This is a genomic window from Streptomyces sp. Q2, assembly GCF_056820935.1.
This window is the reverse complement of record NZ_JBXEJE010000009.1, coordinates 1-56,530: the sequence shown is the minus strand read 5'-3', so window position 1 is coordinate 56,530 and position 56,530 is coordinate 1. Positions and strand designations below refer to the sequence as shown.

Annotated in this window: 51 protein-coding genes and 2 pseudogenes (1 of these 53 cut by a window edge); 27 read left to right on the top strand and 26 right to left on the bottom strand. The window is 71.4% G+C overall.

The annotated features are described in order from the left end of the window. Positions 1 to 55, bottom strand: the 5' portion of a protein-coding gene (locus ACWBNA_RS11770) for an RNA polymerase sigma factor SigF (protein ID WP_482704237.1). 851 nt of this gene lie to the left of the window's left edge; the window shows 55 of its 906 coding nt (coding positions 1-55); its start codon is at positions 53 to 55; its stop codon lies beyond the left edge, outside the window. A gap of 239 nt (positions 56 to 294) precedes the next feature. Here ACWBNA_RS11770 and ACWBNA_RS11765 point away from each other — a divergent pair, with 239 nt between their 5' ends. The 5 genes from ACWBNA_RS11765 (at position 295) to ACWBNA_RS11745 (ending at position 4,072) form a co-directional block, all read left to right on the top strand. After that, positions 295 to 681 (top strand): STAS domain-containing protein, encoded by a 387-nt coding sequence (locus tag ACWBNA_RS11765; protein ID WP_217242348.1) that lies wholly within the window; start codon positions 295 to 297, stop codon positions 679 to 681. A gap of 220 nt (positions 682 to 901) precedes the next feature. Beyond that, complete coding sequence (locus ACWBNA_RS11760; RefSeq protein ID WP_482704236.1) at positions 902 to 1,444, top strand: ATP-binding protein; 543 nt, start codon at positions 902 to 904, stop codon at positions 1,442 to 1,444. A gap of 172 nt (positions 1,445 to 1,616) precedes the next feature. Then, positions 1,617 to 2,312 (top strand): LPXTG cell wall anchor domain-containing protein, encoded by a 696-nt coding sequence (locus tag ACWBNA_RS11755; RefSeq protein WP_482704235.1) that lies wholly within the window; start codon positions 1,617 to 1,619, stop codon positions 2,310 to 2,312. Positions 2,313 to 2,345: 33 nt separating this feature from the next. Beyond that, positions 2,346 to 2,909 carry a hypothetical protein gene (locus tag ACWBNA_RS11750; protein ID WP_482704234.1) on the top strand — a complete coding sequence of 188 codons (564 nt, stop codon included), beginning with the start codon at positions 2,346 to 2,348 and terminating at the stop codon, positions 2,907 to 2,909. After that, positions 2,906 to 4,072 (top strand): hypothetical protein, encoded by a 1,167-nt coding sequence (locus tag ACWBNA_RS11745; RefSeq protein ID WP_482704233.1) that lies wholly within the window; start codon positions 2,906 to 2,908, stop codon positions 4,070 to 4,072. The genes ACWBNA_RS11750 and ACWBNA_RS11745 overlap by 4 nt, the downstream gene beginning before the upstream one ends. Before the next feature lie 61 nt (positions 4,073 to 4,133). On the opposite strand, the gene ACWBNA_RS11740 is transcribed toward ACWBNA_RS11745, so the two are convergent. Then, the gene (locus tag ACWBNA_RS11740; protein ID WP_482704232.1) at positions 4,134 to 5,630 is read right to left on the bottom strand and encodes an oligopeptide:H+ symporter; all 1,497 of its coding nucleotides are present in this window, start codon (positions 5,628 to 5,630) and stop codon (positions 4,134 to 4,136) included. Positions 5,631 to 5,944: 314 nt separating this feature from the next. Between ACWBNA_RS11740 and ACWBNA_RS11735 the strand changes: the two genes are divergently transcribed. Further along, positions 5,945 to 6,622 carry a response regulator transcription factor gene (locus ACWBNA_RS11735; RefSeq protein ID WP_482704231.1) on the top strand — a complete coding sequence of 226 codons (678 nt, stop codon included), beginning with the start codon at positions 5,945 to 5,947 and terminating at the stop codon, positions 6,620 to 6,622. A gap of 40 nt (positions 6,623 to 6,662) precedes the next feature. Next, complete coding sequence (locus tag ACWBNA_RS11730; RefSeq protein WP_482704230.1) at positions 6,663 to 7,937, top strand: ATP-binding protein; 1,275 nt, start codon at positions 6,663 to 6,665, stop codon at positions 7,935 to 7,937. A 35-nt stretch (positions 7,938 to 7,972) separates the two neighbouring features. Here the strand turns inward: ACWBNA_RS11730 and ACWBNA_RS11725 are convergent, their stop codons facing one another. Then, complete coding sequence (locus tag ACWBNA_RS11725; protein WP_482704229.1) at positions 7,973 to 8,515, bottom strand: GtrA family protein; 543 nt, start codon at positions 8,513 to 8,515, stop codon at positions 7,973 to 7,975. A gap of 152 nt (positions 8,516 to 8,667) precedes the next feature. Here ACWBNA_RS11725 and ACWBNA_RS11720 point away from each other — a divergent pair, with 152 nt between their 5' ends. The 4 genes from ACWBNA_RS11720 (at position 8,668) to ACWBNA_RS11705 (ending at position 11,959) form a co-directional block, all read left to right on the top strand. After that, complete coding sequence (locus tag ACWBNA_RS11720) at positions 8,668 to 9,819, top strand: 5-(carboxyamino)imidazole ribonucleotide synthase (RefSeq protein WP_482704228.1); 1,152 nt, start codon at positions 8,668 to 8,670, stop codon at positions 9,817 to 9,819. Then, positions 9,816 to 10,340 (top strand): 5-(carboxyamino)imidazole ribonucleotide mutase, encoded by a 525-nt coding sequence (purE, locus tag ACWBNA_RS11715; protein WP_482704227.1) that lies wholly within the window; start codon positions 9,816 to 9,818, stop codon positions 10,338 to 10,340. Before ACWBNA_RS11720 ends, purE begins: the two co-directional genes overlap by 4 nt. A gap of 5 nt (positions 10,341 to 10,345) precedes the next feature. Continuing rightward, positions 10,346 to 11,530, top strand: a complete 1,185-nt coding sequence (locus ACWBNA_RS11710) for a dipeptidase (protein WP_482704226.1) — start codon at positions 10,346 to 10,348, stop codon at positions 11,528 to 11,530. 69 nt (positions 11,531 to 11,599) lie between these two features. Then, positions 11,600 to 11,959, top strand: coding sequence for a MerR family transcriptional regulator (locus ACWBNA_RS11705; RefSeq protein WP_482704225.1), 360 nt, complete (start codon positions 11,600 to 11,602; stop codon positions 11,957 to 11,959). Between the two features lie 8 nt (positions 11,960 to 11,967). Here ACWBNA_RS11705 and ACWBNA_RS11700 read toward each other — a convergent pair whose 3' ends face one another. Next, entirely contained in the window at positions 11,968 to 12,795 is an 828-nt protein-coding gene (locus ACWBNA_RS11700) for a response regulator transcription factor (RefSeq protein WP_482704224.1), read from the bottom strand. Between the two features lie 29 nt (positions 12,796 to 12,824). Between ACWBNA_RS11700 and ACWBNA_RS11695 the strand changes: the two genes are divergently transcribed. Next, on the top strand, positions 12,825 to 13,964 hold the full coding sequence (locus ACWBNA_RS11695) for a dipeptidase (RefSeq protein ID WP_482704223.1): 1,140 nt from the start codon (positions 12,825 to 12,827) through the stop codon (positions 13,962 to 13,964). A gap of 45 nt (positions 13,965 to 14,009) precedes the next feature. On the opposite strand, the gene ACWBNA_RS11690 is transcribed toward ACWBNA_RS11695, so the two are convergent. Beyond that, the gene (locus ACWBNA_RS11690; protein ID WP_482704222.1) at positions 14,010 to 14,402 is read right to left on the bottom strand and encodes a VOC family protein; all 393 of its coding nucleotides are present in this window, start codon (positions 14,400 to 14,402) and stop codon (positions 14,010 to 14,012) included. A gap of 56 nt (positions 14,403 to 14,458) precedes the next feature. Further along, positions 14,459 to 14,818, bottom strand: coding sequence for a VOC family protein (locus tag ACWBNA_RS11685; protein ID WP_482704221.1), 360 nt, complete (start codon positions 14,816 to 14,818; stop codon positions 14,459 to 14,461). A 113-nt stretch (positions 14,819 to 14,931) separates the two neighbouring features. Here ACWBNA_RS11685 and ACWBNA_RS11680 point away from each other — a divergent pair, with 113 nt between their 5' ends. Further along, a complete protein-coding gene (locus ACWBNA_RS11680) occupies positions 14,932 to 15,423 on the top strand; it encodes a CGNR zinc finger domain-containing protein (RefSeq protein WP_482704220.1) in 492 nt (163 codons plus the stop codon). A 1-nt stretch (position 15,424) separates the two neighbouring features. Here the strand turns inward: ACWBNA_RS11680 and ACWBNA_RS11675 are convergent, their stop codons facing one another. The 6 genes from ACWBNA_RS11675 to ACWBNA_RS11650 all read right to left on the bottom strand — a co-directional run bounded on the left by ACWBNA_RS11675 (position 15,425) and on the right by ACWBNA_RS11650 (position 21,588). Continuing rightward, on the bottom strand, positions 15,425 to 16,204 hold the full coding sequence (locus ACWBNA_RS11675) for a cupredoxin domain-containing protein (protein WP_482704219.1): 780 nt from the start codon (positions 16,202 to 16,204) through the stop codon (positions 15,425 to 15,427). Further along, a complete protein-coding gene (locus ACWBNA_RS11670) occupies positions 16,201 to 16,734 on the bottom strand; it encodes a hypothetical protein (RefSeq protein ID WP_482704218.1) in 534 nt (177 codons plus the stop codon). The genes ACWBNA_RS11675 and ACWBNA_RS11670 overlap by 4 nt, the downstream gene beginning before the upstream one ends. 113 nt (positions 16,735 to 16,847) lie before the next feature. Further along, the gene (locus ACWBNA_RS11665) at positions 16,848 to 17,837 is read right to left on the bottom strand and encodes a cupredoxin domain-containing protein (RefSeq protein ID WP_482704217.1); all 990 of its coding nucleotides are present in this window, start codon (positions 17,835 to 17,837) and stop codon (positions 16,848 to 16,850) included. A 27-nt stretch (positions 17,838 to 17,864) separates the two neighbouring features. Next, complete coding sequence (locus ACWBNA_RS11660; RefSeq protein WP_482704216.1) at positions 17,865 to 19,190, bottom strand: copper resistance CopC/CopD family protein; 1,326 nt, start codon at positions 19,188 to 19,190, stop codon at positions 17,865 to 17,867. Then, the gene (locus tag ACWBNA_RS11655; protein WP_482704215.1) at positions 19,187 to 19,825 is read right to left on the bottom strand and encodes a hypothetical protein; all 639 of its coding nucleotides are present in this window, start codon (positions 19,823 to 19,825) and stop codon (positions 19,187 to 19,189) included. Before ACWBNA_RS11655 ends, ACWBNA_RS11660 begins: the two co-directional genes overlap by 4 nt. Before the next feature lie 419 nt (positions 19,826 to 20,244). Further along, positions 20,245 to 21,588, bottom strand: a complete 1,344-nt coding sequence (locus tag ACWBNA_RS11650) for a UDP-glucose dehydrogenase family protein (protein WP_482704214.1) — start codon at positions 21,586 to 21,588, stop codon at positions 20,245 to 20,247. A 199-nt stretch (positions 21,589 to 21,787) separates the two neighbouring features. Between ACWBNA_RS11650 and ACWBNA_RS11645 the strand changes: the two genes are divergently transcribed. Further along, positions 21,788 to 22,945 (top strand): acyl-CoA dehydrogenase family protein, encoded by a 1,158-nt coding sequence (locus tag ACWBNA_RS11645; protein WP_482704213.1) that lies wholly within the window; start codon positions 21,788 to 21,790, stop codon positions 22,943 to 22,945. A gap of 177 nt (positions 22,946 to 23,122) precedes the next feature. Further along, positions 23,123 to 23,485: a four-helix bundle copper-binding protein gene (locus ACWBNA_RS11640; protein WP_482704212.1), complete on the top strand. Its 363-nt coding sequence runs from the start codon at positions 23,123 to 23,125 to the stop codon at positions 23,483 to 23,485. Between the two features lie 63 nt (positions 23,486 to 23,548). Here the strand turns inward: ACWBNA_RS11640 and ACWBNA_RS11635 are convergent, their stop codons facing one another. Continuing rightward, entirely contained in the window at positions 23,549 to 24,853 is a 1,305-nt protein-coding gene (locus ACWBNA_RS11635; protein WP_482704211.1) for an LCP family protein, read from the bottom strand. A 119-nt stretch (positions 24,854 to 24,972) separates the two neighbouring features. Here ACWBNA_RS11635 and ACWBNA_RS11630 point away from each other — a divergent pair, with 119 nt between their 5' ends. Beyond that, positions 24,973 to 25,530: an acyl-CoA thioesterase gene (locus ACWBNA_RS11630; protein ID WP_482704210.1), complete on the top strand. Its 558-nt coding sequence runs from the start codon at positions 24,973 to 24,975 to the stop codon at positions 25,528 to 25,530. Positions 25,531 to 25,615: 85 nt separating this feature from the next. On the opposite strand, the gene ACWBNA_RS11625 is transcribed toward ACWBNA_RS11630, so the two are convergent. Continuing rightward, positions 25,616 to 27,070 carry an LCP family protein gene (locus ACWBNA_RS11625; protein ID WP_482704209.1) on the bottom strand — a complete coding sequence of 485 codons (1,455 nt, stop codon included), beginning with the start codon at positions 27,068 to 27,070 and terminating at the stop codon, positions 25,616 to 25,618. A 157-nt stretch (positions 27,071 to 27,227) separates the two neighbouring features. Between ACWBNA_RS11625 and ACWBNA_RS11620 the strand changes: the two genes are divergently transcribed. Beyond that, entirely contained in the window at positions 27,228 to 28,271 is a 1,044-nt protein-coding gene (locus ACWBNA_RS11620) for a glycosyltransferase family 2 protein (RefSeq protein ID WP_482704208.1), read from the top strand. Between the two features lie 30 nt (positions 28,272 to 28,301). On the opposite strand, the gene ACWBNA_RS11615 is transcribed toward ACWBNA_RS11620, so the two are convergent. The 7 genes and pseudogenes from ACWBNA_RS11615 to ACWBNA_RS11585 form a co-directional block, all read right to left on the bottom strand. Then, a complete protein-coding gene (locus ACWBNA_RS11615; protein WP_482704388.1) occupies positions 28,302 to 29,909 on the bottom strand; it encodes an LCP family protein in 1,608 nt (535 codons plus the stop codon). Between the two features lie 81 nt (positions 29,910 to 29,990). Continuing rightward, entirely contained in the window at positions 29,991 to 31,685 is a 1,695-nt protein-coding gene (locus tag ACWBNA_RS11610) for an LCP family protein (protein ID WP_482704207.1), read from the bottom strand. A gap of 113 nt (positions 31,686 to 31,798) precedes the next feature. Beyond that, positions 31,799 to 33,496, bottom strand: a complete 1,698-nt coding sequence (locus ACWBNA_RS11605) for an LCP family protein (protein WP_482704206.1) — start codon at positions 33,494 to 33,496, stop codon at positions 31,799 to 31,801. Positions 33,497 to 33,572: 76 nt separating this feature from the next. Continuing rightward, positions 33,573 to 35,315 carry an LCP family protein gene (locus tag ACWBNA_RS11600; RefSeq protein ID WP_482704205.1) on the bottom strand — a complete coding sequence of 581 codons (1,743 nt, stop codon included), beginning with the start codon at positions 35,313 to 35,315 and terminating at the stop codon, positions 33,573 to 33,575. 231 nt (positions 35,316 to 35,546) lie between these two features. Further along, positions 35,547 to 36,839 carry an LCP family protein gene (locus ACWBNA_RS11595; protein ID WP_482704204.1) on the bottom strand — a complete coding sequence of 431 codons (1,293 nt, stop codon included), beginning with the start codon at positions 36,837 to 36,839 and terminating at the stop codon, positions 35,547 to 35,549. A gap of 230 nt (positions 36,840 to 37,069) precedes the next feature. Further along, positions 37,070 to 37,327 (bottom strand): annotated as a pseudogene (locus tag ACWBNA_RS11590) (ADP-ribosylglycohydrolase family protein); the annotation flags it as partial. Between the two features lie 51 nt (positions 37,328 to 37,378). Further along, positions 37,379 to 38,134: a TIGR03089 family protein gene (locus ACWBNA_RS11585; RefSeq protein WP_482704203.1), complete on the bottom strand. Its 756-nt coding sequence runs from the start codon at positions 38,132 to 38,134 to the stop codon at positions 37,379 to 37,381. A gap of 150 nt (positions 38,135 to 38,284) precedes the next feature. Here ACWBNA_RS11585 and ACWBNA_RS11580 point away from each other — a divergent pair, with 150 nt between their 5' ends. Next, entirely contained in the window at positions 38,285 to 39,775 is a 1,491-nt protein-coding gene (locus ACWBNA_RS11580; RefSeq protein ID WP_482704202.1) for a peptidoglycan recognition protein family protein, read from the top strand. A gap of 196 nt (positions 39,776 to 39,971) precedes the next feature. Further along, positions 39,972 to 41,054, top strand: a complete 1,083-nt coding sequence (gene manB / locus ACWBNA_RS11575) for a mannose-1-phosphate guanylyltransferase (protein WP_482704201.1) — start codon at positions 39,972 to 39,974, stop codon at positions 41,052 to 41,054. A 173-nt stretch (positions 41,055 to 41,227) separates the two neighbouring features. On the opposite strand, the gene ACWBNA_RS11570 is transcribed toward manB, so the two are convergent. The 4 genes from ACWBNA_RS11570 to ACWBNA_RS11555 form a co-directional block, all read right to left on the bottom strand. Next, positions 41,228 to 42,283 carry a DNA-3-methyladenine glycosylase family protein gene (locus ACWBNA_RS11570; RefSeq protein WP_482704200.1) on the bottom strand — a complete coding sequence of 352 codons (1,056 nt, stop codon included), beginning with the start codon at positions 42,281 to 42,283 and terminating at the stop codon, positions 41,228 to 41,230. 220 nt (positions 42,284 to 42,503) lie between these two features. Beyond that, positions 42,504 to 43,814 carry a coenzyme F420-0:L-glutamate ligase gene (locus tag ACWBNA_RS11565; protein ID WP_482704199.1) on the bottom strand — a complete coding sequence of 437 codons (1,311 nt, stop codon included), beginning with the start codon at positions 43,812 to 43,814 and terminating at the stop codon, positions 42,504 to 42,506. Further along, complete coding sequence (gene cofD / locus ACWBNA_RS11560; protein ID WP_482704198.1) at positions 43,811 to 44,770, bottom strand: 2-phospho-L-lactate transferase; 960 nt, start codon at positions 44,768 to 44,770, stop codon at positions 43,811 to 43,813. The genes ACWBNA_RS11565 and cofD overlap by 4 nt, the downstream gene beginning before the upstream one ends. Before the next feature lie 34 nt (positions 44,771 to 44,804). Further along, positions 44,805 to 45,317 carry a cysteine dioxygenase gene (locus ACWBNA_RS11555; protein WP_482704197.1) on the bottom strand — a complete coding sequence of 171 codons (513 nt, stop codon included), beginning with the start codon at positions 45,315 to 45,317 and terminating at the stop codon, positions 44,805 to 44,807. Positions 45,318 to 45,988: 671 nt separating this feature from the next. Here ACWBNA_RS11555 and ACWBNA_RS11550 point away from each other — a divergent pair. From ACWBNA_RS11550 to ACWBNA_RS11540, 3 genes are all read left to right on the top strand, one after another. Continuing rightward, complete coding sequence (locus ACWBNA_RS11550; protein WP_020137941.1) at positions 45,989 to 46,252, top strand: WhiB family transcriptional regulator; 264 nt, start codon at positions 45,989 to 45,991, stop codon at positions 46,250 to 46,252. Positions 46,253 to 46,438: 186 nt separating this feature from the next. Continuing rightward, complete coding sequence (locus ACWBNA_RS11545) at positions 46,439 to 50,098, top strand: glycosyltransferase (RefSeq protein ID WP_482704196.1); 3,660 nt, start codon at positions 46,439 to 46,441, stop codon at positions 50,096 to 50,098. After that, positions 50,095 to 51,585, top strand: a complete 1,491-nt coding sequence (locus ACWBNA_RS11540; protein ID WP_482704195.1) for a DUF5719 family protein — start codon at positions 50,095 to 50,097, stop codon at positions 51,583 to 51,585. The genes ACWBNA_RS11545 and ACWBNA_RS11540 overlap by 4 nt, the downstream gene beginning before the upstream one ends. A 27-nt stretch (positions 51,586 to 51,612) precedes the next feature. On the opposite strand, the gene ACWBNA_RS11535 is transcribed toward ACWBNA_RS11540, so the two are convergent. Then, positions 51,613 to 52,062 carry a metallopeptidase family protein gene (locus tag ACWBNA_RS11535; RefSeq protein WP_482704387.1) on the bottom strand — a complete coding sequence of 150 codons (450 nt, stop codon included), beginning with the start codon at positions 52,060 to 52,062 and terminating at the stop codon, positions 51,613 to 51,615. 291 nt (positions 52,063 to 52,353) lie between these two features. Between ACWBNA_RS11535 and ACWBNA_RS11530 the strand changes: the two genes are divergently transcribed. The 5 genes and pseudogenes from ACWBNA_RS11530 to ACWBNA_RS11510 form a co-directional block, all read left to right on the top strand. Then, complete coding sequence (locus ACWBNA_RS11530) at positions 52,354 to 52,776, top strand: DUF3499 domain-containing protein (RefSeq protein ID WP_482704386.1); 423 nt, start codon at positions 52,354 to 52,356, stop codon at positions 52,774 to 52,776. 139 nt (positions 52,777 to 52,915) lie between these two features. Further along, complete coding sequence (locus ACWBNA_RS11525) at positions 52,916 to 54,532, top strand: L-lactate permease (RefSeq protein WP_482704385.1); 1,617 nt, start codon at positions 52,916 to 52,918, stop codon at positions 54,530 to 54,532. Between the two features lie 120 nt (positions 54,533 to 54,652). Next, positions 54,653 to 56,017, top strand: coding sequence for a phosphomannomutase/phosphoglucomutase (locus ACWBNA_RS11520; RefSeq protein ID WP_482704194.1), 1,365 nt, complete (start codon positions 54,653 to 54,655; stop codon positions 56,015 to 56,017). A gap of 143 nt (positions 56,018 to 56,160) precedes the next feature. Then, complete coding sequence (locus tag ACWBNA_RS11515) at positions 56,161 to 56,331, top strand: Trm112 family protein (RefSeq protein WP_020940431.1); 171 nt, start codon at positions 56,161 to 56,163, stop codon at positions 56,329 to 56,331. Positions 56,332 to 56,395: 64 nt separating this feature from the next. Further along, a pseudogene (locus ACWBNA_RS11510) lies at positions 56,396 to 56,530 on the top strand (SIS domain-containing protein); the annotation flags it as partial.

Genomic DNA, 56,530 nt, shown 5'->3' with positions numbered 1-56,530 from the left:
ACGTCGCCTGCTGGGTATGCGATGCGTCGAGCCGGGGTGACATGATGTCCTCCATCGTTCTCGGCATAAGGCTGCCGAAGCCAGTTCGTGCACTGCGGTGTGCGGCGCCTCCAAAGCCGGCCGTGTCGATTACGTGTCTCTACTAGCCCTACCCGGTTTCCCGAGGACACCGCAAGTGCGTTATGTGCGATTATGTCCGTTTGCGGGGGGTTGTTCGGGTGTCGGAGAATGTGGAGAAGGCGTAGTGTTCGGGGGCGTCAGTCAGCAGCCACGGACGTCGGGAGAGAAGACGGCATGGACCGCGGGACAGTCGGCAGCGCACAGTCGGGCCGGCTTCTGGTCGAGGTTCGGGAAACGGGCTCTAGTGCCGTCGTGACCCCGGCGGGTGAGTTGGATCACCACACCGCCGATTTGTTGCGCGAGCCACTCGAGGACTGCCTCGACAAAGGATTCAGTCGACTGGTGGTCGACTGCTCACGCCTGGAGTTCTGCGACTCCACCGGGCTGAACGTGTTGCTGGGCGCGCGACTCAAGGCGGAGGCGGCCGGGGGCGGAGTGCATCTGGCCGGAATGCTGCCGGTGGTCGCGCGGGTTTTCGAGATCACGGGGGCCGAAGCTGTGTTCACCATCCATGACACTGTCGAAGCCGCCCTGGCCGACGAGCCGGGCGAGACCGGCTGAGCCGGCGGTTCCAGCCCCGACCATGGTGACTGTGCCCCCCTCGCCCCCCTGTGACCTGCGCTTTTCAGGCGTCACGGCTTTCATGCCGAATACAGGGGTGTTCTGCCGGTCCGGTCGGGCAGGAGACTCCCGTACCGAGTGTTCGGTGACCGGCTGCGCAGAAACGGACTGGGCAGGACTTTTGAATCGTGAACTGGTGAATCGGTGAGGTGAAGCGCTGATGAGCACCACCCGGCCTTACCCGCCGGGCGACCGCCGCCCGGAGCCCAGCGGCGCTTCCGGGGCGTCCGAGGGGGGCGAGCCCATGACCGGGGCGCCCGACGAGGGCGCTGCCGTGTCGTCGGGGGGGCGCGGGCGTCAGGTCCGCAGACTGGACTTCGACGGCGAGAGCGGTGTCGTGCCGCTCGCCCGCGACTTCACCCGCCAGGCGCTGTACGCGTGGGGCTGGCTGCCCGCCGCGACCGCCGACCAGCGGGCGGCCGCCGAGGACGTCCTGCTCGTCGTCTCCGAGCTGGTCACCAACGCCTGCCTGCACGCCGAGGGCCCGGACGAGATGTGGATCACCTGCGACAACAAGGTGATCCGGATCGAGGTCTCCGACAAGGGCACGGGCCAGCCGGCCCCGCGCACCCCGCACCGCGCCGGCCGCCCCGGCGGCCACGGCATGTTCATCGTGCAGCGGCTGTGCCTGGACTGGGGGGTCGTCCGTACCCCCGGCGCCTCGGGCAAGAAGGTCTGGGCCGAGTTGGGCGCACCCGCGTAGACCGGTCGCCGCGTAACCCGATCGTCTGAGCCGAGTTGAGTGCCGAGTTGGGCGCACCCGCCCCACCCGCTCGGCAGATCCGGTGCGCACTTTGTCTTCCCTCTCCACGACCCCGGGCGTACCTTGACGGCCGATCTGATGTGCCGTCAGGAATGAGGGGACAGTGGGCACCGTGTCGAACCGGACGTACCAGAAACGAACCGCCGCCCTCGCCTCGGCCGCGGCCCTGGCCGGCTCGGCGGTGCTGATGGCCGCCCCCGCGGCCCATGCCGAGGTCGTCGACGTCAGCTACCAGTGCAAGACGCCGATCGGCGACAAGAGCGCCGTCTCTCCCATAGACATCGAGGCCGTCAAGAGCGGCAGCGACTACAAGGTGACCATGTCGTGGCAGAAGGGCGTCTCCTCCAGCCCCGTCGAACTGGGCAAGGGCGCCATGAACCCGAGCGCCACCGTCAAGCTCGGCGGCGCCGACAGCGGGACCCTCACGGTGACCGGCCCCGCCAACCAGGCCGCGCTCCCCGCCAACACCCCCATCAAGATCAACGACCTGTCGGGCACGTACACGCCGAAGAAGACCGGCAAGGTCACCTTCACCGCGGGCGTGCTCACCATCAAGGCGCTGGGTACGACGACGACCTGCACGCCGACGAACAGCCCCGGGCCGTCGCTGAGCCTGGACGTCACGGCGGCCGGCGGTGGCGTCCCCCAGAGCGGCTCCGACTCGGGCGGCGACTCCGGCGCCGACCTTCCGCAGACCGGCCCCGAGGACTCCGCGATCGCCCTCGGCACCCTCGGCGGCACGGTGCTGCTCGCGGGCGCGGCGGGCACGCTGTGGCTGACACGGAGGAACCAGGCGGCACGCCGCTGACGGATCGACGCCGTACGACTGCTGGAGCCGCCGATGTCGTCCGCCATCCCCCTGTTGCTGCTACCGGTGCCGCCGGGTTCCGCCACGGCGGTCGCCGCCGACGGGGGGTCCGTCGCGCCCTGCGGCGGCGAACGGCCGCCGTTCCAGGGCGAGGGCGCCCCGGGTGAGATCGCCGCGCTCGACGCGGCCGGCGTCATCGGGCGCGTCGGCACCCGACTGCGCGCCACCGTCCCGGAGTTGTCCGCGCCGGCCGTCGAGCATGTGGCGGTACGCGGCGATCGGATCACGTACGCCCTGGTCAACCGCGGTACGACGACCCACGTGTCGCCTCCCGCCGTGCGCGCCGACCGGCCGCTCGGCCGGGTCGCCGACCGCTGTCCGGGCAGCCTGCCCGCCGAACTCCGCCCGGACCGACATCTCCATCTCGCCGAACCGTGGCCCGACCGGCCTGCGGAGGCCGGGAGTTCGGCGGCGGCTCCGTGCGGCTCCTTCGTCGTCGTACGACGACTTGGACGCCGTGACGGCGAGGGGGCCGAACCTCCGCGCGTGGGCGCCGATCCGCGGGCGGACGTCGAGCTGACGGGAGCCATGACGTGAGCGGCAAGGTGCGGATTCCGGCGCTCGTGGTGGCGCTCGCGCTGATCCTGCTGCCCTTCGCGGGGACCGCGACGGCGGCGGACCGGCCGAGCGTGGAACTGTCCAAGGCGCAGGCGGGGACCGGGGGTTCGATCACCGTCACCGGGGACGGCTGGCGGGCGCGGGCGCTGCTGATGATCCTGATCTGCGGGCAGTCCGTGCCCTCGCGGGGTGTGGCCGGCGGCACCAACTCCTGTGCCAACGCGGACGGCCGGGCCGTGACCACCGACGCCGAGGGGCGCTTCAGCCGGAAGCTGCCGGTCGCCGAGCCGCCCGTGCCGTGTCCGTGCGTGGTCCACGTGGCGACGGTGGAGGGGGCGAAGGCGGAGGCCGACGCGAGCTTCCAGGTCGCCGGGCACGCGGTCGAACCACTGCCCGCCGAACCGTCCGGGGGGCGTCTTTCGGTGCTGACCGACACCCGGCTCGACGGGTCGAGCGGGCTGCTGACCTGGTTCGGGTCGCCGCCCGCGCGCACCCTCGTCGTCACCGTCGGCAATGTCGGCACCTCCGCCGTCAAGAACCCCGTCTTCCAGGTCGGCACCTCCCACGGCGTGTTCGCCCCGCAGTGGCAGGAACAGCAGTGGCGCGGCACGATCCAGCCGGGGAGGAAGGCGCGGATCGAACTGCCCGTCGAGCTCATGGGCGGCGCGCACGGCGACTACACGGTGTCGCTGAAGTACGGCGGGAAGGTCCTCGCCGAACAGCCCTGGGCCGTGGGGCGGCCCTGGGGCGTGACCCTGTTCTGGGTCCTGGTCTGCCTGGTCGTGCCGGCCGCGGTGTTCCGCGCCGGGATGGCGGTGGTGGACCGGATACGGCCGCGGCGCCCGGACGGGGTGCGCGGGGGCCGCCGCGGGCCGCAGACGCCCGAACGCTCATTGCGGCTGCCGGAGTTGCCGAGGCGGCGGGGATTGCCGGAACGGCCGGGATTGCCGGGGCCGAAGTCCTCCTCGGCCCAGCCGGACGGCTCCGCTTCGACCCTGCCGTGGTTCACCCCGGACGCCGATCCGGGGACGGCCGGCCGGCCCTCCGCACCGCACGACGACAGCCCCACGAGTTCTACGACTCCCACGAGTCCTGCGACTTCCACGAGTCCGACGACTCCCGCCAGGAAGGGGCCCACGTGACGAAAGGCCACCGCGCCCATGGGGCGGTGGCCTTTCGTCGTTCACGGCAGGTTCGCGGACCTCAGCGGACGCTGCCCATGAGCTCCTTGACCTTGTTGCGGTACATCCAGACGGCGAGGCCGGCGATGACGGCGAGGGTGGCTTCGAGGGCCACGACGCCGGTCTTGTTGAGGTTGACGCCGGCGATGGACAGGAGGCCGGTGGTGGCGTCGCCGGCGGTGACGGCGAGGAACCAGACGCCCATCATCTGGGAGGCGTACTTGGCGGGGGCCATCTTCGTGGTGACCGACAGGCCCACCGGGGAGAGGAGGAGCTCGCCGACGGTCTGGACGAAGTAGATCGCCACCAGCCACATCGCGGCCGCCTTGTGACCGCCCTCGGCGATCGCCAGCGGGGCCAGGAAGAGGAAGAAGGACGCGCCGACCAGCACCAGGCCCGAGGCGAACTTCACGACCGTGCTCGGCTCCTGGCCGCGCCGGTTCAGGGCGAGCCAGAACCAGGCGAAGACCGGGGCCAGCGCCATGATCAGGACCGGGTTGACCGACTGGTACCAGGAGACCGGGAACGTCCAGCCGAAGACGCTGTTCTCGGCGGAGGAGTCGGCGAAGATCGACAGGGTCGAGCCGCCCTGGTCGTAGATCATCCAGAACACGGCCGCGGCCACGAAGAACCAGATGTACGCGGACATCGAGCGCTGCTCGGTGTGGTCCAGGTCCTTGTCCCGCTTGATGCGGGTGAGGACCATCACCGGGATGATCACGCCGAGCAGGGTCAGCGGGACCAGGATCCAGTTCAGGGTGTAGTGGCCGGTGAAGCCGACGATCGCGTAGAAGACGACGGCGATGCCGGCCCAGACCGCGGCCTTGCGCAGAGTGGAGGACTTCTCCTCCGCGGACAGCGGCGTCGGGACCACGCTGGAGCGCTCCGCGAGGTGGCGGCTGCCGATCAGGAACTGGGCGAGCCCCAGCGCCATGCCGAGCGCGGCGAGCGCGAAGCCGAAGTGCCAGTTGACGTTCTCACCGATGGTGCCGATGATCAGCGGCGCCGCGAAGGCACCGAGGTTGATGCCCATGTAGAAGACGGTGAAGCCGCCGTCGCGGCGCGGGTCGTCCGGGCCGGAGTACAGGTGGCCGACCATGGTCGAGATGTTGGCCTTCAGCAGACCCGAGCCGATCGCGACCAGCCCGAGACCGGCGTAGAAGGTCCCGGAGGACGGCAGGGCCAGCGTGAGGTGGCCGAGCATGATGACCGCGCCGGCGACGGCGACGGTCTTGCGCGGACCCAGGACACGGTCGCCGAACCAGCCGCCCGGCATGGCGAGCAGGTACACCAGCGAGACGTACACGGAGTAGATCGCGGTCGCCGTCGCCGCGTTGAGGTGCAGGCCGCCCGGGGCGACGAGGTACAGCGGGAGGAGGGCCCTCATGCCGTAGTAGGAGAAGCGCTCCCACATCTCGGTCATGAAGAGAGTGGCCAGTCCGCGGGGGTGGCCGAAGAAGGAGGTCTCGGAACCGGGGGTGCCCGGAGTCACCGAGTCCTTCGTCAGGCTGGACGCCATGGTCGTTCCTTGCTGCTCGGGACACGCCTGGAGTGGGGTGGGGGCACACACAAAAGAGACCTTCAGCGTCAAATCCTCGCCAAAGGTCCCCGCGGTGCTACAGGCGCCCATTCACCATACGGCAGGACACCGCACGAAATGGAAGGACTTGAGACCCGGATCACAGGTGACCGGGGAACCGTACACACCTTTTCCAAGGTCCTTACGCAGTTAGCACCCCACACACAGAGGTTCGTGCCGGTACGCCCAAAGGTAAGAATCACTCACCGCCGATCACACCCCAGCTGTGGTCACGGGCGGTCTACCATCACCTCATGACCCGTGTACTGCTGGCCGAGGACGACGCGTCCATCTCGGAGCCGCTGGCCCGCGCACTGCGCCGGGAAGGCTACGAGGTCGAGGTGCGCGAGGACGGCCCCACCGCGCTCGACGCCGGCATCCAGGGCGGCATCGACCTGGTCGTGCTCGACCTCGGTCTGCCCGGTATGGACGGCCTGGAAGTGGCCCGACGGCTGCGCGCCGAGGGCCTCGCCGTCCCGATCCTCATCCTGACCGCGCGCGCCGACGAGGTGGACACCGTCGTCGGTCTCGACGCGGGCGCCGACGACTACGTCACCAAGCCCTTCCGGCTCGCCGAACTGCTCGCCCGCGTCCGGGCGCTGCTGCGGCGCGGTGCCTCCGAGCCGTCGCAGCCGCCCGCCACGCACGGCGTGCGCATCGACGTCGAGTCGCACCGGGCGTGGATGGGCGAGGAGGAACTCCAGCTCACCGCGAAGGAGTTCGACCTGCTGCGGGTCCTGGTGCGGGACGCGGGGCGGGTCGTCACGCGCGACCAGCTGATGCGGGAGGTCTGGGACACGACCTGGTGGTCGTCGACCAAGACCCTCGACATGCACATCTCCTGGCTGCGCAAGAAGCTCGGGGACGACGCGGCGAACCCCCGGTACATCGCGACGGTGCGTGGCGTGGGCTTCCGCTTCGAGAAGAGTTGAGCTCCCGCCCGCCCCGCGGGCGTCCGACAGGTAAGAGAACATGCGCCGTCGCCTGATCCAGTCCACCCTGGCCGTCGTGCTCGTGGTCATCGCCGTCTTCGGGGTGTCCCTCGTCATCGTCGAGACCCGCACCATCAGCAACAGCGCTCAGGAGCGGGTGGAGCTGGAGGCGGCGCGGCTGGCCAGCATCGTGGACAGCCGCCTGCTCGGAGCCGGGAACGTCGACGCGGAGGTCCTGAAGGACCAGGTCACCGCGGACCGGTACGCCGTGATCCGGGTGCCGGGGGAGCCGGTCATCGAGGTCGGCACCAAGCCCACCGGCGACGTGATCCGGGGTACGGCCACGGGCGAGGAGGGCGAGACCGTCCTCGTCCAGGAACCGCGCTCGTCGGTGACCCGTGAGGTCGGCCGCACACTGCTGATCATCGGTCTTGTGGCGCTGCTCGCGGTGATCGCCGCGGTGCTGCTCGCGATCCGCCAGGCCAACAAGCTCTCCTCCCCGCTCACCGACCTCGCGGAGACCGCCGAACGCCTCGGCTCCGGCGACCCGCGGCCCCGGCACAAGCGGTACGGCGTCCCCGAACTGGACCGGGTCGCCGACGTCCTGGACTCCTCCGCCGAGCGCATCGCCCGCATGCTGACCGCGGAACGCCGGCTCGCCGCCGACGCCTCCCACCAGCTGCGGACGCCGCTGACCGCGCTGTCCATGCGCCTGGAGGAGATCACCCTCACCGACGACCCGGACACGGTGAAGGAGGAGGCCAACGTCGCGCTCACCCAGGTCGAACGCCTCACGGACGTGGTCGAGCGGCTGCTGACGAACTCCCGCGACCCGCGCACCGGCTCCGCCGTCACCTTCGACCTCGACGAGGTCATCCAGCAGCAGCTCGCCGAGTGGCGGCCCGCCTACCGCGGTGTGGGCCGGGCGATCGTCAGCTCCGGCAAGCGGCACCTGACGGCGGTCGGCACGCCGGGGGCGGTCGCGCAGGTGCTGGCCGCGCTGATCGAGAACTCCCTCATGCACGGCGGTGGCACGGTCGCGCTGCGTACCCGCGTCACCGGCAACCAGGCCGTCATCGAGGTCACCGACGAGGGGCCCGGCGTCCCCGCCGACCTGGGTGCCCGCATCTTCGAGCGGGCGATCAGCGGCCGCAACTCCACGGGCATCGGCCTCGCGGTCGCCCGGGACCTCGCGGAGGCCGACGGGGGCCGTCTGGAGATGCTCCAGACCCAGCCGCCGGTGTTCGGCCTGTTCCTGTCGCGTACGCCGCTGAGGAAGTCGACGACGCAGGAGGAGGAGCCGACGGTCCGCTAGGACACGTCCGGTACCTCGCTGTGCCTGTGTGAGAACTAGGGCACGCGCTGCTCGGAGCGCGGCTTCTTCGCCTCCGTGGCCAGAATCGACTCCGCGTCGGCCACCGCTTCCTTGACCGGAAGTGCGCGGAACACCCAGCTGCGGTACGACCAGAAACGGAAGAGCGTGGCGATGCCGATGCCGACGAACTTGAAGATGTTGCTCTGCAGCGGGCTGTCCCAGCCGAAGCCGTAGGTCGCCGCGTAGAGCACGCCGTTCTCGATGACCAGGCCGACCATGCTGAACAGCAGGAACAGGGTGAGTTCCCTGGTACGGCCGGACTTGTCGCGGTCACGGTAGGTGAAGTACCGGAACCCGACGTAGTTGAAGGCGATCGCCACGACCGTGGCTATGACACTGGCCCGCACGACCTGGAGGTCGGTCGTGTGCCGCATCAGGTTGAACACCAGGAGGTTGACCAGGACACCGGCCCCGCCGACCGCACCGAACTTGGCGGCCTCGCGCACAAGCCGGTCCACGCGCTGCCGCGCCGCTGAGCGGGGTGCGGCCGTACGAGACCCTGAGGACCCACGTTCCATGGCTGTCCAGGCCCCCGTCCGTTGGATTCGTCAACCCAGCCATGCTAACCACCCCCCTTCGTGATCGCCTGTGGATGAGCCCACGGCCGGGCAAAGGACCCGGTGGCGGGACGTGAAATCGGCCACCGTCGCGTGGCCGATACCCTAGGGGCGTGACGTTCCCGGTAGTCGGCATGGTCGGCGGGGGTCAGCTCGCTCGTATGACGCACGAAGCAGGCATCCCGCTCGGCATCAGGTTCAAGCTCCTCAGTGACACCCCTCAGGATTCCGCGGCGCAGGTGGTGAGCGATGTCGTCATCGGCGACTACCGCGACCTCGACACGCTGCGTGACTTCGCGCGGGGCTGTGACGTGATCACCTTCGATCACGAACACGTACCCACCGAGCACCTCAGAGCCCTGGAGGCGGACGGCATCCCCGTCCGCCCGGGGCCCGACGCGCTCGTGCACGCCCAGGACAAGGGCGTGATGCGGGCGAAGCTCGACGCGATCGGGGTGCCGTGCCCACGGCACCGGATCGTGAGCGACCCGCAGGACGTGGTGGCTTTCGCTCAGGAGGGTGACGGCTTCCCCGTCGTCCTCAAGACCGTCCGCGGCGGCTACGACGGCAAGGGCGTGTGGGTCGTCGACAACGTGGCGGAGGCCGAGGACCCCTTCCGCGCGGGCGTTCCCGTCCTCGCCGAGGAGAAGGTCGACTTCGTCCGGGAGCTCGCCGCGAACGTCGTGCGCTCGCCGCACGGCCAGGCCGTCGCCTACCCGGTCGTTGAGTCCCAGCAGGTGAACGGCGTCTGCGACACCGTCATCGCGCCCGCCCCGGGCCTCGACCGGGCACTGGGCCTGAAGGCCGAGGAGATGGCGCTGCGGATCGCCAAGGAACTCGACGTCGTCGGCCACCTCGCCGTCGAGCTCTTCGAGACCCGCAATGACGACGGGTCTTCCGGTGTCCTCGTCAACGAATTGGCCATGCGCCCGCACAACTCCGGCCACTGGTCGATGGACGGCGCGATCACGTCCCAGTTCGCCAACCACGTCCGGGCCGTGCTCGACCTCCCCCTCGGCGACCCGCGCCCGCGCGCCGGGTGGACGGTCATGGTCAACGTCCTCGGCGGCGACTACCCGGACATGTACTCCGCGTACCTGCACTGCATGGCGCGCGACCCCCAGCTCAAGATCCACATGTACGGCAAGGACGTGAAGCCCGGCCGCAAGGTCGGCCACGTCAACACCTACGGCGACGACCTCGACGACGTGCTGGAGCGCGCCCGTCACGCTGCCGGCTACCTGAGAGGCACGATCACCGAATGAGCCCCGTTGTTGGCATCGTGATGGGTTCGGACTCCGACTGGCCCGTCATGGAGGCCGCCGCCCAGGCCCTCGACGAGTTCGAGATCGCGTACGAGGTCGACGTCGTCTCCGCGCACCGCATGCCGCGCGAGATGGTCGCGTACGGCGAGCAGGCCGCCGAGCGCGGACTGAAGGTGATCATCGCGGGGGCCGGGGGCGCCGCCCACCTCCCGGGCATGCTCGCCTCGGTCACCCCGCTGCCGGTGATCGGCGTGCCCGTCCCGCTGAAGTACCTCGACGGCATGGACTCGCTGCTGTCGATCGTGCAGATGCCGGCCGGTGTGCCCGTCGCGACCGTCTCCGTCGCCGGTGCCCGCAACGCCGGACTGCTCGCCGCCCGCATCCTCGCCACGCACGACGAGGAACTCCTCGGCCGGATGCGGGAGTTCCAGCAGGAGCTCAACGAACAGGCCACCGAGAAGGGCAAGCGGCTGCGCGCCAAGGTCGACGGAGCGGGCAACGGCTTCGGCTTCGGGAAGTGACCCGCATGCCGTCCCCGTCCCTGCCCGAAGCCCGCGCGCTGCTCGCCGAGTTCCCCGTCGCGGACGGGCACAACGACCTGCCCTGGGCGCTGCGCGAGCAGGTCCGCTACGACCTCGACGCCCGCGACATCGCCACCCCTCAGAACGCCCACCTGCACACCGACATCCCCCGCCTGCGCGAGGGCGGGGTCGGCGCGCAGTACTGGTCGGTGTACGTCCGCTCGGACCTGCCCGACGCGGTCCCGGCGACGCTGGAACAGATCGACTGCGTACGGCAGTTGCTGGCGCGCCACCCGCAGGACCTGCGGCCCGCTCTGACGGCCGCGGACATGGAGGCGGCGCGCGCGGAAGGCCGTATCGCCTCGCTGATGGGCGCGGAGGGCGGTCACTCCATCGCCAACTCCCTCGCCACACTGCGCGGGTTGTACGCGCTCGGTGTCCGCTACCTGACCCTCACCCACAACGACAACGTGGCGTGGGCGGACTCCGCGACCGACAAGCCGGGCGTCGGCGGGCTGTCGGCCTTCGGCCGTGAGGTCGTGCGGGAGATGAACCGGGAGGGCATGCTCGTCGACCTCTCGCACGTGGCGGCCACGACGATGCGGGACGCGCTGGACGCCACGTCGGCACCGGTGATCTTCTCGCACTCCTCCTCGCGGGCCGTCTGCGACCATCCGCGCAACATCCCGGACGACGTCCTGGAGCGGCTGCCCGCCAACGGCGGTGTGGCGATGGTGACGTTCGTACCGAAGTTCGTGCTGCAGGCGGCCGTCGACTGGACCGCCGCGGCCGACGAGAACATGCGCGCACACGGCTTCCACCACCTCGCCACCACCCCCGAGGCGATGGCGGTGCACCGCGCCTTCGAGGAGCGCACCCCGCGCCCTGTCGCGACGGTCTCGACGGTGGCCGACCACCTGGACCACATGCGCGAGGTCGCGGGCGTCGACCACCTCGGCATCGGCGGCGACTACGACGGCACCGCCTTCACCCCGGACGGCCTGAGCGACGTCTCCGGCTATCCGAACCTCATCGCCGAGCTGCTCGACCGCGGCTGGTCCAAGCCCGACCTGGCCAAGCTGACCTGGCAGAACGCGGTACGGGTGCTGGGCGCGGCGGAGGACGTGGCGCGTGACCTCCAGGCCACGCGAGGGCCGTCCAACGCGACGATCGGCTCACTCGACGGCTGACCCGCGGATCGTCGGATCCAGGTCCCCGCGAACCCAAGTCCCCCACGTCCCCGAGGCCCGGAGGCAGTCGTGCGGATCGGTGAACTGGCCCGGCGTACCGGGGTGAGCGAGCGGTCGTTGCGGTACTACGAGCAGCAGGGGCTGCTGGCCGCCGGGCGGACGGCCGGCGGCCACCGCGACTTCGCCGAGGCGGCCGTCGACCGGGTCATCCGGATCCAGGAGCTGTTCGCGGCCGGACTGCACAGTTCGAGGATCGCGCAGCTGCTGCCCTGTATGCGGGACGCGGACGGCGGCCCCTCCGTCGTCGCCACCCCGAAACTCGTCGCCGACCTCACCGAGGAACGTGACCGCATCGACCGGATGATCGCCGACCTGGTCCGGTCCCGGGAGACGCTCGACGAGGTGATCGACGCGGCTCGGGAGCCCTGAGCCGGGCGTCAGCCGCGGGGCATGGTGTAGCCGACGCCGCGGACCGTCCTGATCAGGGACTGGTCGTCGTCGTTCAGCTTGCGGCGCAGGTAGTAGACGTACGTCTCGACGGTCCCGGTACGGAACGGCATACCCCAGACCCGGTCCAGGATCTGCTTCTTCGTCAGGACCTGACCGGCGTTGTCCAGCAGATAGCCGAGGAGCTCGAACTCGCGGGCCGACAGCTCTATGCGGGCCTCGCCCCGCCAGACCTCGCGGCGCCACGCGTCGACCGCCAGGTCCCCGTGCCGCAGCAGCCGGCTCTCGTCGGCCCGGTCACGGGCCAGGAGTTCCCGCACGCTCGCGATCACCTCGGGGAGCTCGAACGGTTTGGTGACATGGCCGTCCGCGTCCGTCATCAGGCGCCGCACCTCCGCCCCGGCGGCGCCGTCGTCACGGGCGGAGAGGAAAAGCAGCGGGGCGTGGACGCCGACGGCGCGCAGCGCGTCGTACGTCTCGACGGCGTCGCCGTCCGGCAGGGCCATGTCCAGGACGACGAGGTCGGGCCGTACGGAGCGGCCGACGGGGGGCGCGAAGCGGCCGCGGCCGGCCGCGTACATCTCGAAGCCGAGTTCGCCGAGCGCTGTTGTCAGGGGCCTGGTGCCGGGGTCGGCGTCCACGACGAGGACACGGACCGGTCTATGAACGTTCACAACCTGAAGGACGAAGATCCATGGCCAAAGGTGCCCGTCCTCATACCCCGAACGCCCCACCCACCAGGAACGCCCCCCGCCGCCGTGCGACGGTGACGGTACGGCGATCAGGACGATCACGACGTACTTCACGACGTATCTCACGACGTATCTCACGACGTACGGAGCCCGCCATGGCAGACCTCCAGGACGAACTGCACACCACCACAGAGGTTGCCGAGTTCGACGACCTGCCGGAGCCGCTTGCCGAGCCCCTCGCGGAGCCCGTCCCGGCGGAGCCGTTCGTCCCCGTCGCCGCCCCCGGCGCCACTCCGCTGGAGCAGGCCCGCGCGATCCTCGAGGCGTACCCCGTGGCCGACGGCTACAGCGGGCTGCCCTGGGCGCTCCGCCACCTGCCCTGGTACGACCTGGAGCTCGGCGAGAGCGCCGTCGACACGGACGTACCGCGGCTGCGCGAGGGTCACGTCGGCGCGCTGCTGTGGTCGCTGCACCTTCCCGAGGGTCTCGACGGTGACAGGGCCGTCGGCGCCACCCTGGAGCAGCTGGACCTGATCAACACGGTCGTGCGCAACCACCCCGAGGGCCTGCGCCTCGCCCACGCCGCCGGCCAGATGACCGACGTACGCAACTGCGGCCGCGTCTCCGTCCTGCTCGGCCCCGCCGGAGCCGCCGCGCTCGGCGACTCCCTCGGCATCCTGCGCGCCCTGCGCGCCCTCGGCCTGCGTGTTCTCACCCTGACCGGGGTGTCCTGGGCGAGCGAGGCCGGACTCACCCGGTTCGGCGAGGAGGTGCTGCGCGAGATGAACCGGCTCGGCGTCCTCGCCGACCTGTCCGGTGCCTCCGCGGACACCATTCGCCGCGTGCTGGCGGTGTCCAAGGCGTCGGTGGTGTGGACCCGGTCCGCCGCCCGGGCCCTGCGCCCGCACCCGATGAACCTCCCCGACGACCTGCTCGCCGAGCTGGGCGAGGCCAAGGGCCTGTGCATGGTGCCGCTGACCGCCGAACAGACCGGCCCGACCGTCCGGGACGTCGCCGACCACCTCGACCACGTCCGCAAGGTCGCGGGAGCGGAGTGCGTGGGCCTGTCCGGCACGTTCGACGTCGGCACCGCCCACCCCCAGGAGCTCGGCGACGCCTCCTGCTACCCGCGCCTGATCGCCGAACTGCTGCGCCGCGGCTGGCCCGAGGCCGACATCGCCCTGCTGACCTGGGGCAACTTCCAACGCGTCCTGCGCGGCGCGGACTTCACCGCCCGCGCCGCCCAGGCACGCCGGGAACCGTCCACGGCGAAGATCGCCGACCTGGACGGATAGGCGGAGGGCAGGACAGGCGGATAGCCGGACAGCGGGGCCCGGGACCTACAGCGGGTCGATCCGGCAGAGGCAGAAGGGATGACCCGCCGGATCTGCGTACACCCGGAAGTCCTTCTTCTCGAAGTCCTCCCGGTCCAGGATCCGCGCCCCCAGCGCCAGCACCTTCTCCTCGGCCGCGTCGATCTCCTCCCAGGTGGTGCCGCCGTCGAAGTCGATGTGGAACTGCTGCGAGTTGTGGTCCGCGCTCGGCCACTCGGGCGGGACGAACCCGGGAGCCCGCTGGAAGGCCAGCCGGGGGCCGTCCGGAATCCGCAGGACGACCCAGTCGTCGTCCTCGGCCTCCGGCGTACCGCCACCCACCTGGGCGTAGAACGCGGCCAGCGCGTGCGGGTCGGGGCAGTCGACGACCACGGAACGGAAACGTGCCACGGGTGCCATGGGATCCTCCCGGCTCGACAGGCGATCAGGGGCGGTCAGGGCGGTCGAGGGGTTCATCAGCCGGCGCAGAGACAGAACGGGTGCCCCGCCGGGTCCGCGTAAACCCGGAAGCTCCGCGAGCGGTCCTCCACGTCCAGCGGCTTCGCGCCCAGCGCCAGGACCTCCTTCTCGGCGGCGTCCAGGTCCGTCACGTCCAGGTCGAGGTGGACCTGCTGCGAGTGGTCGGGTTCGGGCCACCGCGGGGGTACGTACCCGGGGGCGGCCTGGAAGGACAGCGTCCGCCCGTCGGGCAGCTTCAGGTCCACCCACTCTTCCTGGTCCTCCACGGTGCCGCCGAGCACGTCGGCGTAGAAGCGGGCGAGGGCGCGGGGATCGGGACAGTCCAGAACGACGACACTCAGCTTGGCGACAGCCATGACTTCCTCCTTGAAGCCGGAGTTGCTCCCTAGGTCCCCTAGGGGTTACCTCTAGAGCAGAGTAACCAGTAACGGTTACTGCATGCATCTCCATTGGCGGTAACGTCGCATGCATGAGTGAGAGATCGCCCGCGCCGGGAGGCCTGGCACTGGTCCAGTCCCTGGTGAACACGCTGGACATCGAGTCGGACGTCGACTCGCTGGACGGGGCGACGTTCGGGCTGACGGAGGAGGAGCTCCCCGCCGCCCGCGAACTGCGCGAGTCCCTGCGCGCGGCCCTGCTCGCCCACGCGGGCCACCCGCCGCACCGCACGGTGACCCCGCTGGGCGAGCTGCTCGCGCGGGCCCCCGTGGTGGTCACGGTCGACGCGGGCGACGGCTCCGCCGCCCTCGCCCCGGCCGACGAGGGCCCGCTGCTCTCACGGGTCGCGGCAGCCGTCGCCCAGGCCCTCGTCGAGGGCACCTGGACACGGCTGAAGGCCTGCGAGGCCGTCGACTGCCACTGGGCCTACTACGACCGCAGCCCGGCCGGCCGGGGCCGCTGGTGCTCGATGCAGGTGTGCGGGGCCCGCGCGAAGATGCGCCGCTACCGGGCGAAGGACTGACCTACGCCTCCGCCTCCTCCCCACCCCGGGGCGCCGCCGCCCGGGATCCGACCACCAGCAGACACAGCACGGCGACACCGGCGACGATGCCGGCCAGCACGAGCAGCGGGTCGAGCGGGCGGACCGAGGAGACGGCGGTCTGGGACTGGGCCTGCTGTCCCGGCAGCGGTGACTGGGGCGCCTGCGGTACGGCCGCCCCCGGGGCGGTGGACGCCGGAGACGACGCCGGCATGCTCATCGTCGGCGCCTTGCTGCCCGCCGCCGTACGGCTGGGTGAGGACGCCTCATGCTCCGCATGACCCGCCGAGGAACCCGAGGAACCCGAGGAACCCGACGTGCCGGAACCGCCCGAGGAGCCGGAGGAGCCGGAGGATCCCGCGTGGTCGTGCGTGGGGGCGGCCGTCGTCGCCGGTGGCGCCGCCTTGACCGTGATCTGGGCCGTCATGTCCGGATGGACCGTGCAGTAGTAGCCGTAGGACCCGGCCGTGCCGAACGTGAAGCTCCAGCTCTCCCCCTTGTTCAGCATGGGGGAGTGGATCGGGACCGGGCCCGAGGTGGTCTTCACGTCGTGCGGTGCCGTGTCCTGGTTGGTCCAGGTCACCGTGGACCCGACGGGGACGCTCAGGCTCGCGGGCGAGAAGGCGTACCCCTTCATGGCCACGCTGTACGAGGCCGCCGACGCCTGCCCGGACGGGAGCAGCGGGAGGGCGAGGAGGGCGAGGACGGCGGACGCGGCGGCACCGCGGGCCGTACGCCGGGTCGTGAGCCGGGCCGCCCTCACGCGAACTCCGCCGCGACGAGCAGCCGCAGCCGGGTGGCCGGCAGCCGCCAGGGCAGCCGGAACCCGGTGGCCCGGCGCAGCAGCCGGTACGGCAGCCGGGCGGTGCCCACGACGAGCAGCCGGTCGTCGGCCCGTTCGACCACGCGCAGCCGCAGCAGGACGGGGAAGGCGACGCCGTCGACGTCGAGGTCGCCGCTGAGCTGGAGACGGCCGTCGGACTCGTCGACTCGCTCCGAGGCGAACGCTGCCTGGAGGTGCGGGCCGTCGAACCCGAAACGGAAGAGGGGGGAGTCGGCCTCGGCGAGGACGGTCTGCGGGTCGATGTCGGAACGGGGGTCGGACACGGTCAGGGACGCCCCGGTGAGCGTGACGCGACGGCGCCGGACCGGCAACGGGCCGTACCAGGCGGTGAGTTCGACGAGCGAGCGGCCGGAGGCGACCGTGTACCGGCCGGGCAGAGGCAGCAGCCGGCCGGTGCCGGCACGCGACTGGGGCGGGGGAGGGGCGGTGGGCAGGGTGACGGTCGTCATCCCGGACTCCTTGGAAAGCGGTTCCCGAAGCGTGGTGAAGGCGTGGAGAATGGGAGGGCGCCGCTCCGGCCGGCTGAGCCCCGGCCGGAGCGGCGTCCTCGTGCCACGGATCGTCAGCAGCTGGTGGTGAGGAAGTCCGTGGTGGGCGTGAGCATCTGCCCGGCCCAGACGGTGTGCATCTTCACGTAGCTGTCGACGTCGAGCAGATCGGTGACCTGCTGACCGAGCGACTCCTCCAGGTGCGCCTTGTTGATGTGGTTCAGCAGCACGCTGAGCGTGTCGTCGAGCACCGAGCCGCCGCCTTCGAGGGCCGGCTTGAGGATGCTCTCCACCCACACCGTGTGCATCTTGAGGTACGAGTCGAGCGCGAGGGCGTCCTGCACCTGCTCTCCCGGCGACCGCTCCAGGTGCGCCACGTAGAGGTGCTGGAGGATCGGCAGCAGCACGTTCTGGACGCTGGCGCACTGCTCGTCGTCACCGGAACCGCCGCCCGAGCCGCCCCCGGTGCCGCCCGTGGGAGTGGGAGTGGGTGTGGTGCCCGGCGGCGTGGTGGGAGCCGGCGTGGGGCCGGTCGTGGGCGGAGCCGTCGGGGTCGGCGTGGGCGTGGGGGCCGGCGTCGACCCGCCTCCGCCGCCCGCGACGACCTTCACGGACGCCACCATGTCCGGGTGCACCGCGCAGTAGTACTCGTACGTCCCCGCCTTGGTGAAGGTGTAGGACCACGAGTCGCCCTGCTCCAGCGTCCCCGAGTCGAACTTCACCGGGGCCTTGGTGGTGGTGACCGTGTGCGGCACGCTGTCGTGGTTGGTCCACTGGACCGTCTGGCCGACCTCGACGACGAGTTGCTTCCCGTCGCCGAACTTGTTGCCCATGATGTCGACCTGGTAGTCGGCCTTGGCGGCCGCCGCGGGCTGCGCCTCGGCGGCGGCGGGCGCCTGAGCCGCGCCCGCAACCTCCGAGGCGTTCGTCGAGCCGGAGGCCGCGTTCAGCAGCCCGAGACTGAGCACGGCGGCCAGCGCCGCGCCGAGTCCGGCGACCAGCAGGCCCCGGTTCCCGGTCGGCGGCCTGCGCCGCCGGTCACCGGTGTTGTTGCTCTCTTTCACTACAACTCCTTTGTGCATTGGGGGAGTTCAGCGGCCAGGGTCGGCCGTGACCAGCAGACTCGTCACGACGAGCACGACGAGGACGAGCCCCGTCTCGACCGCGACCGAGTAACCGAAGGGCCGCACGGTCGCGGCGTCACCGCGCAACAGCACGGCGAGATCGAGGCGCGTACGCACCCACTGACGGCTGGCGTACGCGGCGAGGAGGACGGCCCCGAGGACGGCCGTCTTGACGAGCAGGAGATGTCCGTACGAGCTGTGCAGCAGGGCGTCGTACGACCCCACCACCTGCCAGGTGAGCACCAGCCCCGCGGCGACGATGCCCGTGACGCTCACGGCCGCGAGCCGCGAGTAGCCCGGCACCACCGCGGCCAGCTCCCCGGCCCGCCGGCGCGGCAGCACGGCCAGGGTGAGCATGGTGAGCCCGCCGATCCACAGCGAGGCGCCGAGCAGATGGACGAAGTCGGCGACGGCGCCCCACGTGGGCTCGCCACCGTCGGAGTTGTGGCCCGTCATGCCGGTCGTCCGCAGCAGTCCGAACGTCACCGCGAGGGCGCCCACCCGCCAGCCGGGGGAGCGGGAGGTGCCCGGACCGCCCTGCATCAGCGCGCCCAGCACCACGGCCGCCAGCACCCACAGCAGGCCGCGCGCGGCGAGCACCACGCCGGGTTCGGTGGCCAGCACGTCGGCGTACGTCGCCGGGCGCAGTGCGTCCCGCAGGCCGCCGAGCGCGGTGTACGCGCCCTGCAGACCGACGGTGGCGACCGTCGTCAGCATGCCGCCCGTCCAGGCGAGCGTGAGCAGCGCCCGGGCCCGCGGCTCGTGCGCGCCGCGCGGCCACAGCAGGGTGACGAAGGCCAGCCCGCCGACGAACAGCGCCAGCGACAGGTAGCCGGCCCAGCGGGCGGCGACGAGGCCCTTGCGCACCGAGGGGGACGGTGCGGGGACGGGGGACGCGGCCTCGGCGGCCACCGCCGGTGCGCCGACGCCGAAGGCGATCCGGCCGGAGGACGCGTGCCCGTCCTCCTCGTCGACCACCGACCAGACGACCGCGAGCCGGCCCCCCGCGGGGGAGGCGAGGGCGACCCGCACGCTGTCGGCGCCCGCGCCCCGGGTGCGGGACACCGGGAGCCGGTCGCCGTCCATCGTCAGCACGCGCACGTCGGCGAGGTCGACGGGCTCGTCGAAGGTGAGCGTGAGGTGGTCGGGGGTCTTGGTGAGGTCCGCGCCGTCCTTGGGGGAGGAGGCGACCAGGTCGGTGTGGGCGGAGGCCGCCTGGGACGCGCCGGCCAGGACGTACAGGAGCGGGGTGAGGACGAGCAGGAGCAGGGCGCGGCGGAGGTTCCTGGTCACGGGGTCGCCTCCGGCAGCGGGGAGGCGCTGCCGCCGAGGAGCCCGGTCACGGAGACGGGGGCGAGCCCGACACAGGGGGAGGGCTTCGGCTCGGGCGTCTCCTCGGTGCCGGTGCCGGTGTCGCTGCCGTTCAGGATCCCGAACAGCGGCTCGGAGAGTCCGTCGAGGAGCGGTCGTACGAGGGTGACCTCGCCGTCCTGACAGGTGCCGGCGTCGGGGTCGGTCGGCGACGGGGTGGGGGTGGGCGTCGGGGAAGTGCTCCCGGGGGGCGGCGAGGTCTCGTGACCGGAGTGGCCGGAACCGCCCGTGCCGCCGGTGTAGCCGCCCTGGCCGCCGGTGCCGTAACCGGTGCCTGGGCCGACCCCGCCGTACGACGGCAGCTCACCGGCGCCGAACCCTCCGCCGACGCCGCCGGCTCCGGCATCCTGCGCGCCGGAGCCGCCGGGAGCGACAGGGCTCGCCGGGGCCGTGGCCGCGGGGGGCGAGGTGGGGGGAACGGCGGCCTCGGCGGTGCCGGAGGGGGCGCCGATGCCCGAGGCGTATCCCAGCACGATCACCACGGCACCGACGAGCGCGCCCGCCACCACTTCGTCGCGATGGTCACGTGGCCACTCCGCCCTGCGGAACAAGGGCATAAATCACTCCTGGCATGGTCTGGTCAAGCCAATGGAAGGTGTGGCGAATGACGACCAGTGGAGTGGAGCGTGGATTCCGCTTGGCTACGCGTTTGTTAAGTGGCCGTTGCTTACCTCTCTTTCACAGGGGCACCCTCTGTGAGAACGGTCAATTGCGCATGGTGATCGAAAGGGAATCGAACTCGTGTTGAGGATTTCGGGGATGACGGGCATATGCCGTCCTCGGAAACCGTGGATGCCGTGCGGGACATGGTTCGGACGAGGCTCGGCAGGGAGTCCGCAGGCGGGGATTCCCGCAGCGGCCCTCCAGGAAATCACCGTAATCAGAGCCGGGCCTTCACCGAACCCGCGGGAATTCCCGGAATTCCATCGAACCCGTCAGGAATTCATGGAACCAGCCTTCCGGTCCCGAATTCCTTTCAGGCGGTCGGACGGCCCATCGCCCGGTACCGCCACCCGGCCCGCCGCCACACCTCGGGGTCGAGGGCGTTGCGCCCGTCCAGGATCACCCGGTCCGTGGCGACCTCGCCCAGCGCCGCCGGGTCCAGCTCGCGGAACTCGCGCCACTCGGTGAGGTGGAGGACGACGTCGGCGCCCCGCACGGCGTCGACGGCCGAGTCGGCGTACCCGAGCGTCGGGAACAGGCGGCGGGCGTTGCCCATGCCCTTCGGGTCGTAGACCGTGACCTGGCCGCCCTGGAGGTGGATCTGCCCGGCGACGTTCAGCGCGGGCGAGTCGCGGACGTCGTCCGAGTCGGGCTTGAAGGTGGCGCCGAGCACGGCGACCCGCTTGCCCAGGAAGGAGCCGCCGCCCAGCACCTGCCGGGTCAGCTCCACCATCTGCCCGCGCTGGCGCATGTTGATCGAGTCGATCTCGCGCAGGAAGGTCAGCGCCTGGTCGGCGCCCAGCTCGCCCGCCCGGGCCATGAAGGCGCGGATGTCCTTCGGCAGACACCCGCCGCCGAACCCGATCCCCGCCCGCAGGAACTTCTTCCCGATCCGGTCGTCGTACCCGATGGCCTCGGCCAGCTTGGCGACATCGCCGTCGGCGGCCTCGCACACCTCCGCCATCGCGTTGATGAAGGAGATCTTGGTGGCCAGGAAGGAGTTCGCGGAGGTCTTCACCAGCTCGGCGGTCGGGAAGTCGGTGACCACGAAGGGCGTGCCGTTCGAGATCGGCGTCGCGTACACCTCACGCATCAGCTTCTCCGCCCGCTCGCTGCGCACCCCCGCCACGATCCGGTCCGGGCGCAGGGTGTCCTGCACGGCGAAGCCCTCGCGCAGGAACTCCGGGTTCCAGGCCAGCTCGGCGTCCTCGCCGGCCGGGGAGTTCTCGGCCAGGTAGCGGGCCAGCCGGTCGGCGGAGCCGACGGGGACGGTCGACTTGCCGACGACGAGCGCGGGGCCGGTCAGGTGCGGCGCGAGGGAGGCGATCGCGGATTCCACGTACGACATGTCGGCGGCGTACTCCCCGTGCCGCTGCGGAGTGTTCACGCAGACGAAGTGGATGTCGCCGAACGCCGCCACCTCGGCGAAGTCCATGGTGAACCGCAGCCGCCCGCTCGCCCCCTCGATCCCGGCCACGTGCTTGCGCAGCAGGTCCTCCAGCCCCGGCTCGTACATCGGGACCTCACCCCGCTGGAGCTTCTCGATCTTCTCCGGTACGACGTCCAGCCCCAGCACCTCGAACCCCAGCTCGGCCATGGCGGCGGCGTGCGTGGCGCCGAGATAGCCGGTGCCGATCACGGTGATCTTGAGGCTCATGTGGTGCTCCAGGGGGACGGCCGGGGGGTGCGTCGGGTGCGCGGGAAGAGCATAGTCGGGGTATGAGACGGCCCCTCGGCGGGCAACTTTCCCGTTGTCGCCAAGCTCACGTATCACTCCGGTGGGAGGCCCCTTAAAATTTGAGTTACTTAACGGTAATTAGCGCCAGCACCGCAGCGTTTTTTGGAGCGTGAGCACCTTGGCCGGATCGGCTGACTTCGACCTGTACCGCCCGTCCGAGGAGCACGACATGCTCCGCGACGCGATCCGTTCGCTGGCCGAGGCGAAGATCGCGCCGTACGCAGCGGTGGTGGACGAGGAGTCCCGCTTCCCGCAGGAGGCACTGGAAGCCCTGGTGGCCGGCGACCTGCACGCGATCCACGTACCCGAGGAGTACGGCGGCGCGGGCGCGGACGCGCTGGCCACGGTGATCGTGATCGAGGAGGTGGCGCGGGTGTGCGCCTCCTCCTCCCTGATCCCGGCCGTGAACAAGCTCGGCTCGCTCCCCGTGATCCTCTCCGGCTCCGAGGATCTGAAGAAGAAGTACATGACCCCGCTCGCCAAGGGCGACGGGATGTTCTCGTACGCCCTCTCCGAACCCGACGCGGGCTCGGATGCGGCCGGCATGAAGACGAAGGCGGTCCGCGACGGCGACTTCTACGTGCTGAACGGCGTGAAGCGCTGGATCACCAACGCGGGGGTGAGCGAGTACTACACGGTCATGGCGGTGACCGACCCCACCAAGCGCTCGAAGGGCATCAGCGCCTTCGTGGTCGAGAAGTCGGACGAGGGCGTGTCCTTCGGCGCCCCGGAGAAGAAGCTCGGCATCAAGGGCAGCCCGACGCGCGAGGTGTACCTCGACAACGTGCGCATCCCCGCAGACCGCATGATCGGCGAGGAGGGCACCGGCTTCGCCACGGCGATGAAGACCCTCGACCACACCCGCATCACCATCGCCGCCCAGGCCCTCGGCATCGCCCAGGGTGCCCTCGACTACGCCAAGGGCTACGTCCAGGAGCGCAAGCAGTTCGGCAAGCCCATCGGCGACTTCCAGGGCATCCAGTTCATGCTCGCCGACATGGCCATGAAGATCGAGGCCGCCCGCCAGCTCACCTACGCCGCGGCGGCGAAGTCCGAGCGCGGCGATGCGGACCTCACCTTCCAGGGCGCCGCCGCCAAGTGCTTCGCGTCGGACGTGGCGATGGAGGTCACGACGGACGCGGTCCAGCTGCTGGGCGGATACGGCTACACCCGTGACTACCCGGTCGAGCGCATGATGCGCGACGCGAAGATCACCCAGATTTATGAGGGCACGAACCAGGTCCAGCGCATCGTGATGGCCCGCAACCTGCCGTAACACCCGCTCGGCCGCCGCACCCCGTCGCCCTCCGCCTCGTCCAGAGGCGGAGGGCGACGCGCGTGTGCGGGAGCGGGCCGCGGAATTTCCGCGTCCGCCCGATGGCGCTGCCCGGTGGACAGGCGTAGGACGGTAGGCACGGGGCCCGCCCCGGGCTCCCGCACCCCAGGAGGAGCCATGACCCAGCCCGGAACGACGAACGCGATGAGCAGGGAGATGCAGGACTGCGTCGAGGCGTGCATGTCCTGCCACACCGTCTGCGAGGAGACCATGAGCTCCTGCATGCAGATGGGCGGCCAGGCTCAGATGCAGGTCATGCGCACGCTCATGGACTGCGCCGAGACGACCCGCATGTGCGCGGACATGATGATGCGCCGCTCGCCCATGTCGGCCGAGATGTGTGCCATGTGTGCCACGGCGTGCGCGATGTGCGCCGAGGCGTGTATGTCCATGCCGGACGATCCCCAGATGATGCGCTGCGCGGAGGCGTGTCGCCGCTGCGAGACGAGCTGCCGCGCCATGGCGGGCGCCACGATGTGACACCCGCCCGAACGCGTTCAAGGGCACCCGCGGGTGCCCTTGAACAGGTGCGGCCCGGCGCTGTCAGTTGCCGGAGACCGTGACCTTCTCGTCGTTGTTCAGCTCGTCGACCAGGGTCTTCACCTTCGCCTTGTCCCAGACGAGGTTGCCGTTCGTGGAACCGGAGATCGGCATGTTCATCGAGGTGCCGTCGCCGCCGTTGACGCCCTTCATCGCCCAGAACATCGAGGCCAGGTCGTACAGGCCCATGTCCTTGTCGACGATCAGCGAGTCCAGGCCCGAGCCCATGGTCGGGTAGAGCTTGAAGGGGTTGAGGATCGTGCTCGGGGTGGCGACCTGGTTGGCGAGCGCGTTGAGGAACTTCTGCTGGTTCTTCGTGCGGTCCAGGTCGGAGCCGGCCAGCGCGTACCGGGTGCGGACGAAGGCGAGCGCCTGCTCGCCGTTCAGGGTCTGCTTGCCCGCCTCGAAGTCGGCGCCGGACTTGGTGTCCTTCATGCCGCCCTTCGGGATGTCGATCTCGACGCCGCCGACCGCGTCCACGATGTTCGCGAAGCCGGCGAAGCCGATCTCCACGTAGTGGTCGATGTGCAGACCGGTGTTGAATTCGACGGTGCGGACGAGGAGCTCGGGGCCGTCCTCCGCGTAGGCCGCGTTCAGCTTCACGTGGCGGCCGGTGCCCTGGTACGTCTTGCCGGAGTCGGAGCCCTTGTACGTCGGGATCTCCACGTCCGAGTCCCGCGGCAGGGAGATCAGCGTGTCGCCGTTGCCGCCGACGTGCAGCAGCATCATCGAGTCGGTGCGCTTGCCCTCGGCGGAGCCGGTGTGCAGCTTCTTCTTCTCCTCGGCGGACATGCCCGCGCGGCTGTCGGAGCCGACGATCAGGTAGTTCGTGCCGTCGCCCGCCTCCGGCCGGTCGATGACCTTGGACAGGTCGACCTCGCGGTTGAGCTTGGAGTCGGCCCAGAAGTACGTGCCGACGGTCGTCACGACCAGCACGGTCAGCACGACGACCGTGGTCAGCTTGATCCGACGGCGCCAGTTCGGCGCGGGGCGCGGGCCACGGCCGCCGCCTGCGGGACCGCCGGGACCACCGCCGCCGTAGACCTGGCCGGTGTTGTAGCCGCTGCCGTACCCGTCGTCGTAGACGGTGTCGTCACCGCCGTTGACGTACGACGGCTGCTGCGGGACCCCGCCGTACGGCGGGGCGGGGGCGCCGGGGCCCCCGTACCCGCCCTGCCCGGGCGGAGCCGCCTGGCCGCGGCGGACCTGCCGCATGACGCGGGCGCTCTCGGGCTGCGCGCTCGAGCTGCCGCGTCCGTACCGGCTGCCGCGGTTGTCGTCGGACCATGCCTCGGGCCAATCGTTCATGGGCCCCAGTGTGCAGGGCACTGGTATGTCCCTTACAAGGTTCGTCGGAAAATAAGGGCACTGCTGTTGCGAAGCTGACACAAAATCCCGGGTTGTCACCGCGGCATAAGGTGGAGGCCATGACAGAACAGGCCTCCGCCGCGGAATCGGAGACTCCGGATATCCCGGGCAAGCCGACCTCGGCGTCCCGGACCACGCTCAGCCACATCATGACCAACGCCGACACGAACCTCCTGGGCACCGTGCACGGCGGAGTGATCATGAAGCTGGTCGACGACGCGGCCGGTGCCGTGACCGGCCGGCACAGCGGCGGGCCCGCCGTCACGGCGTCCATGGACGAGATGGCGTTCCTGGAGCCGGTCCGGGTCGGCGACCTCGTTCATGTGAAGGCCCAGGTCAACTGGACCGGCCGGACCTCCATGGAGGTCGGGGTGCGGGTGCTGGCCGAGCGGTGGAACGAGTCGAACCCGGCCACCCAGGTCGGCTCCGCCTACCTCGTCTTCGCCGCCGTCGACGCCGACGGCAGGCCGCGCCGGGTGCCACCGGTGTTCCCGGAGACCGAGCGCGACAAGCGGCGCTGCCAGGAGGCCCAGATCCGCCGCACCCACCGGCTCGCCCGCCGCCGCGCGATCATGGAGCTCCGGGAGCGCCGGGCGGCGGAGGGCTTCGAGGACTGAACGCTGCCCCACCCCCGCCGGGGCCGTCCACGACCGCCGGGCGAGGCGTAGGACAGCGTGCCGCCGAGGCCGATGACCGACGCCCCTACGGGCACAGCGCCTCGTCGCCCCGCATCACCCCGAGCGTCCCCTGCGCCGGATCCACCGCCCGCACCCTGCGCACCTCCCGGAAGTCCGTCCCGGCGATCACCTTCAGAGTCGCCCCGAGCCCCTTCACGGCCCGCAGCTCGCTGCCCGGCAGCGCGGCCGCGAGGGACTTCGCGGAGCGGTCCCAGCGGGGGTCGTAGGCGACGACCGTGCGCTTCACCGTGCGGTCGGCCGCGTTGACCGGCAGTCGCGTCGTGCGGAACCCGGTCGCCGCCAGCGCGGCGTCCACGCGCTTGCCGAGACCGGCCGTGGCGGTGCCGTTCTCCACCTGGACGCGGATCTGCTGGGGGGCGACGTCCACGCGAAGGGCCTCGCTCCGCTGCTTGCGCACGGTCAGCGGCCTGTCCTCGCGCAGGGACCGGAAGAGTCGGCGGGCCTTGCGGGCGTCCCATTTGAGCGTGGATCCGACGCCCTTGACGGCGTATCCCATCTGCCCGATCGGCACGGTGGTGAACTCGGAGGAGGACGGGGAGAAGCTGCGCATCGCCCGGCCGAGGTCGAGCAGCTCGTGCGTGCCGAAGCCCTTGTCGGCCCGTACGGAGCCCAGCACGGCCCGGGTGATGTCCCGGAACTTCATCGGGTTCAGCAGGATCCCGGAGGACGTGGCGCGGTCGATCACGGCGGCCATGAAGCGCTGCTGGCGCTGCATCCGGCCGAGGTCGGAGGCGCCGTCGACGTGGCGGGAGCGGACGTACTGCAGGGCCTGGCCGCCCCGGATGGTGTGGCTGCCGGGCGGGAGGTCGAGACCCGTGTAGGTGTCCTTCAGCGGCTCGGTGGTGCAGATCTCGACCCCGCCGAGCACGTCCACCGTCTTCATGAAGCTGGTGAAGTCGACCTCCAGGTAGTGGTCGATCTTCACGCGGGTCATGCTCTCGACGGTCCGCACGGTCAGCTGCGGGCCGCCCTCCGCGTACGCCGCGTTGATCTTGATCGGGTGTCCGCGGTGCCGTCTGCCCGTCGTCCGGTCGGTGTGTGCGGGCGTCACGGCGTACGAGTCGCGCGGCAGGCTCACCACGCTCGCCCGCTCCCGGTCCTCCGAGATGTGCACGATCATCATCGTGTCCGTGCAGCGGCAGGGGGCGCCGCCGAGCCGGTACTTCCGCCGCTCGGCCTTGGTGATCTTGTCGCGGCCGTCCGTGCCGACGAGCAGGACGTTCATGCCGTGGCCCGCTCTCGGACGGTTCTTCATGTCCTTGAAGGCGTCGACCCGCGCGATGTCCGCGTCGAGGCCGGTGACCGCCGCGTGGCCGATCCCGGCCGCGGCGAGTACCACCACGGAGAGGGTCGTCACCGCCCGCGTGGCCCAGCGCGGCTTTTTCCGTCGTACGGGGGGCCGCGGTGGCTGCGGGCGGCGCCGGGGTCGGTCGGCGGGGGAGCGGGGCGGCGTGGGCATGGGGGACACCTCCGCTGGGGCCGGTCCGGCGGATCGGGCCGGACTCGGGGCCGTACGTGGGATCGTGAGCACCGTAGGCCGATACGATCTGCGGCCCGGTGCACCGCCCCGGGCGGGGCGCACCGGTGTCCCCCATTCGCGGTAACGTTTGAGCCCTATGAACGCCAAGCCCGACGTGCAGCTCCTCGCCGTGTCCGTGATCATGCCCGTCCTCAACGAGGAGCGGCATCTGCGCGGAGCCGTCCAAGCGATCCTCGCGCAGGAGTACGCCGGCGAGATGGAGGTCGTGATCGCCCTCGGTCCGTCCACGGACCGTACGGACGAGATCGCGGCCGAGCTCGTCCGTGAAGACCCCCGCGTGCACACCGTGCCGAACCCGACCGGTCGTACGCCGGCCGCGCTGAACGCCGCGATCAAGGCTTCGCGGCATCCGGTCGTCGTGCGCGTCGACGGCCACGGGATGCTCTCGCCGAACTACATCACCACCGCCGTACGGCTCCTGGAGGAGACCGGCGCACAGAACGTCGGCGGCATCATGCACGCCGAGGGCGAGAACGACTGGGAGCACGCGGTCGCCGCCGCCATGACCTCGAAGATCGGCGTGGGCAACGCCTCCTTCCACACCGGCGGGCAGGCCGGCGAGGCCGAGACGGTGTACCTCGGGGTGTTCCGGCGCGAGGCGCTGGAGCAGCAGGGCGGGTACAACGTGGAGTTCATCCGCGCCCAGGACTGGGAGCTGAACTTCCGGATCCGGGAGGCGGGCGGACTCATCTGGTTCTCGCCCGAGCTGAAGGTGTCGTACCGGCCCCGGCCGAGCGTGCGGGCCCTGGCGAAGCAGTACAAGGACTACGGCCGCTGGCGGCACGTCGTCGCCCGCTACCACGAGGGCTCCATCAACCTGCGCTACCTCGCCCCGCCGACCGCGGTGTGCGCGATCGGCGCGGGCATCGTCCTCGGCGCCCTGGTCAGCCCGTGGGCCCTCGTCGTCCCCGGCGGCTACCTCGCGGCGATCGTCCTCGGGTCCGTCCCCGCGGGCAAGGGGCTGCCGCTGAAGGCACGGCTGCAGATCCCCGTGGCCCTCGCCACCATGCACATGTCGTGGGGCTGGGGCTTTCTGACCAGCCCGCGCTCGCTGGCCCGCAAGGTGATCGCGAGCCGGCGCCCCGCGGTCCACGCGGACGCCGGCGAGCTGACCCCCTGACACGAGCTCGGGACCGGGCCGGAATGCGGCTCAGGACCAGGTGAACCCCGGGTTCACGTGCATGCAGGCGTCCTCGTCGGCGCCGTTGAGCGCCTCGGCGGACTCCGGGGTCGTGTCGTCCTCCTCGGGCGCCTTGTACGTCGTGCCCTCACGCCAGTCCGCGCCCACGACGAGCGTGACCCCGGAGACGTCCGTCGACCGCTCCACCGAACTCGCCGGGATCCCGAGGGACTTGGCGACCCGCTCGGCGTCGCCCCGCAGTTCGGCGCTCGGGTAGCGGACGACCGTACGGTCCTCGCTCAGCGCCGACGTGGTGTCCGCGGCCGCCTTGGTGAAGCCCTTCTCGGCGAGCAGATCGGTCACCGTGCTCGCGCGTCCGGACGCCGCGCGGAGCGTGTCGGTGCGGGTGCCGTTGACGACCAGGATCCCGATCTCGTCGTCGGCGGCGGCCGGTTCGCCGGAGGCGGTCACCGAGGGGGCCGGACTCGCCTTCTCCTTGTCCTTGCCGTCCAGCGCGATGTCCTCCCGGACGAGGCGGAACAGCTGCTCGGCGTCCTCCGTCGGCTCCACGCGGGCGCCGACGTACCGGTTGGGCATCGTGGTCATGGTGATGCGCTCCGGCTCCACCCTGCGCAGCTCGTCGCTGAGGTCGTAGAGCTTCTTGACGGTGTCGAGGCCCTCGTCGACCGTGAGGGCCCCGGTGGCCTCCTCGGCGAGCTTGCGGAGCTTGTTCGGGCTGCTCAGGGTGGCGTTCTCGCGCAGGGTGCGGACCATCGAGTTCATGTACATGTGCTGGGCCTTGGCGCGGGCGAGGTCGCTGCCGTCCTCGAAGCCGTAACGCGTCCGCAGCCACTGCAGGGCCTGCTCGCCCTTCACCGCGGTGGTGCCCTTCTCCAGCTTCAGACCGGAGCCGTGGCCCTGGCTGTCGCGCGAGAGGATGTTGGCGTCCACACAGACCGGGACCCCGCCGACGGCGTCCGCCATGGACACCACGCCCGCGAAGTCGACCATCACGAAGTGGTCTATGTGGATGCCGGTGAGCTCCTGCCAGGTGGCCACCGTGCAGCCGGGACCGCCGTGGCCGAGGCTCCGGTTGGTCATGACGCGGCCGTCGCTCGCCGGGTACACCTCGTCGTCGTCCGGGTCGGTGCACTTCGGGATCTTCACGAGGGTGTCGCGGGGCATGCTGACGACCGACATGTTGGAGCGGTCGGCGGACAGGTGCACCAGCATCTGCACGTCCGCCAGCGGCGTCGAGCCGAACGTCTCCCGGGCGCCGCCGAGTTGCTGGTTCTCCGCGGTGTCGCGGGCGTCGGAGCCGATGAGCAGGATGTTCAGCGGGGTCTGGCCGGCGGCGTTCGGCGTCGGCTCGGCGACCTTGTTGTCGCCGAGGTTGAGCTCGTCCTTCTTGATGTTGCCGTTCAGGTGCCGGTAGTAGAGGTAACCGGCGGTGGCCGAGCCCAGCATCAGCACGGCCAGGGTCGTGGCGGACCAGCGCAGCAGCCGGTGCGCCCGTGGTGAGCGGCGTCCGCCGGGCCGGCTGTCGCCGACGCCGACCTTCTCGGCGACTGGTCCGACATCCCGAACACTGTTCCGCGTCACTTCGAGTCCTCCCCGACCATCCCGCCCTCGCGCCATGGCGCGGCCCGCCGTACGTCCAGGAGACATACGACGGGCCCGTCAGGTTGCTCTGTTTCGTCAACTAACGCACAACAGCCGTCAACTCGCGCACTGGACCTTGTCGGCCGTGGACTTCTCCACGTCCGGCGTCCTTGCCGAGGCGCCGTTGAGCTTCACACCCGCGCCCTTGAAGTCCTTGCCCAGGATCAACGTCATCGTCGGCTGGCCCTGGGAGTTGGTCACGCTCTCGCCCGGCTTCATCGCCGAGCCCGACAGGCCCATGATGTCGGCCAGCCGGCGGGCCTGGTCGGCCTGGTCCGGCGCGTACTCGATGGTTGTCTTCGCCTGGTCGGCGTCCGCGTTGCCCGCGTTCTCCGACTTGATGACGCCCGCGCTGTTCTGCAGCCAGTCCAGCTGCTTCTGCGCACTGCCGGCCGCGGCACCGCCGTTGAGGATCTGGACCCGCACCTGGGAGGCGTCCGCCTTGGTGCCCTTGAGGCGGGCGGCGACCGCGGCGGCCTCCTTCTTCTGTTGCGCCTTGACCTCGGTGAACGACACATCGTTCTTGATCATGTCGAAGACCTGGGGCGCCCTGGTCTTGTCGACGATCACCGTCGCCTTGATCTTCTCGGTGGGGTTGTCCACCACCGGGATCGTGGCGAAGGTGATGTTCTTGGGGGGCACCTTCTTCAGCTCCAGGGCTATGTCCTTGAGCGTGTTGACCTTGCCGATCGCGGAGTCCACGGTGAGCGCGCTGGTGGCCGCCTCGGCCAACTTCAGCAGCTTCTTGGGGTTGGTGAGGGTGTCGCTGGAGGACATCTTGCGCATCAGCGAACCCAGGAACTGCTGCTGCACCTTGATGCGGTCCAGGTCGCCCTGGTTGCCGAAGCTGTGCCGGGTACGCAGGAAGGCGAGGGCCTTCTCGCCCTCGATCGTGGACTCGCCCTTGGGCAGGACGAGCTTCGACTCCTTGTCGTTCACGGCCTTCGTCACGCACACGTCGACGCCGTCCACCGCCGTGGTCAGCGTCTTGACCGCGTTGAAGTCGGCCATCATGAAGTGGTCCGGCTGGATGCCGGTGGCGTCCTTCACCGTCCGCATGGTGCAGCCCGGGTCCCGGCCGCTCTCGCCGAGGCTCTTGTTGAAGCGGACGCCCTGCTGGGGCTGCACGGTCACCTCGGTGCCGTCGTCCTTCGCGGCCGGACACTCCGGGATGTTCACGATCAGGTCGCGCGGGATGCTCAGCGCGGTCGCGTTGGAGCGGTCCTTGGAGACGTGCAGCAGGATCGTGGTGTCGGCGTGGCCGAGGCTGCCGGCGTCGCCGTAGCCCTCGTTGCCCTCGCCGGTGCGCTTGTCGGTGCCGATGACGAGGACGTTGAAGGCCTCGTCCTTGCGGAAACTGCTCGCGCCCGCGTCGCCGACGTCCGTCGTCTTGACGTTGCCCTCAAGGTGCTTGAGGTAGAAGTAGCCGGCGCCCGCGGTGGCGACCAGGACGAACGCCATGCCGCCGCCGGTCCACAACAGGGCCTTCTTCGCCTTGGACTTCTTCTTGACCGGGCGACGGCCGCGCCGCCCCGGCAGCGGTTCCTCGGGGACCGGCCCCCGCCTGCGCGGGGGCGGGACCTCGCGGCCCGGGGCAGCCGGGGGCGCCGTATGGCCCCCACGGGGCTGGGGAACGGCCCGGCGCGGCGCGGAGGGCGTCAGCCGCAGTTCGTATTCGCCGCTGTTCGGATTGAGTACCCACTGGTCTGCGGGGTCGACGTGCTCCGCCCGCTCACGGCCTGGTGCGTCCAAGGTTGTCCGAATCCTCCGTCAGGGCAAGCGCCTTCCCCACTGGACCGCTCACACTATCTGCACGGTTCGGCGGCGAGTGAACTTTCCCCGCTTTCTTCGAACAGCGCAGGGCACTACCAACGGTACGGCTTGTACACGTCCATGCACTTCTTGGCCTCCCCGTTGAGGGCGTCGGCGTTGCTCGGCAGGTCCCCGGCCTGAGGCGTCTTCTGCTTCGGATAGGTCGTGCCGGAACGCCAGTCGGCGCCGACGACGACGGTGACACCGGAGACGTCCGTCGACTTCTGCACCGAACTCACCGGAATCCCCAGGGACTTGGCCACCGCCTGGGCGTCGCCCGCCAGTTCGGCGCTCGGGTAGCGCACGACGGTCCGCGCCTCGGCGAGCGCCGTCGAGGTGTCCTTCGTCGCCTTGGCGAACCCCTGGCCCACGAGTGCCTGGGCGATCTCGCCCGCCCGGCCGCTGACCGGGCCGAGGGCCGTGGACCGCGTCGCGTTCTGCACCAGGACACCGATCTGGTCCTTCGCCGCGGCGGGGTCGTCGGTGGTCTTCGCGGCGCCGGCCGTGCTGAGCTGGTTCGCTGTGCCGGCGTCCGTCTCCGCGTCCTTGCCGCCCGCCGTGCCCTTGGTGTCGAAGGGCACGTCGTCGCGGAGCATCGCCCACATCTTCTCGGCGTCGGCGCCGTCCGGCAGCAGGTGGTTCTCGTTCTCGTTGTCCTGGATGGTCGGCATCGTCGTCATGGTGATGCGGTCCGTCGGCACCGTCTTGAGCTGCATGCCGAGGTCGTACAACTTCTTGACCGTGCCGATCTCCTCCGAGACCTTCAGGGAGTTGGTGGCCGCCTCGGCCAGGTCCATCAGCCGGCCGCCGTCGGTGAAGACGTTCTGGTCCTTCAGCGTGCGGATCATCGAGTTCATGTACATGTGCTGGGCCCGGGCCCGCAGCGGGTCGCTGCCCCAGGCGTGCCGGGTGCGCAGCCACTCCAGGGCCTGCTTGCCCTCGACCTTCTTCGTGCCGGCCTTCATCTTCAGGCCGGAACCGCCGGGCACGCCCGGGAGCGGGCGGTCCCACACGTTCTGGTTCACACAGACCTCGACGCCGCCGATGGCGTCCGCCATGCTCACCACGCCCGCGAAGTCGATCGTCATCCAGTGGTCGATGTAGACCCCGGTGAGGTTCTCCCAGGTGGTCAGCGTGCAGCCGGCCCCGCCGCGGCCCAGCGTCGTGTTGATGATCTCGTTGGTCGCCGGGTACGTCTTGCCGGTGTCGGGGTCCTTGCACGCCGGGATGTCGACCCGGGTGTCACGCGGAATGCTCACCACCGCGGCGCTCTTGCGGTCCGCGGAGAGGTGGATCAGCATCTGTACGTCGGCCAGCGGCGGGTTGCCCCGGGTGTCCTTGCCGCCGCCGAGCGCAACGTTCGCGTCGGAGGCACGGCTGTCCGAGCCGAGCAGCAGGATGTTCAGCGGCGTCTGCCCGTCGGCGTTCGGCTCGGTCTTGCGCGCCTTGGAGTCGCCGCCGCTGCGCTCGCCCTTCTCGATGTTGCCGTTGAGGTGCTGGTAGTAGAGGTATCCGGCGCCCGCTGTCCCCAGTATCAGCACCGCGACGGTCGACGCGGACCATCGGAGCACCCGGTGCTTGGCCTTGGCCCGTCGTCGGCTGCGCCGCCCGCCGTGGCCGCCCCCCGAGAAACCGCCGGGTCTGCCGGAGCCGTCGCCGTCGTCCCCACGACGGCCGCCCTCCCGCTCCGCCCCACTCGCGTGCCGGACGCCCGGTCGCGTCCCCTCCCCGTGCACACTGCTGTGCGTCATCCCCTGTCTCCCCACCCTCGCGCCATCGAACGGGCCTGCCTCTTCGCCCTGTGAGACGTAAGGCAGGCCCGTCAGGTCACTTGGCGCACTCGACCTTGTCCGCGGTGGACTGCTGAACCCCCTCCGGCGCCTTCGTCGGAGTGGTGAGCGACTCGCCCGCGCCCTTGAAGTCCTTGCCCAGGGTCAGGGTCATCGTCGGCAGACCCTGGGAGTTGGTCACGCTCTTGCCCGGCTTCATCGCCGAACCGGAAAGGCCCATGATGTCGGCCAGCCGACGTGCCTCGTCGGCCTGATCGGGAGCGTACTCGAGCGTGGTCTTGCTCAGCTCGGTATCCGCGTTGCCCGCGTTCTCGGACTTCAGCACGCCCTCTTCGTTCTGCAGGTACTCGAGCTCGGTCTGCGCGCTGCCGGCCTCCGCACCGCCGTTGAAGATGCGCACCCGCACCTCGGACGCGTCCGCCTTGGTGCCCTTGAGACGGGCGGCGACCGCGGCGGCCTCCTTCTTCTTCTGCGCCTTGACCTCGGTGAACGACACGTCGTTCTTGATCATGTCGAAGACCTGGGGGGCCGACGACGGGTTGATTACGACGGTCGCCTTGACCTTCTCCGCCGGGTTGTCGATCACCGGAACCGTGGTGAACGTCAGGTTCTTGACGTTGAGCTTGCCCAGCTCCAGACCCAGGTCCTTCAGCTTGTTGATGCTGTCCAGCTTGGAGTCGACGGTCAGCGCCTTCGTCCCGGCCTCGGCCAGCTTGATCATCTTCGCGGGGTTGGTCAGCGTGTCGTTGGACTTCAGCTTGCGCATCAGCGCGCTGAGGAACTGCTGCTGCAGCGTGATCCGGCTCAGGTCGCCGCCGAACCCGACCGCGTGCCGGGTGCGCACGAACGCGAGCGCCGTCTCGCCCGAGATGTGCTGCGTCCCCTTCTTCAGGTCGAGGTGCGAGTCCGGGTCCTTGATGTCCTTGGCGAGACACACGTCGACGCCGCCGACCGCCGTGGTCAGCGTCTTGACCGCGTTGAAGTCGGCGACGATGAAGTTGTCGGGGGTGATCCCGGTCAGCTCGGTGACGGTCCGCATGGTGCAGCTGGGCGTACGGTCGTCCTGGCCCAGGCTGGTGTTGAACCGGACGTCGGACGTGCCGTCGATGACCTCCTGCGAGCCGTCCTTCTGGGTGGTCGGGCAGTCCGGGACGTCGACGATCAGGTCGCGCGGGATGCTCAGCGCGGTCGCGTTGGAGCGGTCCTTGGAGACGTGCAGCAGGATCGTGGTGTCCGCGTGGCCGACGCTGCCGGAGTCGCCGTAGCCCTCGTTGCCCGAGCCGGTGCGCTTGTCCGTGCCGATCACCAGGATGTTGATGGCCCTGTCCTTCTGGAAACCACCGGTGCTCGCGCCGTCGTCGGCGACGGACGTGATGTTGCCGTTCAGGTGCTCGATGTAGAGGTATCCGGCACCCGCCGCGGCCACCAGCACGAACGCCATCGTGCCGCCGGTCCACAGCAGGACCTTCTTCGCCTTGGACTTCCTCTTCCCCGGCCGGCGCCCGCGCCGGCCCGGCAACGGCTCCTCGGGCACGCCCCGCCGTCTGCGCGGCGGCGGCACCTCACGGCCGGGGGCGGGAGCAGGCGGGGCCGCCGTGCGACCGCGCGCCATGGCGCCCGCTCTCTCGGCGGCCGCTCTACGCGGCCCGGGAACAGCCGACCGCGGCGATTGCGGTGCGGAAGGGGTCAGTCGCAGTTCGTATTCGCCGGTGCTCGGGTTGAGTACCCACTGGTCTGCGGGGTCGATGTCGTCCGCCCGCCCACGGCCTTGCGCGTCCACGGTTGTCTGAACCCTCCGTCGGGGCCACGCGGCGCCTTTCCCCTCCAAAGGCGCTCGGGTCTCGGTCACACAGTGCTCGACCCCAGGACGGACCTATGGCCGGATGCACCGGGTCGCTCACACTAACCGCCTTGTTCGCCTCCGAGCGACGCCGGTGATGAATTCCACTTCCCTACAACCGGGCAATACGCCCATTTGCTCGGTCAGTAGTTCGCCACCTTGGCAAACGCTTTACTCGCACGTGTCCTCGGCCGCCGTGTTCCCCCGGAACGTCGGCGCGGGTGAATTGGCCGCGGAGGGCTCACCGTGCTGCTCATCGCCCACCCCGGCGTCCCTCTCCTCGCCCGCGCTCTCGCCGCTTTCCCCGTCATTCTCGGTGGAATTGCGGCTTTTGGTCGTCGACTTCGCCGATTCCGGCGAGTTCCGAGGCGTGTTCCGCGCCACCTCCACGGGTGCGTCCGAGCGCAGCCGCTCGAACAGCTTTTCCGCCTCGGGTTCCACAAGCTGGTCGCGATTGGCGTTGTAGACGTACGACTCCCTCGGAACCGTAAGGAATTGCACACGTTCGGTGGGGATGTCGCGCAGCCCGCGCACGAGTTCGTACAGACCGCGCAGGCTCGCCAGATCCGGGTCGGTCGTGAGCGCGGAAGTCGCCGCGTCCAGCACCGGATAGAGCTTCACCGGATTCAGCAGGACGTCGTTGCTCTGCACCTTGTTGACCAACGCCCCGAGGAACCGCTGCTGGCGGTCCATCCGGTCGGTGTCGCTGCCGTTGCCCAGCGACTTGCGGGCCCGCACATACCCGAGGGCCTGCTCACCGTTGAGCGTCACCCGCCCCGCCGGGAGCCTCAGTTTGGCCGCCTTGTCCCGGATCGGCTCGGCCAGGCACACCTCGACGCCGTCGACCGCGTCGACCATGTCCTTGAACCCGTGGAAGTCGACGACCACGTGATGGTCCACCCGGATGTCCGTCAGCCGCTCCACGGTCCGGATCGTGCAGGCCGAACCCCCCACCTGGAAGGCGTAGTTGAACATCGCGAACATGGGCTCGGTACGACCGCCGCCACGCCTGGCGCAACTCGGCACGTCCACCATGAGATCCCGGGGCAGCGACACCGCGGTGGCCCGGTCCCGCGCCGCGGCCAGGTGCAACAGGATGGTGGTGTCGGACCGCTCGGTCCCCGAGTCCCGGCCGTACCGCCGGTTCCGGCCCCCGGCCCGCGAGTCCGATCCGATCACCAGGATGTTCTGCGCCCCCCGCACCAGCGAGGTGGGCCGGTCCCTCTCGTACCGCGCCAGCTCCTCCGCCGCCGCGTTGTCGGACGTGATGTTCCCGTTCAGCTTCGCGTAGACCGCCCACCCGGTCCCGCCGGCCGCCAGCACCAGGACCGTGACCGCCACCCCGGCCCCGCGCAGACACCGCCGCCGCCGCCGCCGTGTCAGCCCCGCACCGGTCGCCGAGGCCCCCGCCCCCGGCCCGAGCGGTCCGGAGGGCGCGAAGGGAGCGCCGGCGGTGTCGGTCACGTCGGAATCCACCCCTCATGGCGAACGAGTCATGGCGTACGAGCGTGTCGTGCGAGTTGCTCCTACGACCATGGCGTGGATGAGGGGCCGGGGGGCGGGTGGAGGGGGCCGAACGGGGGATGAGCGGCGGCTCGGCGCGGGGATCACTTCTTGACCGACCGGGGCGGGCGGTGGGGGGAGCGAACGCCGGGGGTCGGTGGGCGACGGCCGGGGGTCGGTGGGCGGAGCCCTCAGGTGGCGGTCACCTTTCGACCGACCGAATCGGGTGGCGGGGCGGACGAAGGCCGGGGGTCCTGGGGCGGAGCCCCGGGGTCGGCGCAGCTGCCGGGCAGGGCCTCCGTGTGATCGGCCCACGCGGTCGGCGGCGCTCCCGCTTTGCCGGAGGCGATCACTTTGCCCACGATGGCGCAGGTCGTGTCCACGTCGCCGCCGACCCGCGCGGTCGTCCAGAACGCCTGCTCGTAGTTCCCCAGGCCTCTGGCCGCCGTCGACCGGGCAGGTCGGCGGCGACGTGGGGGTGCCTGAGACGTGGGCGGTGCCTAGCGAGCCGTGGCCGTGACCCGCTCACTCTCGATCCGCTTGGCCAGCGCCTCCTCGCCCAGCTGATCCAGGTTCCGGCACAGCACCACGGACCCACAGGTCGCGAGCGGCGCGTACAGCCCGGCGTTCAACCCCTCCCAGGTGTCGTACGGCAGCCCCGACAGCAGCCGGGACCCAGGCCCCGTGAATCCCAGCGCCGTCGCCTCCGCCCCGGCCCGCTCGACGACCTCCGCCGCACTGAACTCCCGCCCGGCCACGATCAGCGCCGGCTCGTCGGGATCCACCGGCGCGAACGGCGCGAACCGGTCACCCTGGCCCGGCACCTCGACGGCGTAGTCGGCGAATCCGGCCGGCGGCTGCGGAAACCGCCCGCCGAGCGGCCGCAGGGCGAGCGCGACCCGCTCCCCGGAGCACGCCCGCGCCGCCTCCAGCGCGTCCGGGCCGCTCACCACCACGTCGGCCACCGCCGGATCACCGCCCACGTCGGCGATCACGCCCACCGACGAACAGGCCAGCAGCCACACGGCCGTCTGCCAGTGCGCGGGCAGCAGCAGCACGACCCGGTCGCCGGGCCCCGCGGCGAGGTCGCCCTGGAGGAGGTTGGAGGTCTTGGCCACCCAATTGGCGAAGGTGGCCACGGACAATTCGACACGTTCGCCCGTGGCGTCGTCGTAGAAGGTCACCAGCGGGCGTCCGGGATCCGCGGCGAGCGCGGAACGCAGCAGGTCGGCAGGGGTGCGGTCGGTGGCGTTCACCCGAAGAAGCCTACGCGGGCCCGTGGCCGCGCACCGGCGGGCGGGGCCACGGATCGCCGCCGGCCGACCACCGGTTCGGCGGAACACGGCCCGACAGCCCGTCAATTCCCCGATGGACAGATATGTATGGCTATGTCCAAGATCAGGGGCATGCACGGATTCCTTGCTTCCTCGATCGGTGTCACCTGTGCGGCCGCCCTGGCCCTTCCGCTGACCCCGCCCGCGGCCGCGGCGAACCTGCCGGCCACGGCGGCTGTCCTGTCCGCGAGACCCGCGGCGGTGAGCACGCCGGCCACGGCGAGCGCGAGACCGGCGGCGAGCGCGGAAGCGCCGGGCAGCACCCAGTCGCTGCCCCTCGCGCCCCTCACCCGGGACCGAGCCCTCGCCCCCGAACAGGGCCTGACCCGCCGGGACGTACGGCGCTTCTCGCTCGTCGGCGTGGTCTGGGACGACCCGGACGTCGAACTCCACGGCCGGGTCCAGGTCCGTACCCGAGAGACCGTCACCGGCACCTGGTCCGGCTGGCAGGACGTCGAGACCCACAACGCCGACCACGCGGCCGACCCGGACACCGCCGAGCGCACCTCCGGCCGGGTACGCGGCGCGACCGCACCGTTGTGGGTGGGGGACTCGGACGGCGTGGAGGTACGCGTCCGCGCGGACGCCGAGCCCCATGCCGTCCGGGTCGAGGACACCGCCCGCGGCCCCCGCACGGCGACGTCCGCCGCCCCGCTCCCCACCGGTATGCACCTCGAACTGGTCGACCCGGGCGCCCCCGACGACCCGCCGCAGACCGTCCCGGCCGACGCCGCCGGCGCTCCCCGGGCCGGCGCCTCGACCGCCGAGCCCGCCAGAGCCCTGACCGCCAGAGCCCTGACCGCCAGAGCCCTGGCCGCCAGGGAGGCGTCCGCCGCCAACGCCGGCCTCGCCCCCCTGGGCGCCACCGCGATCCCGGCCCTGACCCGCGGCGAGACCGAACGGGAACTGCTCACCCTGCGGACCACCGAGCTGACGGAGGAACAGCGGGTGAAGCCGAAGATCGGCCCGCGTCCGCGCATCGTCACCCGGCGCGGCTGGGGCGCGAACGAGAGCCTGCGGGAGCGGACCTTCGTCTACACGAAGAAGATCAAGGCGGCCTTCGTACACCACACCGCGTCCGGCAACGGATACCGCTGCGCGCAGGCGCCCTCCGTCATCCGCGGTATCTACCGCTACCACGTCCTGAGCATGGGCTGGCGCGACATCGGCTACAACTTCCTCGTCGACAAGTGCGGAAACATCTACGAGGGGCGCGCCGGGGGTGCGGCGAAGCCGGTCAAGGGCGCCCACACGCTGGGTTTCAACACCAACAGCATGGGGATCGCCGTCCTCGGCAGCTTCGGGTCCAAAAAGCCGTCCGCCGCCGCGGTGAAGGGCATCGCCCGGCTCACCGCGTGGAAGCTCGGCCTCCACGGCGCCAATCCACGCGGCAAGACATATCTGCGGTCAGGCGGTGGCAATCTCTACCCCAAGGGAAAGAACGTACGACTGAATGTGATCTCCGGTCACCGGGACGGATTCCCCACGGCCTGCCCCGGCTATCGGCTCTACCGCAAGCTCGGCACGGCCCGTTCGACCGCGGCCCGCTATCAGGGCCGGTAGCGCCGGGACCTGCCGGACCTGCCCGGGAACCGTTCGGACGCCACCGGAGTCTGTCCGGCCGTAGGACACATTCACCGCCGTCGGGGGGCACGGGGCGGAATGCCGCACGGCCGTCGAAGGCACCGCGCAACGGTCTGCATACACTGGCCGGCCGAAAGACAGTTCGGCCGGTCCCGGCAGGAAGCAGAGACGACAGGTGACAGAAGCGATACTCCTGGTCGGCGGCAAGGGCACTCGGCTGCGTCCGCTCACGGTGCACACACCGAAGCCCATGGTCCGCGCGGCCGGGGTCCCGTTCCTCACGCACCAACTGGCGAGAGCGAGAGCGGCCGGTGTCGACCACATCGTGCTCGCCACCTCCTACCTCGCCGAGGTCTTCGAACCGTACTTCGGGGACGGCTCCTCCCTCGGACTCCACATCGAGTACGTCACCGAGGACGAGCCCCTCGGCACCGGCGGCGCCATCCGCAACGTCGCCTCCCGCCTGCACTCCGCCCCCGACGACCCGGTCCTCGTCTTCAACGGCGACATCCTGACCGGCCTCGACATCAGGGCCCTGGTGCAGACCCACGAGCGGACGGCCGCGGACGTCTCCCTCCACCTCACGCAGGTCACGGACCCGCGCGCCTACGGCCTGGTCCCCACCGACGAGACGGGCAGGGTCCTGGCGTTCCTGGAGAAGCCGCAGACCCCCGAGGAGATCGTCACCGACCAGATCAACGCGGGGGCGTACGTCTTCCGCCGCTCGGTGATCGACACGATCCCGCAGGGCCGCCCGGTCTCCGTCGAGCGCGAGACCTTCCCGGACCTCCTGGCGGCCGGAGCCCACCTCCAGGGCATGGTCGACTCGACGTACTGGCTGGACCTCGGCACCCCGGCCGCGTTCGTCCGCGGCTCCGCCGACCTCGTCCTCGGCCGCGCCCCGTCCCCCGCCGTCCCCGGCCGCTGCGGCGACCGCCTCGTCCTGCCGACGGCACGGGTCGCCCCCGACGCGAAACTCGCGGGCGGCACGGTGGTGGGCGAGGGCGCCTTCGTCGCCGAGGGCGCCCGCGTCTTCGGCAGCACGATCCTCCCCGGCGCCGTCATAGAACCCGGCGCCGTCATCACCGACTCCCTCATCGGCACCCGGGCCCGCGTGGGCGAACGCTCCGTCCTCACCGGCACGGTCATCGGCGACGGCGCGATCATCGGCCCTGACAACGAACTCCGCGACGGCATGCGCATCTGGTGCGACGCCCAGATCCCCCGAGGCGCGGTCCGCTTCTCCTCGGACCAGTAACCGGCCCTTCCGACGCCGGGCGGCGAGCGGGTCCTGCCCGGCGTTGCGGGGTCTGGGGCGGCAGCCCCAGGCCGAGGTTCACCTCTCGACCGACCGAGACGGGTGGCTGGGCGGGCACGGGTCCGGGGGTCTGGGGGCGGAGCCCCCAGACGGTTACCGAGACGCCCCTCAGGTCACAACCGACCGATATCCCCCCGCGGCATCCGCGGCGCCCGCCTCGCCGGAACCCTCCCACTCAACAGGATCAACCGGGCCGCCCGATGCCGCTGCCCGGCATAAGGCTCCAGCAACTCCAACATCACCGCGTCATCCGCATCCCGGTCCCCGGCCAGCGCCCATCCCACGATCCCCGGCAGATGCAGATCCCCCACCGACACCGCGTCCGCCGCCCCATGACTGCGCTGCACAACCTCCGCCGACGTCCACGGCCCCACCCCCGGCACGACCTCCAACCGAGCTTGCGCAGCCGCCGGCTCCATCCTCACGGCCTCCTCCAGCCGTGCAGCGACCCGAACCGCCCGCAAGATCGTCGAGGCACGCTTGTTGTCCACCCCGGCCCGATGCCACTCCCACGACGGAATCAACGCCCACGTCCGAGGCGCCGGCATCACCCAGAGCCGCCCACCGGCACCAGCACCAGCACCCGCACCTGAACCCCCACCCGAACCCGCCCCCGCAGGCCCCGGCGCCGGCTCCCCGAACTTCCGCACCAGCAGCCGCCACGCCCGATACGCCTCATCGGTCGTGACCTTCTGCTCCAGAATCGACGGAATCAACGACTCCAGCACCAGCCCGGTCCGCGTCAACCGCAACCCCGGCCGCCGATGCCACGCCCCCGCCACCACCCGGTGCCGAGGCGTGAACGCGGTCGGATCGTCTTCGCCCCCCAACATCCCCGGCAACCGTTCCAGCAGCCACTCGGCCCCTGGTCCCCACGCCTCCCCGCGCACGGCTCCGCCCACCGCACGGACCCGCAGCGTCCCGGGCCCGCCCGGCGTAAGACTGGCCCGCCACACCGACCCGTCCGGCGTCGCCCGGAACGTCGGATCCCCCGGCCCGCGCCGGAGCGGCCCGAGCACCAGCCCGAGATCGAGCGGCCCGTCCGGCGCATACGTCCGCACCAGCCCCGCTGCCGGAACACGCCGAGAAGCCCCGCGCGCGGCAGGCACACCGACCTCCCCACCGCGCACGGTCGTACGCGTGGGCCGGGGAGCGAATCGTCCTGCCACGAATGAAGTCCCGAAGAGTCGAAGGTGTCCTGCCGCCGCAACGAGCCAAGCCGCCCTTACGGCACCTGGCTGCCCAACGGCACCAGCCGACCGTACGAGCCAGGCCGCCCGACGGACCAGGCGGCCGTACAACACCAAGCACAGGCAGCCGGCCGCACGAGCCACGCCGCCCTACGAGACTAGGCGCCCGTACGACGCCACAGCGGCCGTATGACCAGGCTCACCGAACCTCGATGAAGGCCCCCGCCTCCCGCTCGGCCCGAGCTCGCGGCTCCTGGGCCGCATGCCCGACCGCCACGGCCCCCATCGGATCCCACCCCTTGGGCAGCCCCAGCACCTCCCGTACGACATCCCGGCAGAACATCGTGGAGGACACCCACGCCGACCCCAGTCGCTCCCCGGCCAACGCGACCAGGAAGTTCTGCACACCGGCGCCCGCGGCGACCACGAACATCTCCCGCTCGGCAGCGTCCCGCCGCGCGTCCCCGTACGTGTGCGACCCGTCCATCACCAGGCACGGCACCACGAGATACGGCGCCTTCCGCAGCACGTCCCCCCGGCGCACCCGCTTCGCGATCGACTCCTCGCTCTTCCCGTCCCGCCGCAGATCCGCGACCCAGGCATCACGCATGGCGTCCAGCAGCCCGGTCCGCGCGGCCTGCGACTCCAGCAGCACGAACCGCCACGGCGTCGTGTGGTGCGGCGCCGGCGCCGTGACCGCCGCGGCCACGGCCCGTCGTACGGCCCCGGGGTCGACGGGCTCGTCGGTGAAGTCCCGTACGGTACGGCGCTGGGTGACCGCCTCCCGTACCGCCTCGGAGGTCCCCAGCCGGAACATGTCGTCGCGCGCGCCGCGCACCATGGCCCGCGCCCCCTCGCCGTGGTCCTCGGTCAGCACGTGCGACAGCCCGCGCACCACGGCGACGGGCAGCCCGGCGGCCTTGCCCTTGACCAGGTCACCGGCCGCGGCCAGCTCGTCCGCCGTCGCCACGACCGTCGCGCTGAGCGGATTGCCGTACGCGTCCGTGCCCCCGCGCAGATCGTCCAGCACGTGCACCCCGGCGGCGCCGATCGCGACATCGGTGAGCCCCGTGCGCCAAGGCCGCCCGAACGTGTCCGTCACGACGACCCCGACGTCGACCCCGAGGGCGTCCCGCAGTCCGTCGCGGATCGCCCGCGCGGACGCGTCCGGGTCCTCGGGCAGCAACAGCACGGTCCCGGAAGGCGTGTTGGAGGCGTCCACCCCGGCGGCGGCCATCACGAGCCCCTGCCGGTTCTCGACGATCCGCAGCACACCGCGCCGCGCCACCACCCGCACGGTCTCGGCGTCGATCGCGGCCTCCCGGTCCACCGCCTCGACGACGCGCCCCTCCGCCTTGGACACGATCTTGGAGGTGACGAGCAGCACGTCCCCGTCCATCAGGCCGGGCTCGGCGGCGGCGATCAGCTTGCCGAGATCGTCCCCCTGCTGCACCTCGGGCAGCCCGGGCACCGCCCAGACCCGGTAACCCTCGACAGGCACGCCGCTCAAACCGCCCGCACCTCCTCCGCCAGCAACAGAGCCTCACGCGCCATCTGCGCGGACGCGTCCACGTCGGTCATCATCAGCGGCACGGCCCGGCACAGGATCCCGGCGGCCTTCACCCGGTCCACCACACCGGCGTCGACGGTGTCGACCAGCCAGCCGTCCAGCAGCCCCGAGCCGTAGTGCTCGGCGACCGCCGCGGCCGTCGACTCCACGCCCACCGCGGCGAGCACCTTGTCGGCCATCCCGCGCACGGGCGCGTCCCCGACGATGGGGGACAGCCCGACCACCGGCACCCCGGCCTCGGCGATCGCCTCCCGGATGCCGGGCACGGCGAGGATGGTGCCGATGGACACGACCGGGTTGGACGGCGGGAACAGCACGACGTCCGCCTCGGCGATCGCCTCCAGCACACCCGGCGCCGGCTTCGACTGCTCCGCACCCACCGGCACGATCGCCTCGGCCGGCACGGAGGCCCGCAGCCGCACCCAGTACTCCTGGAAGTGGACGGCCTTGCGTTCCCCGTCGACCTCGACGGCGACATGCGTCTCGACCCGGTCGTCGGTCATGGGGATCAGTCGTACGCCCGGCTTCCACCGGTCGCACAGCGCCTCGGTCACCGCGCTCAGCGGATACCCGGCGCCGATCATCTGCGTCCGCACGATGTGCGTGGCGAAGTCCCGGTCGCCGAGCCCGAACCACTCGGGCCCGACGCCGTAGGCCGCGAGCTCCTCCTTGACGTGGAAGGTCTCCTCGGCCCGCCCCCAGCCCTGTTCCTCGTTGATGCCGCCGCCGAGCGTGTACATCACCGTGTCGAGGTCCGGGCAGACCTTCAGCCCGAAGAGGTGGATGTCGTCCCCGGTGTTGCCGATGACCGTGACGTCCGCGTCCGGCGCGGCCTGCTTCAGACCGCGCAGGAACCGGGCACCGCCGATGCCGCCTGCCAGAACCACAATGCGCATGGGAGCAAGTCTTGCAGGCCGGTACGACAACGCGTCAGGCGGTTACGACGTCCACCTCGTCGTGGCTCGCCGGGGCCGAGCACTGGGGCGCGTGCATCTGCATCTCGGTCAGGCCCGGGTAGTAGACGTGCAGGCTTATGGCCGGTTCCAGCGTGTCGTTGACCACCTCGTGCACGTACCCCGGCGCGAACACCCGCTGCGCACCCGCCCCCAACGCGCGCGTGCCCCGCCCGGTCCGCTCGGTCAGCGTTCCGTCGAGGACGGTCAGGACACCGGAGGAGCGGCCGTGGTCGTGCAGTCCGCTGCCCTGTCCGGGCACCCAGGACAGCAGCCACACCTCGTAACCGGGGCCGGTGCGCAGCCGGTGGTACCAGCGGGTGGTCGCGTCGTACCGGACGAGGTGCTCCCACTGGGCCCGGTCGGCGGCGATGGAGCGGGACAGCCCGGCGAACTCGGCCACGGTGGCCGGGTGCTCGCGCGCGGGCTGGAGCAGGTGCGGGACTTCGAGGATGTCGCCGGCGATCTGGAGGTCGCTGTCGCTGTTCATGGAGTGCGGTGGTTCCTCGGCGGAGAGTGTGGGGGATGGCTGGGTGTCACGTACCGCCCGCCCGGATCACGGGGGGACAGAGGTGCCCTGGTGAGGGCGTGGGGAACAAGCAGCCGAGTCGCGGTGGACTCAGAGTTAGCCGGAGCGCGCGTGGCTCAACAGCTGGAACGGCAACAACAGCTACAGCGAGCGTGGGCAGCACCGGGGGACCCGGCGGAGCGGGTCGAGGTGAGTGCCAAGTTCGCGAGCATGCCCACAAGGACAGCGGGTCACACCTTCACTGTCAACTCGACGCCCGGTATGTGGGACATGTTTCACCTCATCCGGTCCATCTCCCAGGTGAAAGGTTTGTTCACGCGCCCGCGGGACACATGGCGCACACCAGGCGCACGAGCCTCGGAACGAGATCGAACTGGTGGGCGTCCTTCTCTGTACAGGCCCCAAAGCCGTGCGGGAGCGGAGCCCCCTCGAGGGTCTCCTCTGCTTGTCAAGGTTTAGGCCGATTTGAACACTTTCCGCTAGACCTTGGTTCCGCAGAGTGAATAAGGGGCCCAATAGCAGATCTCGGCTTGACTCGCCCGGAGCAGCACACTTGTAATTTCACTCGTGTCGTTCAGCCGAAATCGGTACGGCTACATCACGGGGACGCGAAAGACAGACGAGGGGCGCACATGACCGAGACGGTGCAGCAACTGCTGGTCGACGACGCGGACGAGGAACTCGGCTGGCAGGAGCGCGCGCTGTGCGCCCAGACCGACCCCGAGTCCTTCTTCCCCGAGAAGGGCGGCTCCACCCGCGAGGCGAAGAAGGTCTGCCTCTCCTGCGAGGTCCGCTCCGAGTGCCTCGAGTACGCCCTCGCCAACGACGAACGCTTCGGAATCTGGGGCGGCCTGTCCGAGCGCGAGCGCCGCAGATTGAAGAAGGCGGCGGTCTGATCCGAGGGGTATGTCCCGAGTCCGCCCACGAATACGTCACGAACGGCCCGTCGCAGGTGGGTTATCCACAGGCGGCGGGCCGCCGTCATGCCCAGCCGATAGTGTGGGCGCTCGTCCGAGACGCCCCGCTGCCCCCTGGGGGCACAGGCGTCCACCGCAGTCCACCGAACCGGGGCCCGTACCTCGATGTCCGTGCACAGCCACACGGCAGCCCAGCAAGACACCGCTGCCACCCCTGAGTTTCCGCGTCACGTGGTGACGGCGGTCCTCGTCTCCCACGACGGCGCCCGCTGGCTGCCCGACGCGCTCGCCGGGCTGCTCGGCCAGGAGCGCCCGGTGCAGTTCGCCATGGGCGCCGACACCGGCAGCGCGGACGACTCCGCCCAGCTGGTCACCGAGGTCCTCGGCGCCGACCGCGTGCTGCACCTCGCCCGGCGTACCGGCTTCGGCCAGGCCGTCGAGGAGGCGGGCCGCACCGCCCCCGTCCTCACTCCGGACGAGCTGCCGTACCTGAAGCGGCCCAGCGGCTGGGACCCCGTCACGCGCACCTGGCGCGACGACGCCTACGACCTGCCGGAGCTCCCGCACGGAGAGCCGGTGCAGTGGCTGTGGCTGCTGCACGACGACTGCGCCCCCGAACCCGACGCCCTGGCCCAGCTGCTGCGGGTCGTGGAAACCGAGTACGACCTGGGCCGGGACGACGTGGCGGTCGTGGGCCCCAAGCTCCGCGGCTGGTACGACCGGCGGCAGCTGCTGGAGGTCGGCGTCAGCATCGCCCACTCCGGCCGCCGCTGGACCGGCCTGGACCGCCGCGAACAGGACCAGGGCCAGCACGACCACGTCCGGCCGGTGCTGTCCGTGTCCACCGCGGGCATGCTGATCCGCCGCGACGTCTTCGAGCAGCTCGGCGGCTTCGACCGCCGGCTGCCCCTGATGCGCGACGACGTCGACCTGTGCTGGCGGGCGCACGCGGCCGGCTACCGCGTCCTCATCGCCCCGGAAGCCGTCGTACGGCACGCCGAGGCCGCCTCGCGCGAGCGCCGCACCGTCGACTGCGCGGGCCGCACCACCGCCTCCCCGCACAAGGTCGACAAGGCCGGCGCCGCCTACACCCTGCTCGTCAACACGCGCACCGCCCTGCTGCCCTGGGTGCTGGTGCGGCTGGTCCTCGGCACCCTGCTGCGGACCGTCGCCTACCTCGTCGGCAAGGCCCCCGGACAGGCCGTCGACGAGATCCGGGGTCTGGTGGGCACCCTGCTGCGGCCCGAGCGGATCCTCGCCGGGCGCCGCAGGCGCGGCCGTGCGGCCGTCGACAAGGACGAGATGCGGCCGCTGTTCCCGCCCCCGGGCGCGACCGTCCGCGCCACGGTCGAACAGGCCGCGAGCAGCCTCTTCGGCAGCTCCGATCCCGAGGTGACCTCGGGGGCGGGCCGGCACGGTGGCGCGGTCGAGTCCGGGCCCGGTGGCGACGACGCCGACTTCCTGGAGGTCGAGCAGTTCGTCCGCCTCAAGCGCATCGCCCGCAAGCCCGGCCCGGTGCTCTTCCTGGTGCTGCTGCTGGTCTCCCTGGTCGCCTGCCGAGCCCTCCTCGGCGGCGGCGCGCTCGCGGGCGGCGCCCTGCTGCCCGCGCCGTCCGACTCGAGCGAACTGTGGTCGCGCTACCTGGACGCCTGGCACGCGGTGGGCGCCGGCGGCACCCCGGCCGCGCCCCCGTACCTCGCGCTCGTCGCGATGTTCGCCTCCCTGCTGTTCGGCTCCACGGGTCTCGCGGTCACCGTCCTGATGGTCTGCTCGGTGCCGCTGGCCGGGTTCGCCGCCTACTTCGCCTCCCGCCCGCTCGTCGAGTCGCGGCTCCTGCGCGCGTGGGCGGCCGTCGTCTACGCCTTCCTGCCCGCCGCCACCGGTGCTCTCGCCGGCGGCCGCATCGGCACCGCCGTCCTGGCCATCCTGCTGCCGCTCATGGCGCGCGCGGGCATCGCGGCCAGCGGCCTGGCGCACAGCTCGGGCACCCGCGGCAGCTGGCGCGCGACCTGGGCGTACGCCCTGCTGCTGACCATCACGACGGCGTTCACGCCGATCGTGTGGCCCATCGCGCTGATCCTCGGCATCGGCCTGCTGGCCGTGCGCCGCGCCGAGATCACCGCCTACGGCCTGCGCTTCCTGGCCCAGCTCGGCACGCCCGTGCTGATCCTCGCCCCCTGGTCGCTGTCCCTCCTCCCGTTCGGCTTCTTCCGGGAAGCCGGCCTGGAGTACGGCGCCTCGACGGCCTCCGCCCTCGACCTGCTCGGCATCAGCCCCGGCGGCCCCGGCACGGTCAGCGGTCTGATGCTGATCGGTGTCGTGCTGGCCGCGCTCGCCGCGCTGCTGCGCTCCGAGCGGCAGTTCGGCATCCGGACCGCCTGGGCCGCCGCCCTGGTGGGCCTCGTCTTCGCCGTCCTGTCCAACGCCTCCGCCTGGGCCGGCCCCGCGACCCTCGTCTACGGCCTCGCCCTCCTCGTCGCCGCCGCCCTCGGTGCCGACGGGGCACGGTCGCGCGTGGCCGAGCAGAGCTTCGGCTGGCGTCAGCCGGTCGCCGCCCTGATCGCCTTCGCCTCGGCCGCGGGCCCGCTGCTCGTCGCCGCCGGCTGGATGCTCGGCGGCGCCGACGGACCGCTGGAGCGCCGCGACCCGGTGCAGGTGCCCGCGTTCGTCGCCGAGGAGAGCGGCACCCGCGACCAGGCCCGCACCCTCGTCCTCGACAGCGACTCCGCCGCCCACGTCGGCTACATGCTGGTGCGCGGCTCCGGCGCCCGCCTCGGCGACGCCGAACTGGCCGCGGCGGACGGCGAGAACAGCAGCCTCGACAAGATCGTCGCCAACCTCGTGGCCGGCTCCGGCGCCGACCAGGCCGACCAGCTCGGCAAGTTCGCCGTGCGCTACGTCCTGGTCCACAAGGGCGCGCCCCGCGAGGTCACCCGCATCCTGGACGCCACACCCGGCCTGTCCCGGCTCAGCCAGCAGGACGGCAGCGGCCTGTGGCGGGTCGACCAGGAGGTCGCGCGCGCCACGGTCGTCGCCGGGTCGGGTGCTCCGCAGCCCGTCGCCGCCGGTCCCGTCGAGATCCACACCACGATCCCGTCCGGCGCCGACGGCCGCGTCCTGCGCCTCGCCGACACCGCCGCCGAGGGCTGGACGGCCACCCTGGACGGCGAACCGCTCACCCGCACCACGGTCGACGGCTGGGCCCAGGGCTTCGAACTGCCCGCCTCCGGCGGCAAGCTGGACGTCACCTTCGACGACCCGGTCACCCACACCGCCTGGCTGTGGGCCCAGGGCGCCCTCGCCGTCGTCCTCGTCGTCCTGGCCCTGCCCGGCCGCCGGCGTGACGTCGACGACGACCTGCCCGAGGAGCCGGCCGTCCCCGCCCAGGCCGTCGCCGGCGAGGGCCGCCGCGCCCGCCGCCTGCGCGCCCAGGCCGAGGCCGAGGGCGAAGAGGGCGGCCGGCCCGAGGAGTTCCCGCCCCCTCCTCCGCAGGAGGCCCCCGCCGTCCCGCAGCAGCAGTCCTACGGTGAGTGGGACACCCCGAACTTCGCGGGCACGGAGTACGCCGGCGGCTACGGCGAGCAGTACCAGGGCGCCCAGCAGCAGTACCCCCCGGGCGGCTACGACCAGCAGCCGTACCAGGCGGACCCGTACCAGGGCGGCCAGTACGACCCGTACGCGTACGGCGGCCGTCCCGAGCAGGCGCCGTACGAGCAGGGCTACGGCGGGCAGTACGACCAGCAGGGCTACGACCCGGCGTACGACCCGACACAGCCGCCCCCGCACGGCAACGGCAGTGAGCGCCCCGACGGGAGTCAGCAGTGAACCGCACCACCCTGTCCCTGATCGCCGGCACCGCCGCGCTCGCCGCCGTCACCGGATTCGCCGTGCTCACCACGCCGGACGCCACCGGCACGGACACCGCGAAGGCGGCGGCCGTCCTGCCCGTGGAGCGCACCAGCCTGCTCTGCCCGGTGCCCAGCCTCTCGGACCTCGCCGACACGTCGTACACGTCCTTCACGCCTGTCACGAAGGGCACTCAGAGCGACGGCAAGGCCGAACTCCAGTCCGCCACCGAGCAGTCGGCGGACGGCGAGAGCGAGGGGAAGAAGAAGGCCGACAAGCCGGTCCTGACCCCGAAGGAGCCCGGCACCCCGGTGACCGGGGACGCCTCCGGGGGCGACTCGCCCGCGCTCGTCGGCACCGCCGAGGGCAAGTTCGCGCCCGGCTGGACCGTCCAGGAGACCACCGAGGTCGCCGTGGGCACCGGCCGCGGCCTCCAGGGCGTCAACTGCACCGCGCCGGACACGGAGTTCTGGTTCCCGGGCGCCAGCACGGCCGCCGACCGCACCGACTACGTGCACCTGACCAACCCCGACGACTCCGCCGCCGTCGTCGACATCGAGCTCTACGGCAAGGACGGCGCCCTGGAGTCCGCGGTGGGGGAGGGCATCACGGTCCAGCCGCACTCCAGCGAGCCGGTCCTGCTGTCCACGCTCACGGACGAGAAGCAGGAGAACCTCACCGTCCATGTGAACGTCCGCAGCGGGCGCGTGGGCGCCGCCATACAGGCCCTGGACGACAAGCTCGGCGGGGACTGGCTGGCCGCGTCCACCGACCCGACGGGCAGCCTGGTCCTGCCCGGCATCCCCAAGGACGCCACCGCTGTGCGCCTGGTCGCCTTCACCCCCGGCGACTCCGACGCCGACCTGAAGGTGCGCCTGTCCTCGCCGTCCGGTCAGATCACCCCGGCCGGCAACGAGACCTTGCACGTCAAGGCGGGCATGACCAGCGCGGTCGACCTCGGCGACCTCACCCGCGGCGAGGCCGGCTCGCTGATCCTGACCCCCACCGACCGGTCCGTGCCGGTGGTCGCCGCGCTGCGGGTCGTTCGCGGCAAGGGGTCGAAACAGGAGACGGCGTTCATCCCCGCCACCCGCCCCGTCGGCACGCGCGCGACGGCCGCCGACAACAGCGCCAAGGGCACCACGCTCTCCGTGGTCGCACCCGGCCGGGCCGCGAAGGTCAAGGTCACCGCGTCGGCGGGCAGCGACGGCGGTACGTCCGTGTCGAAGACGTACACGATCAAGGCGGGCACGACCCAGAACATCGAGGCCCCGGCCCCGAGCGGCGGGAAGGGCACGTACGCCCTGACGATCGAACCGGTCTCCGGCGGCCCGGTCTACGCGTCCCGCACCCTGGCGGCCACGGAGGACGGCGTCCCGGGCTTCACGATCCAGACCCTCCCGGACGACCGCGGAACGGTGGCGGTACCGGAGGCGGACCAGGACCTGTCGGTGCTGCAGAAGTAGGCCGGGCGGCGCGCGATCCGCGGGCGGTCAGTCCTCGCCGTACCGCGGATCCACGGTCTCGGGGGTCAGCCCCAGCAACTCGGCGACCTGCTCGACCACGATCTCGTGCACCAGGGCGGCGCGCTCGTCCCGGCCCTTCGTGCGAATCTCCACCGGCCGCCGGTAGACGATCACCCGAGCGGGCCGCCCCTCCCGGGAGGCGATGGTGCCGCCCAGGGGAACCGCCTCGTCGTTCCAGACCTCACCGGGCGCGTCCAGATGCGGCACCTCGAGCACCAGGAAGTCGATGTCGGCCAGCTGCGGCCACCGCCGCTCCAGACGCTCCACGGAGTCCTGCACCAGGTCCGCGAACGCCTCGGCACGGCTTGCCGCCAGGGGCACCTGCGGGGGTGCGATCGGCCCGCGCATGCCCCGGCCGTGTCGATCACGACGGCGGGGCCCGGGGTCGGCGGCACGGGGCGGTACGGGGTTGTCCATCACTGGTGAAGCGTAGTCCCCGCCCGGGGCGCGTGCCCGGCCCCACGCGGCAGTGCGGGCCCCGGGCGTCCGTCCCGCGCGCATGGCGGCAGTTGACCATTCCAGCCAAGGTTGGGCTCGATTGCGTGTCTCTCCGGGACCGTCGATCTCAAGGCAATTGACATGGTTTGTACCGAGTGGTGACCGGTTCCAGGACCGCTCGATCTGTCGGACGGATCCGTCCGTGCAGGTCAGGCCGGTGTGTTCACAGTGGTGTGTGGGGCGTTTCACAACGCGACACGGTGAAGTGGCCTGAGGGGGAGTCGTCGCGGCCCGCTCAAGAGTGCGGTACCGTCCAACGTCGTGAGCCCTGTTCGTCGCTGTTCGCGCACCGCTTGCGGCCGTCCCGCCGTCGCGACGCTGACGTACGTCTACGCCGACTCGACCGCGGTCCTCGGCCCGCTCGCCACCTACGCCGAACCCCACTGCTACGACCTGTGCGCCGAGCACTCCGAGCGCCTCACCGCCCCGCGCGGCTGGGAGGTCGTCCGACTCCTCGACGCCTCGGCCCCGGCCCGGCCCAGCGGCGACGATCTGGAAGCGCTTGCCAACGCCGTGCGCGAGGCGGCCCGTCCGCAGGAGCGGGCGGCCGGAGCCGGCGGCGGGCGCGGGGCCGACCCGATGGAGGTCGCGCGCCGCGGCCATCTCCGGGTACTGCGCTCCCCGGACAACTGACCTTCCTCGCCTCGTTCTTGTGGCCGCGCGTTCTTTTCGAGTAACGCACGCCCATTGACGGGCGGTTGGCGCGGACACGACCATTCCGGTTACGTCGAAACGAGAAATCGCTTTCCGCATGACGGAATCGGGGTCCCTCGTGTACGTCCAGGAACTGGCACCCGTCGCCGACTCGCTCGGCCTGTCCGCCCTGGTGGCGGCCCTCCCCCTCGTGCTCGTCCTCGTCCTGCTCGGCGGCGTCCGTGTCAAGGCGCACCTGGCGGGCCTCACAGGCCTCCTGGCCGCCGCGCTCGTCGCCTGCCTCGCCTACGGCATGCCGCTGGGCCAGACCGCCTCCAGTGCCGCCCAGGGAGCCGTCTTCGGCCTCTTCCCCATCCTGTGGATCGTCGTCAACGCCCTCTGGGTGTACCGGATGACGGTCCGCACCCGGCACTTCGACATCCTGCGACGCTCCTTCGGGCGGCTCTCCGACGACCCGCGCATCCAGGCCCTCGTCGTCGCCTTCTGCTTCGGCGCCCTCCTGGAGGCCCTCGCCGGCTTCGGCGCACCCGTCGCGATCTGCTCGGTCATGCTCGTGGCGCTCGGATTCGACCCGGTGCGCGCCGCGGTCGTCGCACTGGTCGCCAACACAGCGCCGGTCGCCTTCGGTGCGATGGGTACGCCGGTCGTGACCCTGGCCCAGGTCACCGAACTGCCCCTGGACACCGTGGCGTCCGTGGTGGGCCGTCAGACGCCGCTGCTGGCCCTGGTGGTGCCGCTGGTGCTGGTCTGGCTGGTGGACGGGCGGCGCGGGCTGCGCGAGACCTGGGTGCCCGCCCTGGTCTGCGGAACCGCCTTCGCCGTCGTCCAGTTCGCCGCCGCCAACTACGTCTCCGCGCAACTCGCCGACATCGGCGCCGCCTTGGCCGGGGCCGGCGCCCTGGTCGCCGTACCCCACGCGCGCAGGCCCGCCGCCGAGCCGGTACGCGCGGCCGTGCTGACCGGCACCCGCAGCGAGGACCTGGACGAGGCCGACCCGCGCGGTGATGTCGTGCGCGCCTACGCCCCCTACGCGCTGATCGTCGTGATCTTCTCCATCGCCCAGATCCCGGCCGTCAAGGACTGGCTGGCCAAGGCGACGCAGACGTACGACTGGCCGTTCCTGAACGTCGTCGACGCGGACGGCGACCCGGTCGGCGGGAACCTCTTCACCTGGCCGATCGTGTCCACCGGCGGCACGCTCGTGCTGCTCGCCGGTGTCTGCACGGCACTCGTCCTCGGCGTGCACACGCGCGTGGCGGTGAGGGAATGGGCCGCGACGGTGCACGAGTTGAGGTTCGCGATCCTCACCGTGACGTCCGTCCTGGCCCTCGCCTACGTCATGAACCTGTCCGGACAGGCCGCCACGATCGGCCACTTCGTGGCGGCCGCCGGCGCCGGACTCGCCTTCCTCTCCCCGGTCCTCGGCTGGTTCGGCGTGGCCGTCTCCGGCTCCGACACCTCGGCCAACGCGCTCTTCGGGGCACTGCAGGTGACCGCCGCCCGCGAGTCCGGACTGTCGCCCGAACTCCTGGCCGCCGCCAACAGTTCGGGCGGTGTCCTCGGCAAGATGATCTCGCCGCAGAACCTCACCATCGCCTGCGCGGCCGTGGGCCTCGCGGGCCGCGAGGGGGACCTGCTGCGCAAGGTGCTGCCCTGGAGCCTCGGGCTGCTGCTGGTGATGTGTCTGATCGTGGTCGGGCAGAGCTCGCCGGTGCTGGGCTGGATGCTGCCCTGATGGTCCGGTTCCGTTTCTGACCTGAGGTAACGGCTGGGAGTCCACTCGGCCACCGCACGGCTCCCCGTCGGTGGGGGCGGGTAGTTTGTGGTGACCAGAGGACTTTCAGAAGGGGTGGCCGTGGCCGCTGATCTCTCCCAGCTCGTGAAGGCGTACGACGTGCGGGGGGTTGTTCCGGACCAGTGGGACGAGCCTCTCGCCGAGCTCTTCGGGGCCGCGTTCGTCCAGGTGACCGGCGCGAGCGCGATCGTGACCGGGCACGACATGCGGCCCTCGTCGCCCGGGCTGTCGGCCGCCTTCGCGCGCGGAGCCGCGGCCCGCGGTGTGGACGTCACCGAGATCGGCCTGTGCTCCACCGACCAGCTGTACTACGCCTCCGGCGCGCTGAACCTGCCGGGCGCCATGTTCACCGCCTCGCACAACCCGGCCCAGTACAACGGCATCAAGATGTGCCGGGCGGGCGCCGCCCCGGTCGGCCAGGACACGGGCCTCGCCGAGATCCGCGAACTCGTCGAGCTGTGGAGCGCGTCGGACGCCCCGGCCCCCGCGGCCACGACGGGCACGATCACCCGCCGGGACACGTTGACGGACTACGCGGCCCACCTGCGCTCCCTCGTCGACCTGACCTCCATCCGCCCGCTGAAGGTCGTCGTCGACGCGGGCAACGGCATGGGCGGCCACACCGTCCCGACGGTCTTCGAGGGCCTGCCCCTGGACCTCGTGCCGATGTACTTCGAGCTGGACGGCACCTTTCCCAACCACGAGGCCAACCCCCTCGACCCGGCCAACCTCGTGGACCTGCAACTACGCGTCCGCGAGGAGGGCGCCGACCTCGGCATCGCCTTCGACGGCGACGCCGACCGCTGCTTCGTCGTCGACGAGCGGGGCGACCCGGTCTCCCCGTCCGCGATCACGGCCCTGGTGGCCTCCCGCGAACTCGCCAGGCACGGCGGCAAGGGCATCGTCATCCACAACCTGATCACGTCCTGGTCGGTGCCGGAGGTCGTCAGGGAGAACGGCGGCACGCCGGTACGCACGCGCGTGGGCCACTCCTTCATCAAGGCCGAGATGGCCAGGACCGGCGCGATCTTCGGCGGCGAACACTCCGCCCACTACTACTTCGCCGACTTCTGGAACGCCGACACGGGCATGCTCGCCGCCCTCCACGTCCTCGCCACCCTCGGTGGCCAGGACGGCACCCTCTCCGCCCTCGTCGCCCAGTACGACCGTTACACCGGCTCCGGCGAGATCAACTCCACGGTCGACGACCAGGCCGGCCGCCTGACCGCCGTCAGGGCCGCGTACGAGAGCCGGCAGGACGTCACCCTGGACGAACTCGACGGCCTCACCGTCACCGCCGCCGACTGGTGGTTCAACGTCCGCCCTTCCAACACGGAGCCCCTGCTGCGCCTGAACGCCGAGGCGAGAGACGAGGCGACGATGGCGAAGGTACGGGACGAGGTGCTGGGCATCATCCGGGGCTGAGCCTCGGACGGGGTGCCCCTGCGAAGTACGCCGCGGCACCCCGTCCGGCCGAACCCCGCCGCCCCACCCCCACCGGCGGTACTCTGACCAGGCACATCCGCACAAGCAAGCGCACGCGACCCAGCCCCCGAAGGGAAAACCCCATGCCGCTCGAAGCCGGCCTCCTGGAGATCCTCGCCTGCCCGGCCTGTCACGCCCCCCTCAAGGAGCAGGACGCCGAGCTGATCTGCACCGGCCAGGACTGCGGCCTGGCGTACCCCGTCCGCGACGGCATCCCCGTCCTTCTCGTCGACGAGGCCCGCCGCCCCGCGTAAGCGACGACTTGGCGACCCGGAGACCCGCGAAACCGACGACCCGGCGACCGGAGGCTGCCCGCCCATGCTCGACGAATCGCTGCTCGACAACCCCGAGGCACTCTCGGAGGCCGACCACCGCGGCCTGCTCCGCGGCGCCGCCGAAGCGGGCGCCCGCGTCCGCACCGCCGCCCGCCACGCCGCCGAGGCCGGCGTGGGC

What these genes read in the sequence shown, in the direction of transcription:
- ACWBNA_RS11625 (WP_482704209.1), bottom strand. Translation starts at nt 27,070, where the DNA reads ATGCCCACGCCGCCCCGCTCCCCCGCCGACCGACCCCGGCGCCGCCCG.
- ACWBNA_RS11635 (WP_482704211.1), bottom strand. Translation starts at nt 24,853, where the DNA reads ATGAACGATTGGCCCGAGGCATGGTCCGACGACAACCGCGGCAGCCGG.
- ACWBNA_RS11690 (WP_482704222.1), bottom strand. Translation starts at nt 14,402, where the DNA reads ATGGCACCCGTGGCACGTTTCCGTTCCGTGGTCGTCGACTGCCCCGAC.
- ACWBNA_RS11615 (WP_482704388.1), bottom strand. Translation starts at nt 29,909, where the DNA reads ATGGCGCGAGGGCGGGATGGTCGGGGAGGACTCGAAGTGACGCGGAAC.
- ACWBNA_RS11710 (WP_482704226.1), top strand. Translation starts at nt 10,346, where the DNA reads ATGCCGTCCCCGTCCCTGCCCGAAGCCCGCGCGCTGCTCGCCGAGTTC.
- ACWBNA_RS11740 (WP_482704232.1), bottom strand. Translation starts at nt 5,630, where the DNA reads ATGGCGTCCAGCCTGACGAAGGACTCGGTGACTCCGGGCACCCCCGGT.
- ACWBNA_RS11650 (WP_482704214.1), bottom strand. Translation starts at nt 21,588, where the DNA reads ATGAGCCTCAAGATCACCGTGATCGGCACCGGCTATCTCGGCGCCACG.
- ACWBNA_RS11550 (WP_020137941.1), top strand. Translation starts at nt 45,989, where the DNA reads ATGACCGAGACGGTGCAGCAACTGCTGGTCGACGACGCGGACGAGGAA.
- cofD (WP_482704198.1), bottom strand. Translation starts at nt 44,770, where the DNA reads ATGCGCATTGTGGTTCTGGCAGGCGGCATCGGCGGTGCCCGGTTCCTG.
- ACWBNA_RS11730 (WP_482704230.1), top strand. Translation starts at nt 6,663, where the DNA reads ATGCGCCGTCGCCTGATCCAGTCCACCCTGGCCGTCGTGCTCGTGGTC.
- ACWBNA_RS11725 (WP_482704229.1), bottom strand. Translation starts at nt 8,515, where the DNA reads ATGGAACGTGGGTCCTCAGGGTCTCGTACGGCCGCACCCCGCTCAGCG.
- purE (WP_482704227.1), top strand. Translation starts at nt 9,816, where the DNA reads ATGAGCCCCGTTGTTGGCATCGTGATGGGTTCGGACTCCGACTGGCCC.
- ACWBNA_RS11535 (WP_482704387.1), bottom strand. Translation starts at nt 52,062, where the DNA reads ATGGACAACCCCGTACCGCCCCGTGCCGCCGACCCCGGGCCCCGCCGT.
- ACWBNA_RS11640 (WP_482704212.1), top strand. Translation starts at nt 23,123, where the DNA reads ATGACCCAGCCCGGAACGACGAACGCGATGAGCAGGGAGATGCAGGAC.
- ACWBNA_RS11760 (WP_482704236.1), top strand. Translation starts at nt 902, where the DNA reads ATGAGCACCACCCGGCCTTACCCGCCGGGCGACCGCCGCCCGGAGCCC.
- ACWBNA_RS11630 (WP_482704210.1), top strand. Translation starts at nt 24,973, where the DNA reads ATGACAGAACAGGCCTCCGCCGCGGAATCGGAGACTCCGGATATCCCG.
- ACWBNA_RS11605 (WP_482704206.1), bottom strand. Translation starts at nt 33,496, where the DNA reads ATGACGCACAGCAGTGTGCACGGGGAGGGGACGCGACCGGGCGTCCGG.
- ACWBNA_RS11580 (WP_482704202.1), top strand. Translation starts at nt 38,285, where the DNA reads ATGCACGGATTCCTTGCTTCCTCGATCGGTGTCACCTGTGCGGCCGCC.
- ACWBNA_RS11680 (WP_482704220.1), top strand. Translation starts at nt 14,932, where the DNA reads ATGAGTGAGAGATCGCCCGCGCCGGGAGGCCTGGCACTGGTCCAGTCC.
- ACWBNA_RS11670 (WP_482704218.1), bottom strand. Translation starts at nt 16,734, where the DNA reads ATGACGACCGTCACCCTGCCCACCGCCCCTCCCCCGCCCCAGTCGCGT.
- ACWBNA_RS11750 (WP_482704234.1), top strand. Translation starts at nt 2,346, where the DNA reads ATGTCGTCCGCCATCCCCCTGTTGCTGCTACCGGTGCCGCCGGGTTCC.
- ACWBNA_RS11620 (WP_482704208.1), top strand. Translation starts at nt 27,228, where the DNA reads ATGAACGCCAAGCCCGACGTGCAGCTCCTCGCCGTGTCCGTGATCATG.
- ACWBNA_RS11555 (WP_482704197.1), bottom strand. Translation starts at nt 45,317, where the DNA reads ATGAACAGCGACAGCGACCTCCAGATCGCCGGCGACATCCTCGAAGTC.
- ACWBNA_RS11515 (WP_020940431.1), top strand. Translation starts at nt 56,161, where the DNA reads ATGCCGCTCGAAGCCGGCCTCCTGGAGATCCTCGCCTGCCCGGCCTGT.
- ACWBNA_RS11765 (WP_217242348.1), top strand. Translation starts at nt 295, where the DNA reads ATGGACCGCGGGACAGTCGGCAGCGCACAGTCGGGCCGGCTTCTGGTC.
- ACWBNA_RS11735 (WP_482704231.1), top strand. Translation starts at nt 5,945, where the DNA reads ATGACCCGTGTACTGCTGGCCGAGGACGACGCGTCCATCTCGGAGCCG.
- ACWBNA_RS11695 (WP_482704223.1), top strand. Translation starts at nt 12,825, where the DNA reads ATGGCAGACCTCCAGGACGAACTGCACACCACCACAGAGGTTGCCGAG.
- ACWBNA_RS11545 (WP_482704196.1), top strand. Translation starts at nt 46,439, where the DNA reads ATGTCCGTGCACAGCCACACGGCAGCCCAGCAAGACACCGCTGCCACC.
- ACWBNA_RS11685 (WP_482704221.1), bottom strand. Translation starts at nt 14,818, where the DNA reads ATGGCTGTCGCCAAGCTGAGTGTCGTCGTTCTGGACTGTCCCGATCCC.
- ACWBNA_RS11655 (WP_482704215.1), bottom strand. Translation starts at nt 19,825, where the DNA reads ATGCCCTTGTTCCGCAGGGCGGAGTGGCCACGTGACCATCGCGACGAA.